Annotated in this window: 53 protein-coding genes and 2 pseudogenes (1 of these 55 cut by a window edge); 29 read left to right on the plus strand and 26 right to left on the minus strand. The window is 63.0% G+C overall.

The genetic code is table 11. From position 1 onward, the window contains the following. Positions 1-100: 100 nt before the first annotated feature. Positions 101-547 carry a type II 3-dehydroquinate dehydratase gene (locus AWB82_RS26040; RefSeq protein ID WP_086972235.1) on the minus strand — a complete coding sequence of 149 codons (447 nt, stop codon included), beginning with the start codon at positions 545-547 and terminating at the stop codon, positions 101-103. A 4-nt stretch (positions 548-551) separates the two neighbouring features. Then, entirely contained in the window at positions 552-1,835 is a 1,284-nt protein-coding gene (locus tag AWB82_RS26045) for an MFS transporter (protein ID WP_086972236.1), read from the minus strand. Between the two features lie 188 nt (positions 1,836-2,023). Here AWB82_RS26045 and AWB82_RS26050 point away from each other — a divergent pair, with 188 nt between their 5' ends. The 3 genes from AWB82_RS26050 (at position 2,024) to AWB82_RS26060 (ending at position 5,087) form a co-directional block, all read left to right on the plus strand. Next, positions 2,024-2,809, plus strand: a complete 786-nt coding sequence (locus AWB82_RS26050; protein ID WP_086972237.1) for an IclR family transcriptional regulator — start codon at positions 2,024-2,026, stop codon at positions 2,807-2,809. Between the two features lie 573 nt (positions 2,810-3,382). Beyond that, positions 3,383-4,588: a transglutaminase-like domain-containing protein gene (locus AWB82_RS26055; protein ID WP_143756860.1), complete on the plus strand. Its 1,206-nt coding sequence runs from the start codon at positions 3,383-3,385 to the stop codon at positions 4,586-4,588. Between the two features lie 235 nt (positions 4,589-4,823). Then, entirely contained in the window at positions 4,824-5,087 is a 264-nt protein-coding gene (locus AWB82_RS26060) for a hypothetical protein (protein ID WP_086972238.1), read from the plus strand. Positions 5,088-5,275: 188 nt separating this feature from the next. On the opposite strand, the gene AWB82_RS26065 is transcribed toward AWB82_RS26060, so the two are convergent. From AWB82_RS26065 to AWB82_RS26075, 3 genes are all read right to left on the minus strand, one after another. After that, a complete protein-coding gene (locus AWB82_RS26065; protein ID WP_086972239.1) occupies positions 5,276-5,860 on the minus strand; it encodes an isochorismatase family cysteine hydrolase in 585 nt (194 codons plus the stop codon). A 39-nt stretch (positions 5,861-5,899) separates the two neighbouring features. Next, the gene (locus AWB82_RS26070) at positions 5,900-6,595 is read right to left on the minus strand and encodes a carboxymuconolactone decarboxylase family protein (protein WP_086972240.1); all 696 of its coding nucleotides are present in this window, start codon (positions 6,593-6,595) and stop codon (positions 5,900-5,902) included. 120 nt (positions 6,596-6,715) lie between these two features. After that, positions 6,716-7,144 carry a (R)-mandelonitrile lyase gene (locus tag AWB82_RS26075; protein ID WP_086972241.1) on the minus strand — a complete coding sequence of 143 codons (429 nt, stop codon included), beginning with the start codon at positions 7,142-7,144 and terminating at the stop codon, positions 6,716-6,718. A 130-nt stretch (positions 7,145-7,274) separates the two neighbouring features. Here AWB82_RS26075 and AWB82_RS26080 point away from each other — a divergent pair, with 130 nt between their 5' ends. The 12 genes from AWB82_RS26080 to AWB82_RS26135 all read left to right on the plus strand — a co-directional run bounded on the left by AWB82_RS26080 (position 7,275) and on the right by AWB82_RS26135 (position 19,821). Next, the gene (locus AWB82_RS26080; RefSeq protein WP_086972242.1) at positions 7,275-8,171 is read left to right on the plus strand and encodes a LysR family transcriptional regulator; all 897 of its coding nucleotides are present in this window, start codon (positions 7,275-7,277) and stop codon (positions 8,169-8,171) included. Between the two features lie 312 nt (positions 8,172-8,483). Then, complete coding sequence (locus AWB82_RS26085) at positions 8,484-10,181, plus strand: 5-guanidino-2-oxopentanoate decarboxylase (protein ID WP_086972243.1); 1,698 nt, start codon at positions 8,484-8,486, stop codon at positions 10,179-10,181. After that, positions 10,178-11,656 carry an aldehyde dehydrogenase family protein gene (locus tag AWB82_RS26090; RefSeq protein ID WP_086972244.1) on the plus strand — a complete coding sequence of 493 codons (1,479 nt, stop codon included), beginning with the start codon at positions 10,178-10,180 and terminating at the stop codon, positions 11,654-11,656. Before AWB82_RS26085 ends, AWB82_RS26090 begins: the two co-directional genes overlap by 4 nt. Positions 11,657-11,818: 162 nt before the next feature. Further along, positions 11,819-12,916 carry an ABC transporter substrate-binding protein gene (locus tag AWB82_RS26095; RefSeq protein ID WP_086972245.1) on the plus strand — a complete coding sequence of 366 codons (1,098 nt, stop codon included), beginning with the start codon at positions 11,819-11,821 and terminating at the stop codon, positions 12,914-12,916. A gap of 5 nt (positions 12,917-12,921) precedes the next feature. After that, positions 12,922-13,842 carry an ABC transporter permease gene (locus AWB82_RS26100; protein ID WP_200818203.1) on the plus strand — a complete coding sequence of 307 codons (921 nt, stop codon included), beginning with the start codon at positions 12,922-12,924 and terminating at the stop codon, positions 13,840-13,842. Continuing rightward, positions 13,839-14,681: an ABC transporter permease gene (locus tag AWB82_RS26105; RefSeq protein ID WP_086972247.1), complete on the plus strand. Its 843-nt coding sequence runs from the start codon at positions 13,839-13,841 to the stop codon at positions 14,679-14,681. The genes AWB82_RS26100 and AWB82_RS26105 overlap by 4 nt, the downstream gene beginning before the upstream one ends. Before the next feature lie 13 nt (positions 14,682-14,694). After that, positions 14,695-15,777: an ABC transporter ATP-binding protein gene (locus AWB82_RS26110; RefSeq protein ID WP_086972248.1), complete on the plus strand. Its 1,083-nt coding sequence runs from the start codon at positions 14,695-14,697 to the stop codon at positions 15,775-15,777. A gap of 38 nt (positions 15,778-15,815) precedes the next feature. Continuing rightward, positions 15,816-16,628, plus strand: a complete 813-nt coding sequence (locus AWB82_RS26115; RefSeq protein WP_086972249.1) for a transporter substrate-binding domain-containing protein — start codon at positions 15,816-15,818, stop codon at positions 16,626-16,628. A 43-nt stretch (positions 16,629-16,671) separates the two neighbouring features. Then, the gene (locus AWB82_RS26120; RefSeq protein WP_086972286.1) at positions 16,672-17,436 is read left to right on the plus strand and encodes an amino acid ABC transporter permease; all 765 of its coding nucleotides are present in this window, start codon (positions 16,672-16,674) and stop codon (positions 17,434-17,436) included. Beyond that, on the plus strand, positions 17,433-18,089 hold the full coding sequence (locus AWB82_RS26125) for an amino acid ABC transporter permease (protein ID WP_086972250.1): 657 nt from the start codon (positions 17,433-17,435) through the stop codon (positions 18,087-18,089). Before AWB82_RS26120 ends, AWB82_RS26125 begins: the two co-directional genes overlap by 4 nt. Positions 18,090-18,132: 43 nt before the next feature. After that, a complete protein-coding gene (locus AWB82_RS26130) occupies positions 18,133-18,858 on the plus strand; it encodes an amino acid ABC transporter ATP-binding protein (protein WP_086972251.1) in 726 nt (241 codons plus the stop codon). Positions 18,859-18,942: 84 nt separating this feature from the next. Further along, complete coding sequence (locus AWB82_RS26135; RefSeq protein WP_086972252.1) at positions 18,943-19,821, plus strand: LysR substrate-binding domain-containing protein; 879 nt, start codon at positions 18,943-18,945, stop codon at positions 19,819-19,821. A 41-nt stretch (positions 19,822-19,862) separates the two neighbouring features. Here AWB82_RS26135 and AWB82_RS26140 read toward each other — a convergent pair whose 3' ends face one another. Genes AWB82_RS26140 through AWB82_RS26155 form a run of 4 tightly spaced genes read right to left on the minus strand, consistent with a single transcriptional unit; the run spans position 19,863 to position 23,817 of the window. Beyond that, complete coding sequence (locus AWB82_RS26140; RefSeq protein WP_086972253.1) at positions 19,863-20,933, minus strand: ABC transporter ATP-binding protein; 1,071 nt, start codon at positions 20,931-20,933, stop codon at positions 19,863-19,865. Positions 20,934-20,960: 27 nt separating this feature from the next. Further along, on the minus strand, positions 20,961-21,743 hold the full coding sequence (locus AWB82_RS26145) for an ABC transporter permease (protein WP_086972254.1): 783 nt from the start codon (positions 21,741-21,743) through the stop codon (positions 20,961-20,963). Beyond that, a complete protein-coding gene (locus AWB82_RS26150) occupies positions 21,740-22,678 on the minus strand; it encodes an ABC transporter permease (RefSeq protein ID WP_086972255.1) in 939 nt (312 codons plus the stop codon). The genes AWB82_RS26145 and AWB82_RS26150 overlap by 4 nt, the downstream gene beginning before the upstream one ends. 20 nt (positions 22,679-22,698) lie before the next feature. Next, a complete protein-coding gene (locus AWB82_RS26155) occupies positions 22,699-23,817 on the minus strand; it encodes an ABC transporter substrate-binding protein (RefSeq protein ID WP_086972256.1) in 1,119 nt (372 codons plus the stop codon). Between the two features lie 182 nt (positions 23,818-23,999). On the opposite strand from AWB82_RS26155, the gene AWB82_RS26160 reads away from it, so the two are divergent. The 6 genes from AWB82_RS26160 (at position 24,000) to AWB82_RS26185 (ending at position 30,646) form a co-directional block, all read left to right on the plus strand. After that, the gene (locus AWB82_RS26160; protein ID WP_086972257.1) at positions 24,000-24,779 is read left to right on the plus strand and encodes a DeoR/GlpR family DNA-binding transcription regulator; all 780 of its coding nucleotides are present in this window, start codon (positions 24,000-24,002) and stop codon (positions 24,777-24,779) included. Between the two features lie 113 nt (positions 24,780-24,892). Then, positions 24,893-25,615, plus strand: a complete 723-nt coding sequence (locus AWB82_RS26165) for a sulfite exporter TauE/SafE family protein (RefSeq protein WP_086972258.1) — start codon at positions 24,893-24,895, stop codon at positions 25,613-25,615. Between the two features lie 345 nt (positions 25,616-25,960). Further along, the gene (locus AWB82_RS26170) at positions 25,961-27,088 is read left to right on the plus strand and encodes a sugar ABC transporter substrate-binding protein (protein WP_086972259.1); all 1,128 of its coding nucleotides are present in this window, start codon (positions 25,961-25,963) and stop codon (positions 27,086-27,088) included. Positions 27,089-27,123: 35 nt separating this feature from the next. Further along, positions 27,124-28,686: a sugar ABC transporter ATP-binding protein gene (locus AWB82_RS26175; protein ID WP_086972260.1), complete on the plus strand. Its 1,563-nt coding sequence runs from the start codon at positions 27,124-27,126 to the stop codon at positions 28,684-28,686. After that, positions 28,683-29,663, plus strand: a complete 981-nt coding sequence (locus AWB82_RS26180) for an ABC transporter permease (protein WP_086972261.1) — start codon at positions 28,683-28,685, stop codon at positions 29,661-29,663. Before AWB82_RS26175 ends, AWB82_RS26180 begins: the two co-directional genes overlap by 4 nt. After that, positions 29,660-30,646, plus strand: a complete 987-nt coding sequence (locus AWB82_RS26185; RefSeq protein WP_086972262.1) for an ABC transporter permease — start codon at positions 29,660-29,662, stop codon at positions 30,644-30,646. The genes AWB82_RS26180 and AWB82_RS26185 overlap by 4 nt, the downstream gene beginning before the upstream one ends. 16 nt (positions 30,647-30,662) lie before the next feature. Here AWB82_RS26185 and AWB82_RS26190 read toward each other — a convergent pair whose 3' ends face one another. From AWB82_RS26190 to AWB82_RS26225, 8 genes and pseudogenes are all read right to left on the minus strand, one after another. Then, positions 30,663-31,613: an amidohydrolase family protein gene (locus AWB82_RS26190; RefSeq protein WP_235023445.1), complete on the minus strand. Its 951-nt coding sequence runs from the start codon at positions 31,611-31,613 to the stop codon at positions 30,663-30,665. Between the two features lie 16 nt (positions 31,614-31,629). Beyond that, complete coding sequence (locus tag AWB82_RS26195) at positions 31,630-32,556, minus strand: amidohydrolase family protein (protein WP_086972264.1); 927 nt, start codon at positions 32,554-32,556, stop codon at positions 31,630-31,632. Further along, positions 32,553-32,969, minus strand: a complete 417-nt coding sequence (locus AWB82_RS26200) for a thioesterase family protein (protein WP_086972265.1) — start codon at positions 32,967-32,969, stop codon at positions 32,553-32,555. Before AWB82_RS26200 ends, AWB82_RS26195 begins: the two co-directional genes overlap by 4 nt. Before the next feature lie 3 nt (positions 32,970-32,972). After that, positions 32,973-34,853 carry a TRAP transporter large permease gene (locus tag AWB82_RS26205; RefSeq protein ID WP_200818205.1) on the minus strand — a complete coding sequence of 627 codons (1,881 nt, stop codon included), beginning with the start codon at positions 34,851-34,853 and terminating at the stop codon, positions 32,973-32,975. A 32-nt stretch (positions 34,854-34,885) separates the two neighbouring features. Then, on the minus strand, positions 34,886-35,917 hold the full coding sequence (locus AWB82_RS26210; RefSeq protein WP_086972266.1) for a TRAP transporter substrate-binding protein: 1,032 nt from the start codon (positions 35,915-35,917) through the stop codon (positions 34,886-34,888). Between the two features lie 43 nt (positions 35,918-35,960). After that, positions 35,961-37,146: pseudogene (locus AWB82_RS26215) on the minus strand (CaiB/BaiF CoA transferase family protein). A 19-nt stretch (positions 37,147-37,165) separates the two neighbouring features. After that, on the minus strand, positions 37,166-37,945 hold the full coding sequence (locus AWB82_RS26220) for an enoyl-CoA hydratase-related protein (protein WP_086972267.1): 780 nt from the start codon (positions 37,943-37,945) through the stop codon (positions 37,166-37,168). Positions 37,946-37,980: 35 nt separating this feature from the next. Further along, positions 37,981-39,120, minus strand: a complete 1,140-nt coding sequence (locus AWB82_RS26225; RefSeq protein ID WP_086972268.1) for an iron-containing alcohol dehydrogenase — start codon at positions 39,118-39,120, stop codon at positions 37,981-37,983. A 178-nt stretch (positions 39,121-39,298) separates the two neighbouring features. Here AWB82_RS26225 and AWB82_RS26230 point away from each other — a divergent pair, with 178 nt between their 5' ends. From AWB82_RS26230 to dkgB, 3 genes are all read left to right on the plus strand, one after another. Continuing rightward, a complete protein-coding gene (locus AWB82_RS26230; RefSeq protein ID WP_086972269.1) occupies positions 39,299-40,249 on the plus strand; it encodes a LysR family transcriptional regulator in 951 nt (316 codons plus the stop codon). Positions 40,250-40,358: 109 nt separating this feature from the next. Continuing rightward, entirely contained in the window at positions 40,359-40,940 is a 582-nt protein-coding gene (locus tag AWB82_RS26235) for a PPC domain-containing DNA-binding protein (RefSeq protein ID WP_086972270.1), read from the plus strand. Between the two features lie 159 nt (positions 40,941-41,099). Next, the gene (gene dkgB, locus AWB82_RS26240; protein ID WP_086972271.1) at positions 41,100-41,906 is read left to right on the plus strand and encodes a 2,5-didehydrogluconate reductase DkgB; all 807 of its coding nucleotides are present in this window, start codon (positions 41,100-41,102) and stop codon (positions 41,904-41,906) included. 37 nt (positions 41,907-41,943) lie between these two features. On the opposite strand, the gene AWB82_RS26245 is transcribed toward dkgB, so the two are convergent. From AWB82_RS26245 to argH, 7 genes are read right to left on the minus strand one after another with little or no spacing between them, the layout of a single operon-like run. Next, positions 41,944-43,320, minus strand: a complete 1,377-nt coding sequence (locus AWB82_RS26245; RefSeq protein ID WP_086972272.1) for an MmgE/PrpD family protein — start codon at positions 43,318-43,320, stop codon at positions 41,944-41,946. Continuing rightward, positions 43,317-44,198: a polysaccharide deacetylase family protein gene (locus AWB82_RS26250; protein ID WP_086972273.1), complete on the minus strand. Its 882-nt coding sequence runs from the start codon at positions 44,196-44,198 to the stop codon at positions 43,317-43,319. Before AWB82_RS26250 ends, AWB82_RS26245 begins: the two co-directional genes overlap by 4 nt. Next, positions 44,195-45,052: a polysaccharide deacetylase family protein gene (locus tag AWB82_RS26255; protein WP_086972274.1), complete on the minus strand. Its 858-nt coding sequence runs from the start codon at positions 45,050-45,052 to the stop codon at positions 44,195-44,197. The genes AWB82_RS26250 and AWB82_RS26255 overlap by 4 nt, the downstream gene beginning before the upstream one ends. Then, positions 45,039-45,875 (minus strand): ABC transporter substrate-binding protein, encoded by an 837-nt coding sequence (locus tag AWB82_RS26260; protein ID WP_086972275.1) that lies wholly within the window; start codon positions 45,873-45,875, stop codon positions 45,039-45,041. Before AWB82_RS26260 ends, AWB82_RS26255 begins: the two co-directional genes overlap by 14 nt. Before the next feature lie 47 nt (positions 45,876-45,922). Then, a complete protein-coding gene (locus AWB82_RS26265; RefSeq protein ID WP_086972276.1) occupies positions 45,923-46,687 on the minus strand; it encodes an amino acid ABC transporter ATP-binding protein in 765 nt (254 codons plus the stop codon). A gap of 10 nt (positions 46,688-46,697) precedes the next feature. Continuing rightward, positions 46,698-47,567, minus strand: a complete 870-nt coding sequence (locus tag AWB82_RS26270; RefSeq protein WP_086972277.1) for an amino acid ABC transporter permease — start codon at positions 47,565-47,567, stop codon at positions 46,698-46,700. Next, positions 47,561-48,994 (minus strand): argininosuccinate lyase, encoded by a 1,434-nt coding sequence (gene argH / locus AWB82_RS26275; protein WP_200818204.1) that lies wholly within the window; start codon positions 48,992-48,994, stop codon positions 47,561-47,563. The genes AWB82_RS26270 and argH overlap by 7 nt, the downstream gene beginning before the upstream one ends. Before the next feature lie 127 nt (positions 48,995-49,121). Between argH and AWB82_RS26280 the strand changes: the two genes are divergently transcribed. Next, the gene (locus AWB82_RS26280) at positions 49,122-50,009 is read left to right on the plus strand and encodes a LysR substrate-binding domain-containing protein (RefSeq protein WP_086972278.1); all 888 of its coding nucleotides are present in this window, start codon (positions 49,122-49,124) and stop codon (positions 50,007-50,009) included. A 67-nt stretch (positions 50,010-50,076) separates the two neighbouring features. On the opposite strand, the pseudogene AWB82_RS38515 reads toward AWB82_RS26280, so the two are convergent. Next, positions 50,077-50,371: pseudogene (locus AWB82_RS38515) on the minus strand (GntR family transcriptional regulator); the annotation flags it as partial. 81 nt (positions 50,372-50,452) lie between these two features. On the opposite strand from AWB82_RS38515, the gene AWB82_RS26290 reads away from it, so the two are divergent. From AWB82_RS26290 to AWB82_RS26305, 4 genes are all read left to right on the plus strand, one after another. After that, the gene (locus tag AWB82_RS26290) at positions 50,453-51,172 is read left to right on the plus strand and encodes a FadR/GntR family transcriptional regulator (RefSeq protein WP_086972279.1); all 720 of its coding nucleotides are present in this window, start codon (positions 50,453-50,455) and stop codon (positions 51,170-51,172) included. A 99-nt stretch (positions 51,173-51,271) separates the two neighbouring features. Further along, positions 51,272-52,039: an SDR family oxidoreductase gene (locus tag AWB82_RS26295; RefSeq protein ID WP_086972280.1), complete on the plus strand. Its 768-nt coding sequence runs from the start codon at positions 51,272-51,274 to the stop codon at positions 52,037-52,039. An 84-nt stretch (positions 52,040-52,123) separates the two neighbouring features. After that, positions 52,124-53,416, plus strand: a complete 1,293-nt coding sequence (locus tag AWB82_RS26300; protein ID WP_086972281.1) for an MFS transporter — start codon at positions 52,124-52,126, stop codon at positions 53,414-53,416. Between the two features lie 79 nt (positions 53,417-53,495). Beyond that, positions 53,496-54,743 carry an enolase C-terminal domain-like protein gene (locus AWB82_RS26305; protein WP_086972282.1) on the plus strand — a complete coding sequence of 416 codons (1,248 nt, stop codon included), beginning with the start codon at positions 53,496-53,498 and terminating at the stop codon, positions 54,741-54,743. 521 nt (positions 54,744-55,264) lie between these two features. Here AWB82_RS26305 and AWB82_RS26310 read toward each other — a convergent pair. Further along, positions 55,265-56,071 carry the 3' portion of a LacI family DNA-binding transcriptional regulator gene (locus tag AWB82_RS26310; protein WP_086972283.1) on the minus strand. Its footprint extends 231 nt past the window's final position, so the window shows 807 of its 1,038 coding nt (coding positions 232-1,038); its start codon lies off the right edge, out of view; its stop codon occupies positions 55,265-55,267.

Consider the following 56,071-nt stretch of genomic DNA (forward strand, 5'->3'; position numbering starts at 1 on the left):
ATGCGAAAACCTCGCGGCGAAAGCCTTGTGATTGGAGCGAGGCCGCTTCAACTCGAGTGTATTTCAGCGGCCTGCTAGCCCGATAAATCGATGGGCAGCTTTAACTCTGACTGCCCCAAAGATCATCCACCGCGCGGATCGCCAGCAAGTAGCCATTCGCGCCGGCCCCGCAGATCACCGCAGTGGCCGCCACCGAGATCGTCGAGTGCCGGTACTCCTCGGAGCGCCGGTGAATGTTCGTGATGTGCACCTCCACCACCGTCCGGCGGATCAGCTTGACTGCATCGAGCACCGGAATCCGCCCGAACGAAAACCCCGCCGGATTGATGATCAGCGCGGCGTCCTGCAAGAACGCTTCCTGAATCCAGTCGATCAACTGGCTCTCGCTGTTGGTCTGACGGAACACGCAGTCGAACTTGAGATCCTCGGCCAGCGCGAGACAGTTCTGTTCGATGTCCTTCAGCGTCGTGTTGCCGTAAATGTGAGGCTCCCTCACGCCGAGCATGTTCAGGTTGGAGCCATTGAGGATATAGAGTTTGCGAGTCATGGTTTCAATGTGTAGCGCTACGTTCGAGGGCTGTGCCTTTGGTTTCCCGCGACGTCGCGATCATGAGGAAGGAGAGCAGGTTCAGCGAGCCGCAGACAGCGACAATGGCCCACGGCGAACCATGAAAGGCATTGAGCAGCGCCACCGCGACGATCGGCATCGGCCCGCCGGTTAGCAAGTTGGCTCCCGAGTACGACAATGCGGACCCCGTGTAACGCGCCTCGGTCGGAAAGGACTCGGCGAACCACACCGGCTGGATGCCGCTCTGAAATTGCGTGAAGCCGAGGAAGGCGCCCATCACGGCCATCGTCATGACGACCGAGTGCTGGTTGAGGATCGGAAAGTAGATCAGGCAGCAGATCAGCGTGCAGAACGAGCCGATCAGCAGCGCGCGTTTGCGCCCGATCCGGTCGCTCAGATAGCCGCCCGCCAGCGCGCCCACGATGGCGCAGACATTGGCGACCATCAGCAGCATGAAGCCGGTCTGTTTGGGCACGCCGAGGTTCTTCGTCAGATAGCTGAGCGAGAACACCACGATCAGGTAGAACAGCGCCGCCGGGCCGCAGAAGAACAGCGTCAGGCGCAGCGCGGTTCGCCAGTGAAACTTGAAGACGACGCCGAGCGGATTCGCGGCGCGTGCGCCCTCGCCTTTCTTCTTGAGCGCCTCGAAAGCCGGCGTCTCGCTGACCTTCGTGCGGATATAAATGCCGAGCAGGACGAGCACGAAACTCGCGAGGAACGGAATTCTCCATCCGAACGATTCGAAGTCATCGGCGGAAAGCAGACCGGACAGCGCAAAGAGAGCGAAATTGGCGAGGATCTGGCTGAGCGGCGAACAAATACCGAGCAGGCCCGAATACAGCCCCCGCTTCGTCGCGGATGCGTGTTCGACCGCCATTAACTGGGCGCCTGTCGATTCCCCGCCGAGCGCGAAACCCTGAACGATGCGCAGCGAGACCAGCAGCGTCGGTGCAAGAATGCCGACTTGCTGATAAGTGGGAAGCAGCCCCATCAGGAACGACGACGCGCCCATCACCGAGACCGTGACGAGCATCAGGTTGCGGCGTCCCCAACGGTCGCCGAGCATGCCGCAGATCACCGCGCCGAGCGGACGTGCGGCCAGCCCCGCCCAGAAGCTCGCCAGCGACGCGAGCAGCGAGGCGGTCGGATCGAGCGAGGGGAAGAACAGCTTCGGAAAGATCGTGGCAGCGACGACGCCGTACAACGCGAAGTCGAACCATTCCAGCGCCGTGCCGACGGTGGCGCCCGCCACCGCGCGACGCGCCATCAAGTGAGCCTGTGCGGATCGTTCGCCCGCGGCAATGTTTGGGTCAGCAGTGACTGACATGGTGTCTCCTGGATTCTCGGTATGTTGTAACGTCCGTTTCGCGCGACGAACAGGTGATATTGTTTGCGCAGCGAAAGCGGGGCGTTCCGCACCGGAACTGCATTTCATATCACGAAAATCGACCAACGATGTCGCTCAAGAACGGCCTGAGAATGCTCGATTTCCTCGCGTCGCAAGGCGAAGGCGCGGGGCTGGTCGAGATCGCGGATGCTCTGGGCATGCCGCGCAGCTCGTGCCATCGCGTGCTCGCCGAGCTCGTCGAGAGCGGTTACGTCAGGCAATTGACCGATCACAGCCGCTACATCCTGACCATGCGCATGACGTCGAACGGGCTGGAATTCCTGAGCCTGACCGGCATCGCGGATATCGCCCAGCCGATCATCGAACGCGTCGCGGCGCGCACCGGCGAGCTGGCGCGGCTATCGCTGGTGGACGGTGAAGCGATCATCTGGGTGGGCAAGGCGGACGGACAACGCACCGGCTTTCGCTACGATCCCGACATGGGCCAGGCAGCACGACTTTCCTGCACATCGACCGGACACGCATGGCTCATGACGATGTCCGACGAACAAGCGGCCGCGCTCGTCCTGAAGCAGGGCTTCGGACAGCCGAACGAGTTCGGCCCCAATGCGCCGACGACGCTAAAGGCACTGCTGGGCTTTTTGCACGCCGCGCGCGTTCGCGGCTACGCGATGATCGACGAGGTCTTCGCGCCGCGAATGTCGGCGGTCGCGACGCCCGTGGTTAGCGGCTCGCGTTGCGTCGGTGTCATCAGCCTGGCGGGTCCGCGAGTGCGGCTGACGGTCGAGAAGATCCACGAGTATTCGGTGCTGCTGCGCGAGGCGGCCAATGAACTGGCGCAGTTGAGCAATCTGGCCGGTTTTCCGAGCCGGCCGCCGCTCGGCAAGGGATGAGCCGGAAGGAGACGAATGTTCTCCGCTGGCAGAACGGCTGTTTCCAATATCGGTCGACGCTGAGATGCGCGGTTGCCGCGTCGTGTGGTCAACCAGCCTGGTTCGCCGGCAGTCGTACTTCAGCGCCGACATGCACCGGTTCGAACATCCGGCCTCTATACCGCATCGTCTCCGTGATGCTGACAACAACGATCACGAATAGCGACGAGGCCTGACACCCCGTTCGGCTCCCGTCGAACCGCTCCGCCTTCAGATCGATCGTGTCGCGTCCAGAACGACATCACGCTGCAACCTGTTGGCCTTGAACCGCCATCCAGCGCCCCCCGCCCTTCCCCTTCACGGCTCCGCACATCGGCGTGCGCGCGGCCCACCGCCCGTCTGCCGGGTTTCTCCACATTTACATCGGCGATTGGCGCGCAATGTGCAGTGCTTCGGCGACGCCGGGCGGTAGCGATGTGGAGCAGCCCGGGCAACCTTGAAGCAAGTCGGCACGTTCCGTACTTGCCCGAATGTGGGGGTCGTATGTCCGGGCGATTGCATCGTCGATTACTTTGCAGCATCGTCGCAATCGCGATGTTCGACGGCGTCGGCGTTTCGCGCAGCGAGCCGCCTTCGCTGACGATTCGCGGCGGCGCGATCGTTCGGCCCGTTGTCGCGGTCGTCGAATCCGCTCCGCCCGTGGCAGCGGTCATTCCGCCTGCCGTGCAACCCGAACCCGCGCGGGAAAATGCGTCGGAAACGGCGAAAGAGGCGCAAGAGGCGCAAGAGGCATTCGATCTCGGCATCGAACGGCTGCGAAGCGCGACGTGGTGGGAAGCGAACCGCAAGCTGCGGCCTCAACTTGCGCAGGTCGGCGACCTGATGTTCGCGGCGAAGTTGCTCGAAGGTGAAACGGGACAGTCCGCCGAAGGCGCGGCGCGCGTGCAGCGTCTGCGCGACGCGATGCGCGCGCATCGGCAACTCAAGCCCGCGGGCTGGAACCGGCTCGTCACGCAGGTGCGCGACGCGCGCGCGAAGTCGGGTGATTACACCGCGCTGATGTTGGCGAACGCCCTGATCAATGAAATCCGTTATCGCGACGGCACCGACGGCAGCTACTATCCGCCCGCGCGCTTCTTCGCCGAGAGCGGCGTCTGCAAGGACTTTGCGGTCGCCAAGTACCTGCTGCTGCGCGAAGCGGGCGTCGACGCTTCGCAATTGCGCCTCGTTTCGCTCGCGCCGCGCTACAACAATACGCCCGACGACTGGCACGTGATGCTCGTCGTGCAGACCGATGGCATGGCCGCACCGGTCGCACTCGACTCGCCGGCGCCGCCCGTGCGCAAGCGCATCGGCGATGCGTCCGGCGCAGTGTCCGCCGACACCACCGCCGGCAAGTCCGATCCGCAAGCCGGTCCAGCCGGCCCGTCTGCGCGGTTCGCGGCGATCCTGTCCGGCCGCAAGCCCGCCGACGTGGTGCTGCGCGCACCCTTCGGGCCTGCGGTGGTGCCGCTCGGCGAGTCCGGGCAGGCGGAGCGCCCGCTTGCTGTTGTCTTCAATGAGCAAGGGAGCTTGTCATTCGAGCGCGAAGCGCCCGTCGGCGCACGCCGGCCGGCCACCGCCAAGCGGCGCGGCGTCCGGTCGATCGTCGCGGACGACGCAGGGCAATCGTGGAGCGTCGATTCATCGGGCGTCTTTCGGAAGTGGCAATTGACTCGTGCGGCCAGCGCCGCGCCGTTGTCGGACGCGCTTAAACTGGACCTGCGCCAGATCGAGGTGAGCAGCAGCACGGCCGGTTAACAAGCCGCCGAAAACGCGACGATAGCGGTCGGTTCCATTCCAACCAATCGCCAGTTCGATCGACCGCTACGCACGGCTGCAATGCGAATGACGGACGGAGGCGATGCGGCAACGTGTTTCCCTGGCGGATAGCGACGCCGTCGATCCGATAGAAAAACGGCAAGCCGGCGACTGCGACAAAAGTATCATTGCGCAGTGCAGGGATGGTTTTCGCTCACCGTGCCGAGGAGACCGCATGACAACTCACGACTTCTCCGAGTTTTCCTGGGACGAGCAGGAAGACGTCAAAGCCGTGCTCGCCAACCGGGGACTCGATCCGCGTGATTTCCAGATCGCGGACAACGACAACGTTTCCGCGGGCGCCACGAACGGAACGATCCGGCAGGTCTCGGTAACGCGGCTCAGTACCGGCAAGCGGGCGATCTACGACACGGATCACTTCGCCACCTGGCTCACCGATTTCGCCGAGGCGCTGGAAGCGGGCGACTTCGACGACTGAGCGGCGGCGCCTCCGCTTCCGTGCAGTCTCAGCCTCCCTGCATACATAGGATTCCATACGAACTTGTTACGTATGCTCAAAATAGAGCGGTCTCGCTAGACTCGACTGACACAAGAATCGATCACATCGAGCAATGCGTGTTTGAGAGCATTGCCCGGATCGTCGAGGCGGCATCGTCGATCAGCTGACTAGGCGAGCAGCAGCAAGGCATCCGCGAGCGAGAGCACGGTCGTGCGCGAATCGAACGCGGTGGAAAACAGATGTTCATGCACCACCTGGTCCGGGTCGTAACAACAATCCTTGACCGTGTACAGGCGGAAGTCCGCATCGCTTGCATACGCGACCGACGACAGCACGACGCCGGTCGATGCAATGCCGACCATGATCAGCGAATCGATACCTCGCGCGGAAAGTCGTACTTCCAGATCGGTACCGAAGAACACGCTGGCCCGGTGCGCGATGATGAGCGATTCATCAGCCCTTTGGCCTAACTCAGGTGCGGTTTGGTCGTCGATAAAGAGACCAAGCCGTTTGATTCCCTGCCCATTTTTGTTCGACGGGCTGACTTCCGGATAGCCCGGGCTAAACCGGAGATTGACGAAATAAACACTGACGCCTTTGGCCCGCGCCGCGTCGCATAGTTTGCGGGTGTTGGCGAGCAGGACCGGCGCGACCGATGGGAAGAGCCCGAGAATATCGGTCTGGTAATGCATGACGATAAGCGCGGTTCGCGCCGGCTCGATTGCTGGAATCTGCGAGTTCTTACGCTCCATGTACACGTCTCCTTGAGTCCGCCGTTCCAAGCGCGTTTGCTAATCACCCCGACTCTCGAACACTCCCTTGACCACCGCCACCGCCGAGAACGCGTTCGGCCATCCCGCATAGTAGGCGAGATGCGACACCATTTCCGACGCCTCGATGCGGGTCAGACCGTTATCCATCGCGCGGCCGAGATGGTAGCTAATCTGCGCAAACTGACCGCTCGCGATCAGCGCTGCAACCGTCACCATGCTGCGGTCGCGGGGCGCAAGATCGGGGCGAAGCCAAAGATCGCGGAACAGCACCGCGCCGGTATCTTCGACGAGGCCGGGCGAGATTGCACCGAAGCTCTGTTCGACAGTCCGCGCGCGGGTGTCCTCGGCCGCCTGATCGAGCGGTAGAAGATCGGGCGATGCAGGCGGGAGTTGATCACGCCCGATACCGCGCTCGGCGAATACCGTTCCGATCGCGATGGCCGCTGCGGTTCCGTTGCACCAGCCTGCATAGAACGCGAGGTGCGTAGCTATCTCGGAGACTTCACGCGGCGTTACGCCGTGGTCGAGTGCGAAGCGCGTGTAGAAAACGAGCGCATCAGTCTGGCCGCGAGTGATCACCGCCGCAAGCGTGATGATGCTTCGGTCGCGTTGAGACAGCGCGGGTCGCTGCCAGACACCTTGAAAAAGCGCTTCCTCTTCATAACGGGCAAGCGCTGGAGCGCATGCCGCAAGGTCTTGTATGTTCTTGATGATTTGATTGCCTCATAAATCGCGCGATGCACAGGAACGCTTCAGTGGAGCGTTCTATCGCCGAAGAGTGGCTAGTCGAACGCCCACGTTTCCGCCGGAGCGAATAAAACGGGTACGAAGGCGTTACTCGGTGACGAGCGGGCCAGCGTGATATTGCGCGTCGGTCACGGGCTCCATCCAGTCCGTATTTTTGCCGTCGAGCAATTCGGTGACGGCGAAATGCGACATCGCCGTGGTGGCTGCGGCACCGTGCCAGTGCCGTTTGCCGCACGAACACGAGACGACGTCGCCAGCACGGATCTCGGTTCGCGCACCGCCTTCGCACTGAGTCCAACCCACTCCCGAGAGCACGACCAGAATCTGACCGAGCGGATGCGCATGCCAGTGGGAACGCGCGCCTGGTTCAAAGGTTACGATCGCGCCACCTGCCCGGCCCGGTTCCTCGATCTGGAACAGATTGTCGATACGCACATTGCCCGTGAACCAGGCTTCCGGGCCCTTGATTGACGGCTTCGTGCCGTTGCGAATGATGGTCTGCGCTGCCTGGGTCATGTTTCCGATTCCTTCGAATTAGGGGGCCGAATGCGCGTGGCAAATCGAACGGCGTGACACGTAATTTAGATCTTTGGTCGTCCACCGACTAGATGGCAAAATGTGCATACACTCATGCATAGGTGCATAAATGGCCACGCCCGACCTGAACGACCTGGTTGCGCTCCTCACTGTGGCGCGCGAGCGGAGCTTTACGCGCGCTGCGATCCAGCTCGGCGTGTCGCAGTCGTCGCTGAGCCGAACCGTGATGTCGCTCGAAACTAAGCTCGGGATGTTGCTGCTAACCCGCACGACCCGCAGCGTATTCACGACGGAAGCGGGACAGCGCCTTCTCGATTCCGTTGCGCCGAAACTCGAGGAGATCGAAGCGGAATTGCAGGCCGTCGCGGAACTCCGGGAAAGACCCGTCGGCACCGTGCGCATCTCCGCCACCGACTACGCCGCGAATCAGTACGTTTGGCCGAAGCTTCAAGGGCTGCTGCGTGAACAACCGGAATTGCGCATCGAGCTAATCAACGATTACGGCCTGTCGAATATCGTTGCAGAACGTTTCGACGTAGGCGTGCGGCTCGGGGATCAGGTTGAAAAAGACATGATCGCTGTACGCATCGCGCCGGATGAAACCATGGCGATTGTCGCGGCGCCCGCCTATCTTCGCGAGAGGCCGGCGCCACGTGAACCGCGCGAACTCACGAACCACAACTGCATCAACCTGAGATTGCCCACCAAAGACACACTCATGCCGTGGGAGCTACGGAAAGGCAGACGTCGCCTGGAAGTCAAGGTGAGCGGGCAACTCGTCTTCAACAATTCGTATCAGATGCTGGACGCAGCGTTGAAGGGTTTCGGCCTCGCTTATATACCGAGGGCGCTCGCGGAGGAAAGCGCGCGGGCTGGGCGGCTCGCCTGGGTTCTCGAAGACTGGTGCCCTACGTTCACCGGGCATCACGCGTATTACGCGACGCGACGCCAGTCTTCGCTTGCTGTTCGTCTGGTTATCTCGGCTCTTCGTAACGTTAGCGCCTGAAGATTGCCGACACGAAAGTCGGCCACGCCTGAGCAGCCATTCGGCCTACCAACGCCAATCCGCTTCGCACATCGCTCGTTCTTTTCTCGCTCTCTCGCCCGCATCGGGCCGCCGTCCGTCTACGTGAGCCTTCCCTGCCCCATGCAGGGAAGTAATGCGCCTCATGAGATCTTTTCGATTGTCGTGGCGACGGCGCCGCGTCGAGAATGATTCCACCCAAGCCGCCCGGGCCGATGCGCGAAACCAGCGCGCAAAGTGGACTCGTCCAGCCGACCGCGTCCGTGCTCAAACCAACCAGGAATGCGACGACCGATGAACCTTCGCGAATCCAGCAAGCACTTCGACGAACGCAACTCAAGAGCGGCAAGCAGCCGTCCGAACTCATGCGTTCGAACCTGTGGCGAAGCGCTCGTCACGTTGCTCGAAGCCTACGGCGTCGAGTACGTCTTCGGCATCCCGGGCGTGCACACCGTGGAGCTTTATCGCGGGCTCGCGCGCTCGTCGATCCGGCACGTGACGCCGCGTCACGAACAGGGCGCGGGCTTCATGGCCGACGGATACGCGCGCGTCACGGGCAAACCCGGCGTGTGCTTCGTCATCACCGGGCCGGGTATGACCAACATCGCGACCGCGATGGCGCAAGCCTATGCCGACTCCATTCCGATGCTCGTGATTTCGAGCGTCAACGCACGGGGCCACCTCGGCAACGGAGACGGACGTCTGCATGAACTTACTTCGCAGCGGGAAGTATTCAGTGGACTCGCCGCGTTCTCTCATACCTTGCTGGATGCCGACGATTTGCCTCAAGTGCTGGCGCGCGCGTTCGCCGTGTTCGAGAGCGCGCGGCCGCGGCCCGTGCATATCGAGATTCCGCTCGATGTCATCGTGTCCCCGGCGAACGCGATTAAGGCTGTACCCGCCGCGCGCGCGGCGAAGCCCACCGCACATCCCGCTGCGCTCGCCTCGGCCGTGGACCTGCTCGCCGACGCCCGGCGCCCGCTGATTCTCGCCGGCGGCGGCGCGGTGCACGCCGCAGTCGAATTGCGCGAACTCGCCGAGCGACTGCAGGCGCCCGTGGCGCTCACCACCAACGCGAAAGGACTTCTGCCGCGCGGCGCGCCGCTTCTCATCGGCTCGACGCAGTCGCTGTCGCCAACCCGCGCGATGATTCGCGAAGCCGACGTCGTGCTCGCGGTCGGAACCGAACTGGGCGAGACCGACTATGACGTTCTTTTCGATGGCGGCTTCGCGATCGCCGGACAACTCATCCGCGTCGATATCGATGCGCAGCAACTCATGCGCAACGTCCAGCCGGACGTGGCTATCGTCGGCGACGCGCGCGAGACGTTGAGCGCCCTGTCGACGCGACTGCACGAGCGACCGGTGCGTCCCGCTTCGCCGGACTGGAGCGCCGCGCGCGTGACGGCCGTGCGCGACGCCGTCTTCGCCGAAAGCGACGCCGCGATGCGATCGCAGAAGCGCCTGATCGACACCATCGTCAGCGCGTTGCCCGACGCCATCATTGCGGGCGATTCGACGAGCCCGGTCTACGCGGGCAATTTTCTCCACGACGCGCCAGCGCCGCGCTCATGGTTCAACTCATCGACCGGCTACGGCACGCTCGGATATGGCCTGCCCGCCGCGATCGGCGCGAAGCTCGCCGCGCGTGAGCGGCCCGTCGTGTGTCTGATCGGAGACGGCGGCTTCCAGTTCACGCTGCCGGAACTGGCGAGCGCGGTAGAAGCGCGCGTGCCCGTGATCGTGCTGCTGTGGACCAACTTCGGCTACGGCGAGATCCGGAAATACATGGACCAGCGCGATATCTCGCCCGTTGGCGTCGATATCTACACGCCCGACTTCATGGCGCTGGCAAGAGGCTTCGGATGCGAGGCCGCGACGGTCGACGATCCACAGTCGCTCGACGCGCAATTACGGCGAGCGGTATCGCGCGAGATCCCCACCGTGATCGAGGTTCGCGAAGCCGACTGGTTTGCGCGGGTGCCGTCATGAGCGCGCAAGCACGCCCCCTTCTCGATTTCCCGCTGCGCACCCGGCTCTTCATCGATGGCTGCTGGTGCGTGCCCGAGACGAGGCAGCGGCTGCCCGTCGTCAATCCATCGACCGAAGAAACGATCGTCGAAGTGGAGGCCGGCGGCCCCGCCGATGTCGATCGCGCGGTGCGCGCGGCATCGCGTGCATTTCGCGCCTGGAAGCAGACATCGGGCGCGGAGCGCGCGGGCTTTCTGCGTGCGATTGCGCGCGGCGTGGAGGCGCATGGTGAGCACCTTGCCGCGCTTCAGTCGCTCAACAATGGCAAGCCGATTGCCGAATCGCGCATCGACGTCGGCGACGTGGTCGCGACCTTCGACTATTACGCGGACCTCGCCGAAACGCTTGATGCAGTCGAAGAAGAGATCGCGATTCCGAGCAGCGATCATCGCGCCGTGATCCGCCGTGAACCGGCGGGCGTGGTCGGTTTGATCGTGCCGTGGAACTTCCCGATGGTCACGACGGCGTGGAAGCTCGCCCCCGCGCTCGCGGCGGGATGCACGGTCGTGCTGAAGCCTTCCGAATTCACACCTTTGCCGGAGCTGGAACTGGCCGCCATCGTCGAGCGCGCGGGTCTGCCGCCGGACGTATTCAACGTCGTGACGGGCACCGGCACGGAGGTCGGCGTGGCGCTCACGACGCATCCGCTCGTGTCGAAGGTCTCGTTCACCGGCAGCACGGCGGTCGGCGAGCAGGTCATGAAAGCGGCGGCGCAATCCATCAAGGGCGTGAGCCTCGAACTGGGCGGCAAGTCGTCGATCATCGTGTTCGCGGACGCCGACCTCGATCTCGCCGTCGATCTCGTCGTGGGCGGCGCGTTCTTCAATGCCGGGCAGATGTGCTCGGCCACCTCGCGCGTGCTCGTCGAACGACCGTTCGCGGAAGCGCTGATCGCGCGCCTCGCCGACCGGGTGGCACGAACCGTCGTCGGCGATCCGTTTGCATCCGGCGTGCAGATGGGACCGCTCACGAACCGCGCGCAGTACGAACGCGTGCAGCGTTTCATCGCACGGGGCAAGGCGGACGGCGCGAGTCTCGTGGTTCAGGGCGAAGCGCCGGAAGGAGCCGGATATTTCGTTCAGCCAACGATGTTCGTCGATGTTCCGACCGACAGCGCCGTGTGGTGCGAAGAGATCTTCGGACCCGTGTTGTGCGTGCGCAGCTTCGATACGGAAGACGATGCGATCGCCATGGCCAACGATACCGAGTTCGGTCTGGTCGCAACCGTCGTCACGCGCGACGGAGCACGCGGCCAGCGCGTGGCGGCGGCGCTGCAGGCGGGCGTCGTCTGGATCAATACACCGCAACTGATCTTTCCTCAGACCTCGTGGGGCGGCTTCAAGAAAAGCAGCATCGGCCGCGAACTCGGTCCGTTCGGACTCGCGGCATTCCAGGAAATTAAGCAGATATTGAGCACGGCGTCCGGACCCGTTTGAAACGCTTTTCGAAGCCCGAGCCATGCGTTCGGCTCATGGCAACCATGCTGAGAATTCGATTGTTGCCAAAATTTTGCATCCCTAGAGTGTTCTCACCGACGCCGTAGTTGATCGACCCGACGCATTGACCGAATGCTGCACCGTTTTAGTGAGGAGTGTGCCATGCAAGACATCAAACGAGGCAGAAGGCAGGCTATCAAGACCATCGGCATGGCGCTCGCCGCGTCGAGTCTGCCGATGCCGTTCATCAGCACGGCGAGGGCGCAGGAAAAAAGCTTCGCCGGCAAGACGCTGCGTCTGCTGACGTGGTCGGACGACACCGGCGCGGCCGCGTTGCGCAACATTGCCGCGACCTTCAGCCAGAAGACCGGCGCGCAGGTCATAGCGGATCGCGCCGACGGCACGTCCGGCATGGTGGCGAAAGTGAAAGCGGCCGGAGAGCGACCGACCTACGACGTGATCACGCTCGCGGGCGTGGGCGCTTCGGGCCTCGCGGACGCCGGCCTTCTGATGAAGCCCGATCTGAACCGGCTGCCGAACCTGAAGGATGTCGGCGCGCAGTACCGCACCGGCGCCAATGGCTTCGGAGTCGGCTATCTGCTGTGGTCGGACGGCCTCGTCTACAGCACGTCGTCGGTGAAGACGCCGCCCTCGACCTACGAGGCGCTGTGGGATCCGAAGTATGCGGGCCGAATCTTCCTGCCGCCGCCGGAGTGGGCTGAAGCGGTCGATCTCGCGATCATCGCCGCCAAGATGGCGGGTGGCTCGCAGCAGAACATCGAGCCGGGCTTCGTGAAGCTCGCGCAACTGAAGGACCGGGTGCTCACGCTCGGCGAGAATCCGAATCAGGTCGCCGACTTGTTCCGCACCGGATCGCTGGATATCGGCGGCATCTACTCGCCGGCATTCTTCCCCAATCAGTTGCGCAAGCCGGAGTACAAGATGGCCGTCACCTACGGCATGAAGGAAGGCTTCGCGACACAGCTCATGTTCACGGTCATCCCGAAGGCGCATCCGGGCGACATCGAACTGATCCACGCGTTCATCAACCATTCGCTCGATGCCGGCGTGCAAGGCCGCATGGCCGCCGACGTGCTGAACGGTCCGGTGAATTCGAAGGCTGTGATTCCCGCCGAAAGCCGCGCGTTCGTGCCGTCTGCCCAACAGATCGCGGAGAACGCCGTCCTGCACGACGACAAGGCGCTGGCGGCGGTGCAGCCGGCCTGGATCAAGCGTTATACGGAAATCTTCTCGGCCTGACATCCATGTCCGCACTTCTTTTCCGCCGCAGGGCAGCCGCGATGGCGGACGTCGGCATCGGGCAAGCGGCGGCTCCCGCGCTGCCCAGGGTGCCGCCGTGGCTGCTGCTCGCGCCGATCCTGGCATTTCTCGCCGTGCTCGTCGCGGCCTCGCTCGTGGTGCTGCGCATGAGCTTCGGCGTGTCGGGGAACGAGTGGCACGCGCTCACGCTGCGCAACTACGCGGACCTCGCCGATTCGTACTTCCTGCGTTCGCTCTGGCTCACGCTGAAGCTCGCGTTTCAAAGCATGGTCTGCGCGGTGCTGCTCGCGATTCCCGTGGCGCTCGCGATGGCGCGCACCGAGTCGCGGCTCGCTCGCCGCCTTCTCCTCGCGGGCGTGCTGCTGCCGCTGCTCGTCAACCTGCTGCTGCAAGGCTATGGCTGGCTCGTGATGCTGGGGCCGGCGGGCATGCTGAATAATGCGCTGCTCGCCGCCGGCATTGTCCGCCGCCCGATGCAGTGGCTTTATCGCGAGAATGGCGTGCTGCTCGGCCTGATCCAGACCGCGTTTCCGCTCGCCGTGCTGCCGCTCGCGAGCGCCATGCGCGCCATCTCGCGCTCTTACGAAGAAGCGGCTGCAACGCTCGGCGCGACCCGCTGGCAGACGCTGCGCCACATCGTCCTGCCGCTCGCGATGCCCGGTCTCGTGTCCGGCGCCCTGCTCGTCTTCGCTTATAACGCGAGCGCGTTTGCCGTGCCGCTGCTGCTCGGCGGGCGGCGCGTGCCCATGCTCGCCGTGCTCGTGCACGACCAGGTGGCGCCGCTCCTGAACTGGCCGGCGGCGTCGGCATCCGGCGTGGTGCTGATGGCGGCGACGCTCGTCGTCATTTCGGTCTCGCAACGGCTCGTGCGCGGCATGCAACGCATGGAGGAGTCTTGCTCATGAGTACCCTGCGCCTCTCCGCGATCATGCCGGGACGGCTGAGCCGCGCGACCAGCCTGCTCGCGACCGTCGTGCTGTTTCTCGCGGCACTGCCGATCCTGACGATGATCACGATGTCGTTCGGCAATTCGGATACGCTCGAATTCCCGCCGCCGAGCTTCGGGCTGCGCTGGTATCACGCCGCGTGGCACACGTTCCTGTCGCCCGACGCGAGCGACGTGCTCTCGATGGGCGCCGCCCTGACGACGAGCCTCATCGTCGCGTTCTCGACGATGCTCATCGCCACCGCGGTCTCGGTGCCCGCCGCCTACGCGCTTTCACGCTACCGCTTTCGCGGCAAGGCCGTGATCGAACAGCTCGTCGCGCTGCCGCTCGTCTATCCGCTCGTGATGCTCGGGCTCTCGCTGCTGCTCGTGTTCAACGTGCTGCCCGTCGAGCTCGGCCTGTTGCGGCTCATCATCGCGCACGTGATTCTCGCCTTGCCGTTCACGGTGAAGAACTGCGCCGCCTCGGTCGCATCGATCGGCCCCGAGTTCGAGGAAGCCGCGTGTCTGATGGGCGCGAGCCCGCGCCGCGCGATCGTCGACGTGGTCTTGCCGCTCATGCGCCCGGGCATTCTGGCCGGCATGCTGTTCGCCTTCATCATCTCGTTCAACGAATTCACGGTGACGTTCTTTCTGTACGGCATCGATACGATGACGTTGCCAATCTGGCTGTACAGCCGCACCGTCTCGTCGCTCGATCCGACGGTGTTCTCGTTCGCGGTCGTCATCGTGCTGATCGATTTCGCATTGATCTGGCTACTCGAAAAACTGGTCGGCGACGCAGGCGTCGCGCTGTAAAGAGGTGACTTTCATGACTCATCTGACACTTCAGGCGGTGACGAAGCGTTTTAACGCCGCCTATGCCGTCGATCACGTCGATCTAGCCGTGCCCGACGGCAAGCTCGTGTGCTTTCTCGGACCCTCGGGCTGCGGAAAGACGACGCTGTTGCGGATCATCGCGGGCCTCGAAACGGCAACGTCCGGGACCGTCGCATTTGCCGGGCGGGATCTGACGCACGTGCCGGCGAACCAGCGCGATTTCGGCATGGTGTTCCAGTCGCTCGCGCTCTTCCCTCACATGACGGTGGCGCAGAACATCGCCTATCCGCTGCGGTTGCGGCGGGTCGCGAAGCACGCGCAAGCCGCGCGCGTCGCCGAACTGCTCGATCTGATCCAGTTGCCGCACATGGCGGACCGGCCGGTCTCGCGGCTGTCGGGCGGGCAGCGCCAGCGCGTGGCCATTGCCCGCGCCATTGCGTCGTCGCCGAAGCTGCTGCTGCTCGACGAACCCCTCTCCGCGCTCGACGCGAAGCTGCGCGAGGCGATGCAGGTCGAGATTCGTCTGCTTCAGCAACGCCTCGGCATCACGACGATCATGGTGACGCATGACCAGCGCGAAGCCATGACGATGGCCGACGAAATCGTGGTGATGGAAAAAGGACGCATCGCGCAGGTCGGCAAGCCGCTCGACATCTATCGCAATCCCGTCAGCGAGTTCGTCGCCGATTTCATCGGGCTCGGCAACATCCTGCCCGTCACGCTCGACGGCACGGACCGCATCGGGCTGCCCGGCGGCCAGCGGATCGTCGTCGATAGCGCGCCGCGCGCAACCGGCGCAACCGGCGCAAGCGGCGATGTCCGCTTGCTGATTCGCCCCGAGGACGTATCGATGCGGGCAGTCATGGCCAATCCGGGCCCCAACGTGCTGGCCGGAAAAGTGGCGTTCATCCGGGATGTCGGCTCGTCGCTCGAAGCGACCATCGATTGCGCCGGCTTCACGCTCACCGCAGCCACGACCCCGCGCGAGACGCCCGATCTTCGGATCGGCATGCCCATCTTCGCGGAATTGCCGCCGCATGCCTGCAAGCTCATCGCGGCACGTACCGCGCACTGATTCACGCCGCCCCAAACATGGTCACAGGAGACACCCTCATGAATACGACGACTTCCGTGCAGCGCTTTTTCAAGCGCGCGTCCGCCACTCTCGCCTTCTCCGGCGTCGTGGGTCTTTGCGCATTTGCGCCGCTGGCGCAGGCCGATGCGCTCGACTCGATCGGCAAATCCGGCGTCGTGCGGATCGGCGTCTTCGAGGACTATCCGCCGTTCGGCTCGATCGGGCCCGACATGAAGCCGCAAGGCTATGACATCGATGTCTCCAACCTGATCGGCAAGACGCTCAACGCGAAGGTCGAACTGATTCAGGTCACGGGCGACAACCGCATGGCGTACCTCGTCGACCATAAGGCCGACATGCTGCTCTCGGTCGGAAAGACGCCGGAGCGCGAAAAGGTGATCGACTTCTCGCAAGCGTATGCGCCGTACAACCTGGCCGTGTTCGGTCCGAAGACGCTGGCCGTGAAGAACGCGGGCGATCTGGGCGGCAAGAGCATTGCGGTTGCGCGCGGCACGCTCGAAGACCTGAGCGTGAGCAAGGTCGCGCCGGCGTCGGCGAACATCAAGCGTTTCGATGACCCGAATGGCGCGATCTCCGCGTTTCTGGCCGGTCAGACGCAACTGCTCGTGGTCGGCAACGACGTGGGCGCGACGATCATCGCCCGTCACCCGTCGAACGATCCCGAGCAGAAGTTTTCGCTCTTCAGTTCGCCCGATCACGTCGGCCTGAACAAGAACGAGCCGCGCCTCAAGCAGAAGGTCGACGAGGCCATCGCGGCCGCGAAGAAGGACGGCACGATGAACGCGATCTCCCAGAAGTGGCTGCGCGCGCCGCTGCCGGCCGACCTGTGATGCGCTTCGCTATCCGCTCATGCGCGTGCGGGAGGATGCCTCGATGACCTACACGTTCGATTTCAGCGACTTCGGCCTCTACGTCGACGTGCTCGCGCATGGCGTCGCGGTCACGCTCGGCCTCACCGCCGTATCGACGCTGCTGGGCGGTCTGGTCGGTATCGGCGGAGCGTGCCTCGCCGTGTCGGGGTCGAAGCCGGTTCGCGCCGTGGTGGCCTCGTATGTCGAACTCATCCGCAATACGCCGTTTCTCGTGCAGCTATTCTTCGTGTTCTTCGGGTTGCCGAGCCTCGGCGTGCACATCGGCGAAATCGAAGCCGCCGTGCTCGCGATGACGGTGAACCTCGGCGCGTATGCAACGGAAATCGTCCGGGCGGGGATCGACTCGATTCCGCGCGGACAGGTCCAGGCCGCCATGGCGCTCGGCTTGCGGGGCCCGCACGTCTTTCGCCACGTCGTGTTGCCGCAGGCGCTCGCCAACGTGTTTCCCGCGTTGCTCGGGCAGGTGCTGATCGTGATGCTCGGCTCCGCGGTCGTCTCGCAGATCTCGGTGCCGGACCTGACCCATGCGGCCAGTTTCATTCAGTCGCGCAACTTCCGTTCGTTCGAATGCTACGTGATCGTCACCGCGATCTATCTGCTGCTGTCGATCGTGCTGCGCCTCTTGATCAACCGGCTCGGCAAGCGATTGTTCGCGGGACGCGCCGCCCGTGGCGTCACGATCGCGCCTCGACGCGGGTTGCGCGGCCTGTTTTCCGTGCGTGCAGGCGTGGCCGACGCGGGCCTTGCGAAGGAGCGTTCACGATGATCGAATTCACGCTATGGGATATCGCGCGCAATCTGATTCTCGCCGCGCGCTGGACGCTTTTGCTTTCGTTGATCGCGTTCCTTGGCGGTGGCCTGACGGGGCTGGTGCTGCTCGCCTTGCGCGTGTCGCCGCTGCCGTGGCTGCGCCGGTTCGTCGTACTTTACGTCGAAGTGTTTCAGGGCACGCCGCTGCTCATGCAGCTCTTCCTCGGCTTCTTCGGCTTGCCGCTGCTGGGCGTCGAGGTGTCACCGTGGGCCGCGGCAACGGTCACGCTCACGCTATACACGGGCGCCTATCTCTGCGACATCTGGCGTGGCTGTGTCGAGGCGGTACCGGGCGGTCAATGGAGCGCGGCGGCGAGCCTCGGCATGACGTGGACGCAGCAGTTGCGTTATGTCGTCTGGCCGCAGGCATGGAAGATCGCGGTGCCGCCTACCGTGGGCTTTCTCGTGCAGGTGGTGAAGAGCACGGCGCTCGCGTCGATCATCGGGCTCACGGAACTGACCAAGACCGGAACCATGATCACGAACGCGGTGTTTCGCCCTTTCCCCATCTACGCCCTCGTCGCGTTGCTGTACTTCGCGATGTGCTTTCCGCTGACCTGGTATGCGCGCGCGCTCGAACGCCGGTATCGGGCCGGCGCACATCGCTGAAGCTCGACGCGGTGCCTAACGTCCTTTCAAAACGGGTTTGCGCATGATTTCCATCGGTAACGTGTCGAAGTGGTACGGCCAGTTTCAGGTTCTGGCCGATTGCACCACCACAGTCGGTAAAGGCGAAGTGGTCGTGGTCTGCGGGCCTTCCGGGTCCGGCAAGTCCACGCTCATCAAAACGGTCAACGGGCTCGAACCGTTCCAGAGCGGGAGCATCACGATCAATGGCGAGTCCGTCCATGACAAGCGGACCAATCTGTCGAAACTGCGCTCGAAGGTCGGGATGGTGTTTCAGCATTTCGAGCTGTTTCCGCACATGTCGATCACGCAAAACCTCACGCTTGCGCAGACGAAAGTGCTGGGTCGTTCGAAAGACGAAGCGAGCGACAAGGCGCTGAGATTGCTCCAGCGAGTCGGCCTGCGCGCGCACGCGGACAAGTTTCCGGGGCAGCTTTCCGGCGGCCAGCAGCAGCGCGTGGCGATTGCGCGAGCGTTGTCGATGGACCCGGTCGCGATGTTGTTCGACGAACCGACATCCGCGCTCGATCCGGAGATGATCAACGAAGTGCTCGATGTGATGGTCGAGCTGGCCCAGGAAGGCATGACGATGATGTGCGTCACGCACGAAATGGGCTTCGCCAGAAAGGTCGCGCACCGGGTGATCTTCATGGATCACGGGCGTATCGTCGAGGACGACGACAAGGACGCGTTCTTTGCCCATCCACGGTCCGATCGTGCGCGGGAATTTCTGGGCAAGATACTGCATTAGTCGCGTGTCGCCGGTGTCATTGCGCTGCGTCTTACTTGCTACTATTTCCGCATGACACGATTTCCATGACCGGAGACACGCCCCATGCGACGACTTCCTCCGCTCAATGCACTGCAGATCTTCGAAACGGTCGCGCGTCACCGTAGTTTCACGCGCGCGGCCGAACATCTGTGCCTCACGCAAGGCGCGATCAGCAGGCAGATTCTTGCGCTTGAGGAATACTTCGGATTTCCTCTTTTCATACGAGGCGCAAGGGGACTGACGTTGACCGCCGAAGGCGACGTGCTGCTGCCCGTCGTCCGAGAGGGCTTCGCGCGTATCGAGGAGGTATCGCTGCGTCTCACGCGCCAGCGCACCGATCTCGCGCTGAAAGTGCCGACCTGCGTGATGCGCTGGATGCTGCCGAGGATCATGCGTTTTCAGAGCGAGCATCCCGAACTGCAATTGCAGATCACGACGACCTGGCAGCACGACGTCGACTTTCAGGTGGAATCGTTCGACGCGGCGATCATCTATGGCTCGTCGCCCGGTGCGGACGTGCACGCCGTGCCGCTCTTCGACGAGCAGCTTACGCCCGTGTGCTCGCCCGATCTGCTCAGTGAAAAGCCGCTCGCCGCCGCAGCGGACCTTGCGAATCATGCGCTGCTGCATCCGACGCGGGATCACCGTGACTGGAAGTTATGGCTCGACCGCGCGGGTGCGAACGAGATCGATGCGACGCTCGGCCCGACGTTCGAAACGCTCGATCTGGCAACGAACGCCGCCATGCAGGGATTCGGAGTCGCGATCAGCGACCGGACTCTGGTCAGCGAAGACGTGGCGGCCCGGCGGCTCGTGATGCCGTTCGACACCGTGCTGGAGACGGGTTCGCGCTACTACTTCGTCTATCCGGACTGCGTTGCGAATCAGCCGAAGGTCAAGCTCTTTAGCGACTGGATCACGCGCAACCGGGATGCGGTTTGACCCCGGCTTGTTGCTCGCTCTCCGCGCGCTTTCGTAGACACCTAATGCACGTTTTCATCGAGCACGAGCAGGTTGTCATGCGAAAAGCCGAGTGCGACCGGCTGCCCGCGCTCCGGCAGGATCCGGTTCGGATCGTTGAAGAGATCGAGGGAAACAACGGCCTCGCTGACCCGCGCGCGAATCCGCACCACGGCGCCGAGAAAGCTGATCTCTTCCACGGTGGCGGCCAGAGAGTTTCGACCGGTCGCCGGCGGCTCCAGCAGAATCGCCTCGGGCCGCAGCGCCAGCAGCCGTTCCTTTCCTGCATCGTCCGCGGGAAGCGGCCTCGACGTCACGAGTTCCTGTCCTTCCACCGCGATGCGCCCCGTCGCAGGATCGATCACACGGCCAGCGAGGATATTGAGCGTTCCCACGAACGACGCGACGAAGCGTGTGCGCGGAAAATTGTAGATATCGACGGGCGCGCCGACCTGCTCGACGCGTCCATCGTTCATCACGACGACGCGGTCGGAGATCGACAACGCCTCTTCCTGATCGTGCGTGACGAAGATCGACGTGATGCCGAGTTCACGCTGCAACGCCCGGATATCCTCGCGCAGCGAGACGCGAATTTTTGCGTCGAGCGCGGATAGCGGTTCGTCGAGCAGCAGCACCTGCGGCTTGCTCGCAAGCGCCCGCGCCAACGCCACGCGCTGTTGCTGCCCGCCCGAAAGTTGCCACGGATAGCGCGCGGCGAGATGCGGCAGTTTGATGAGTTCGAGCATCTCGGCAACGCGCGCGTCGATCTGCTTCTGCGAACGCTTCGCCACCTTCAATGCGAAGCCGATGTTCTGCGCCACCGTCATGTTCGGAAACAACGCATAGGACTGGAACACCATGCCGACGGCGCGATCGCGCGTGCGCATATGGCTGACGTCGCGTCCATCCAGATGAATGGTGCCGTGCGTGGGCGTCTCGAATCCGGCGATCATGCGCAGCACGGTGGTCTTGCCGCAGCCCGACGGCCCGAGAAAGGTGATGAATTCGCCCTTCTCGATCTGCATGTCGAACCGATGCAGGGCGACGTTCGGCCCGAACGCCTTGTGAAGATTGTCGATTTCGAGGAATGCCATTGGGTCGCCGCCTCACCGGCTCAAGTTTTATGGCCGGCCAGCGCGCGCGGATCCGAACACCTGGATCAGTCCCATCGATGCCCACGTGACGATGAAAGCGATGATCGCCAGCGCCGAGGGCTCGTATGCGCGATTCGCGCCGATCAGTTGCAGGTAAGGTCCGAACGCCGGGCGATCGAGCAGGCTCGCAATGGTGAATTCGCCGATCACGACGGCAAACGTCAGGAACGCGCCGGACAGAATCCCCGAGCGCACGTTGGGAAAGATCACGCGGAAAAGGATCGTCGTCCAGCCCGCGCCGAGACACTCGGCGGCCTCGGTGAGCGAGCGGACGTCCACGGCGCGCATGCCCGCATCGACGGCGCGGTACATATAAGGCAGCGACAGCGTGACGTAGCCGAACACGAGCAGCAGATCGGTCGCGCGCTCGTTGCTCGTGAGCGGCAGAATCGAACTGCTGTTGTAGATGCGCAGATAGCCGAAGACGATCACGATGGCCGGTATCACGAGCGGCAGCAAGGTAATGAACTCGACGACGGGCCGCAGCTTCGGCAAGCGCAGTTGCACCCAATACGCGGTGGGCACGACAAGCAGCACGCCGATCAGAATGGTTAGCACTCCCATCAACACCGAATAGCCGAACGAGGCCTGAAAATGCGGATCGCCGAGCACGACACGGTAGGCTTCGAAGCTGTACGCGTCGCGACGCATCCGCAGGCTGAACTCGAAGGTCGCGGCCAGCGGAATCAGAAAATACAGCGAGCCGACGATCACCGCGATCCAGGCGCCCGCGCGCGATTGCGATTTCATCGGCGTCCCCTTTCGGCGCGTGCGCGCAACCAGATGTAGCCGCCGTTCGATAGTCCCGTGACCACGATCATGCCGAGCGCGAGCGCGTAACCGAGATTCTGGTTATGCAGCACGTCGCCGCGAATCTGCGCGTACAACAAAATCGGCACGATGTTGAGCGAGCTGCCAGTCAACGCGTAGGCCGTGGCAACCGCGCCGAACGCGTTCGCGAATAGCAGCAAGGCCGCGCCGAGCAAGCTCGGCCACAAGACCGGCAAACCGACGTAGCGCCAATACTGCGCAGCCGTGCCGCCGAGACAATCGCACGCTTCGCGCCACTCGCGTTTCAGACCGTCGAGCGCCGGGGCGATGATGAGGACCATCAACGGAATCTGGAAGTACAGATACGTGATAGTCAAGCCAAGGAAGCTGAGAATGCTGAAGCCGGTGGAATAGAGATTGAAGCCGAGATACTTGCGCGCCAGCACCGTCACGAGGCCCACGCGTCCCAACGTGCAGATGAAGGCGAAGGCGAGCGGCACGCCCGCGAAGTTGGATGCGACGCCTGAAAAAGTCATGAGCGTCGGCCGAATCCACGCGGGCAAGCGGCCATGCACCGCTGCCCAGGCGAGCAACGCGCCGAAAAGCGTCCCGCCGGCGGACGACGCCACGCTCACCTTCACGCTGATCCAGTAGGCGTCGAGCACGGCGGGCTGAAGCAGTTCGCGCAGATTCGCCAGCGTGAAGCGCCCCTGCGCGTCCTGAAACGCGCCGATCATAAGAAACGCGGTGGGCAACAAAAGAAACAGCAGCGCGAACGCGAAAAACGGCGCGACGCCCGCATAGGCGAGCCAGCCCGCGCCGCGGCTCGCGCGCGTGGGGCCGGACTGCGGCGCGGGCGCGGCCGGCGTCAGCAGATCCGGGCCCGAAGCGCCTGGCTGCGGAGATGCGCTCATACCGGCGGCCTCGCGCGCAACTACTTCACGTTCGCGCCGACGACCTGATCCCAGCCTTTGGTCACCGCGTCTTTCGTGGCGTTCTGTTGATCGAGCGTCGGGAAAACCGCGTTGCCATAGGCCGATGCCGGCGGCAGCTTCGCGAGCAGCGCCTGCGGCACTTTCTTCTGCGCGACGAGCTCGTTATAGCGCATCGGATGACAATATCCGGCAAGCCATCCGAGCTGGCCTTCGTCGGAGTAAAGGAACTCCATCCATAGCTTCGCGGCGTTCGGATGAGGCGCGTAGGCGCTGATCGCCTGCACATAGACGCCCGCGACCACGCCTGTCTTCGGCACGATAACCTGCACTTTCGGATTGCCCTTGAGCGTGTCGCGGTCGGCGAGCGCGTTGTAATCCCAGCGCACGATGATCGGCGTCGTGCCCTGTGCGAGCGACGCGGCCTTGCCGATCACCGGCACGAAGTTGCCGCTCTTGTTCAGATCGGCAAAAAACTTCAGGCCCGTCTGGTCGGCTTTGCTCGCATCGCCCTTGCTTTGCGAAAGGCCCGCCGCATACACAGCCTGAATGGCCTGATTGGCCGAGCGCGGATCGCCCGCGAGCGAGACCGCGTTGCGGTATTCCGGTTTGAGCAGATCGCCCCAATCGGCCGGCGGCTTGTCGATCATGTCCGCGTTGACTTCGAACGCAAGCACGCCGTAATAATCGCCGTACCAGTAGCCTTCCGCGTCCTTGGAAGCAGCCGGGATCGAATTCCACGTCGATACCTTGTAAGGCTGCAACAAGCCTTCTTTCTTCGCGGACGGACCGAACGACAGGCCGACATCGATCACGTCGGGCGCTTGCGGCCCCTTGTTGCCCTTGTTCGCCTTGATCGCTTCGATCTCGTCGCCCGAACCCGCATCCGGGTTGAGTTCGTTGACGTGGATGCCGTACTTCGTCTGGAACGCGGCGATCAGCGCGCCGTATCCGCACCAGTCGTGCGGCAATGCGATCGTCGTCAACTGGCCTTCCTGTTTGGCCGCGGCAACGAGCGCGTCGGGTGGCGCAGCCGACGCCGGGCCGATGCCGCCTCCGGTCAGTCCCGCTGCCGCGGAGATCGAAAGGACTCGGCCCACCCAGATACGCCTCATCGTCATCGCTGCTCCCGCATGGAAGGTAGTGCGTTGAAGAGATCCGCCGATTGCTGATGCAGGCTAGATTCAAATCCTCAAATTTGCAAGCTGCCAAAAAAGTACAACTTCGGCTTTTTGCGGATGTAATCTGAATGGCGTCGTGTCAGCGAAATTCTCATTGTCGCTTCCACAATCGAGCGTTCCCTATGTGGCAGAAAGACCGTCATCAGCGCATACGCGCGCTCCTGTCGATGCTGGGCCGTGTCTCGAACGAGAGGATCATGGCGGAGCTTTGCGTGTCGCGCGAAACGGTGCGCCGCGACCTACTCGATCTGGAAGAGGCGGGCGCGTTGCGGCGCGTGCATGGCGGCGCCGTGCCCTCGGGCGACGAGGCGCCGATCACCGAGCGCGCTCGCGCGAACGTGCGCGCGAAGGCGGCCATCGCGCGGGCGGCTATCGGCATCGTTCACGATGGTCAGACAGTATTCGTCGACGCCGGCACCACCACCGCCATCCTCGCTGACGAACTCGCGAAGCTCGCCAATCTCACCATCGTCACGAATTCGGTCGACGTCGCGCTCCGTTTGCGCGGCGCGTCGGAACCGGGTGAACGCGTGCGCGCCATGAACGAAGTCATCCTGCTCGGCGGCATGCTCAGCGAGCGCGCGGCGGCGACCACGGGAGCGACGACCGTGCTCGACATCCGGCGTTATCGCGCGGATCTTGCGATGCTCTCGCCCGTCGGCATCGACCGGCAACACGGCGCGAGCAACTTCGATCGGGCGGAAGCCGAGATCGCCCGGGCGATGGTCGAGAATGCGGACCGCGTCGCGATCCTCGCCGATCACAGCAAGATCGGCCAGCGCAGCCGAATCACGTTCTGCGCGCCTCGGGAAATCGATATTCTCGTGACCGACCGCAAGTCGGGCGAGGCCGCGGATTTCCGTGCGCTGAAGAAGACCGTGGGCGACCTGGTGCTGGCGTGACCGGTATCAAGGCTTGTAAAAGCGCTGAAGAATTCGCGTCTCCGGCCACGCGCAATGGCGAAGTCACGCGCCTCGTCCGCGATTAAAATCTGCGCTGGTTCGCGGAGACCTCGATGGGATATTTGATCGTATTGAGCGTGGGTTTGATGGCTGGCGTTCTCAGCGGCGTGATCGGCACAGGCTCGTCAATGCTTCTGATGCCGGTGCTCGTGATCATCTACGGCCCGCAGCAGGCCGTTCCGATCATGGCGATCGCCGCGATCATGGGCAATCTCGGCAAGGTTTTGTCGTGGTGGCGCGAGATCGACTGGAAAGCGTGCATTGCTTACGGCGCGACTGCAGCGCCCGGCGCGATGCTGGGCGTTCGCACGCTGCTCGCACTGCCGCCGCATGCGGTCGAACTCGCGCTCGGTCTCTTCTTTCTCGCGATGGTTCCCGCGCGCCGATGGCTCGCCCGTCGCGCCATGCGCCTCTCGCTTTTTCAACTCGCGCTGATCGGCGCGCCGGTCGGGTTCCTGACAGGCATCGTCGTCTCGACCGGACCGATCACCGTGCCGATCTTCATGAACTATGGCCTCGTGAAGGGCGCATTTCTCGCGACCGAGGCCGCCGGTTCGCTGGCCGTGTACGCCGCGAAAGTCGCCGCGTTTCGTCAGTTCGGCGCGCTGCCCGCGGGCATCGTCATGCAAGGATTGATCACCGGCGCGTCCATCATGACGGGCACGTTTTGCGCGCGCAGGATCGTCGCGCGCATGTCCGCGAATACATTCCGGCTCGTCGTCGATGCGCTGATGGTGTCTTCGGGCTTGTCGTTGCTGTGGGCCGCGGCTCGTTGATCGGCAGACGCAGCCTTGCTGCGTTCGCCATCGCCGAGCATGGTTTGTGGCACGCCGGCCCTATACCCGGCAAGGGTTTCCGCCCGAACGCGCCATTCGCCGCGTGCGCTGGTAAACCACTATCGCGCGTGGATTCGTATATCAGTACTGTCAGACGCGAACGCGTACGCGCGTGCCCTTCTTGTCGCTTCGAGGGGGAGCCTTCGAAAAGGTCCTTCTGCAAGTCCGATCCAGTCCGCTAAAGCAATCCGCAAGGTTCCGCGCTCGCGCACACAGTGCCGCCAGTCCATGACGAGTCACGTGCGCCTGCAACCGGTAAGTTCAGTCCAACAGAAAGGAGAGAACATGCTTCCAGGAATCCAGGTGCATCGGGCGGCGGCAGCCGCGGTATTGGCGCTGTGCGCGAGCGCGGCTTTCGCGCAGGCATCGATTGTTTCGGGGCCGGCGAGCGACCCCGCGTGCATGGTTCCCTGGAAGAGCGACACGAAGTTCATCAAGTATCCGAAGAAGGCCGGACCCTACCGCGTCGCACTCGTGAACGGCTATATCGCGAACACCTGGCGCATCCAGATGATCAAGACGGCCAAGGCCTACACGTCGCAACCGGCGGTCGCCGCCAAGCTCAAGGAATTCAAGGTCGTCTCGACCGGCGAGGACGTGCCGGCGCAGATTTCGGCCGTGAATAACTTCATCGATGCGGGCTATGACGCGATCATCGTGGACGCGCAGAATCCCGCCTCGTTCGGACCCGCGATCCGCCGCGCGAAGAAAGCGGGCGTCGTGCTGATCGCGTTCGACAACACGCTCGACAGCGAAGACGCGATCAACGTGGACGTCGACCAGTACGGGCTCGGCGTACTGTGGGCCAAGTGGCTCGCCACTCATGTGCCCAACGGTGGCAAGGTGCTCGAAGTTCGCGGCGTGGCGGGCACGTCGGTGGACACCGACCGGCACAATGGCTTCACGAAAACGCTGGACGAGACCGGTAAAAAGTGGAACGTCGTTCAGGTTTATGGCAAGTGGGACGACGGTGTCGCGCAGAAGGCCACCGCCGATGCCATTGCGGTGCAGGGCCATTTCGACGGCATTTCGGCGCAGGGCGGCGACACGGGCGTCGTGCGCGCGATGCTCGACGCGAAGCATCCGTTCGTGCCGTTCGGCGGCGAAACCGAAAACGGCTTCCGCAAGTTTTGCGCGCAATACGGCAGCCAGGGCCTGAAATGCACGTCGGCGGGCAGCGGTCCCGCGCAGGTGGCCGTGGCGATCAAGACGGCGCTCGCCGCGCTGGACGGTCAGACGATTCCCGTGGCAATCAAGCTGCCGCTCGACGTCACCGACGACGCGAAGCTGAAAGCGGGCGTCAACTATTTCCCGAACGAATCCGACAACTTTTTCGTCGGCAACTCGTTTCCGACTTGCGGCATCAACTTCTCCGCTCAGGAAATCATGAAGCAGAGCCAGGGCAATCAGTGACCGGACGATGGCCGGCGACGTGACGGAGACGAAGCATGCGGCAGGACGCAGAGCGGCCGTTCTTTCAGATGTCCGGGGTGTCGAAGAGCTACGGCGGCGCGGTCGCGCTGGACCACGCGGAACTCGCGGTGCGCCGGGGACGCATCCACGCGGTCCTCGGCGAGAACGGCGCGGGCAAGTCCACGCTGTTGAAAGTGATGTCCGGCGTCGTGCAGCCGGACGAAGGCACGATGCACCTCGACGGTCGCGAAGTCGCGTTCGCGTCGCCCGCCGCGGCGAACGCGGCCGGCATTGTCTGCGTGTATCAGGAGTTGTCGCTGATCCCCGACCTGAGCGTGGCGGACAACATCTTCGCTTCGAACCCGCCACGGCGCTTCGGCATGATCGACCGCCGCACGCAGCGCCGCCAGGCCGAGGCCGCGCTCGCTCGCGCGGGCGCGGCCGACATCGACCCGCTCGCGAAAGTCCGCGACCTGCCGCTGTCGCGCCAGCAGATGGTCGAACTCGCGAAGGGGCTGGCGCACGAGCCACGCATCCTCATCCTCGACGAGGCCACCTCGGCGCTGACCGCCGCCGACGTCGCGCGCGTCATCGAAGTGCTCAAGCGCCTGCGCGACGAGGGGCTCGCGTTGCTCTTCATCTCGCACCGGATGCATGAGGTAAGGGCGCTCGCGGACGAATGCACCGTTTACCGGAACGGTCGTCACGTGATGAGCTTCGAGGCGGGCACGCGCTCCGACAACGAGGTCGTCGAAATGATGATCGGCCGCAAGTACCAGCATGTGTTTCCGGACAAGCCCGCTTACCAGCCCGAGCATCTCGGCGCCGCCGGACCGGTTCTCGCCTGCCGTGATCTTGCGTGGAACGATACGCTCCGAGGCGTCAGCTTCTCGTTGAGGCCCGGCGAAATCCTCGGGCTGGGCGGCCTCGATGGACAAGGACAGCGCGAACTGCTGCTCGCGTTGTTCGGCGTGTTGCGCGGTTGCGCGGGCGAGATCGAGGTCGATGGCAAGACCGTGTCGATAGGCAGCCCCGTGGCCGCTCGCGCCAACCGAATCGGCATGGCGCTGATTCCGGAGGACCGCAAGACCGAAGGGCTGATGCTGCCGATGTCGGTGCGCGAGAACCTGTCGTTCGCCGCGCTCGATCGCATGTCCTTTGCGGGCGTGATCGATCGCGACCGCCAGCAGTCGTTCGTCGACCGCATGATGTCGCTCCTCGCGATCAAGTCGTTCAGCGTGGACGCGGCCGTGGGCTCGCTATCGGGCGGCAACCAGCAGAAGGTCGTCATCGCGAAGTGGCTGGTCCGGGAGCCAAGAATCCTGCTCCTCTGCGATCCGACGCGCGGCATCGACGTCGGCACCAAGCAGGAAATCTATCAGTTGCTCAGGCGTCTCGCCGACGAAGGCGCCGCGATCGTTTTCTATTCGACCGACTACGACGAACTGATCGGCTGCTGCGACCGCGTGCTCGTGCTGTACGAAGGCCGGATCAAGAAGGAACTCGCCGGGCCGGCGATTACCGAGCAGAACCTCATCGCCAGTGCGCTGGACCTGCCGGTCGGACAGAGTTCGCCTTCCACGGGAGTCGCGCCATGAGCGGGTTGCGTTACTGGTATGCGGAAAATCGCGGGTCGTCGTTCGCGTTTGGCCTGTTCGTGTTGATGTTCGCGATCTACCTCTTCAACTATCCCTCCACGTTGTCGGCGAACGTGTTTCAGACGGCGGCGAACAAGGCGGTGCTGCTCGCGCTGGTGTCGATGGGCCAGGCGCTCGTCGTGCTGACGGCTGGCATCGACCTGTCGATCGGCATGATGCTGGTGCTAACGAATTGCCTTGGCTCGTGGCTCGTCACGGGCGACGCGTTGCACAGCGCGCTCGGCATCGCCGGTGTGCTCGCGGCGGGGGCGCTGTGCGGCGCGCTCAACGGCGTCATCATCATCTTCGGCCGTCTGCAGCCGATCGTGACGACCATCGCAACAGGCGCCGTCTATTACGGACTCGCGCTGCTGCTGCGCCCGGTTCCCGGCGGATCGATCAACGAAGATCTCGCCGACGCACTGACCGGCAAGGTCGCCGGCGTGGTGCCGGCGAGCCTGCTGATTCTCCTGGCGACCATTCTGATCGTATGGACTCCTTTCAAACGTTCGGCGGTCGGGCGCGCGGCTTATGCAACCGGCTCTTCCGAACCTGCGGCCTTCCTGTCAGGCATGCCGATCCGCCGCGCGAAGTTCGTAAGCTATACGCTCGCCGGCTTGCTCGCCGCAATCGGCGGCCTCTTTCTCACGTTCTTCACGGACACCGGCGAAGCCAGCCTCGGCAGCGCCAACTCATATACGTTGTTCTCAATCGCCGCCGTGGTCATCGGCGGCGTGTCGCTGCTGGGCGGAAAAGGCAGCGCGGTCGGCGCGGTCTTCGGCGCATTCGCGTTCCGCTCGATCGGCGATTTGCTCTTCGTGTTCAACGTCGATGCGCTGTGGCAGCCGCTGTTCCAGGGCGTGATCCTTCTGCTCGCCGTCTCGATCGGCGCGTGCGGGCTGTTCCGGGTGCGCAATCGTCTGGAGTGGTTCCAATGAGCGACGTTCCCGCAAACAGCCGGACCACGCTGGTGTCGAGGCTCGTGCGCAAGATCGACCGCCCTATCGTGATCGCGTTCGCGTGCATCGTCGCGCTGTTGCTTGTCGGCGGGATGTATTCGCGCAACTTCACGTCGCCGGAATACATCCTGCTGCAACTGAAGGTCGGCGCGTTCCTCGGCATCATCGCGACCGGGCTGATGATGGTGATCCTGCTCGGCCACATCGACCTGTCGTTGCCGTGGACGATCACGGTCGGCGCGATGATGGCGTGCGCGGTCGCGGGACACGGCGAACTCGGACGCGTGCTCGCGATCCCGGCCGGAATCGGTTGCGGCGTGCTGATCGGTATCGTCAACGGCATTCTCGTCGCGCTGCTGCGCATTCCGTCGATGATCGCGACACTCGCGACCAATGCGGTCGCGCAGGGCATCATGATCGTCTACACGGGAGGCTCGTCGCCGCAGGATTCCGCGCCCGACGTAATGCGATGGCTCGCGTCGGGCTGGCTCGTGCCCGGCGTGCCGAATGCGGTCGCGCTGTGGGTCGTGATCGGCGGCGTCACGATGTTTCTGCTGTCGCGCACGACCTTCGGCCGCACGCTCTACGCGATCGGCAACACCGAACGCGCGGCGTATCTCTCCGGCATCGATACGCGGCGCGTGACCGTGGCCGCTTTCGCCGTGTGCAGCGCGTTCGCGGCGTTCGGCGGCGTGCTGCTCGCGGGTTATGCGTCGAAGGCGGCGCAGTCGATGGGCGATGCTTATCTGTTGCCCGCGATCGCGGCGGTCGTGCTCGGCGGCACGTCGATTCTGGGCGGCCGGGGTTCGTACCTCGGCACCGTGGCCGGCGCGATTCTCATCACGCTGTTGCAGTCGATTCTCTCGGTCGCGCAGATGCCCGAGGCCGGGCGTCAGATCATTTACGGCGTGGTGATCGCGGCGATGCTGCTGCTGTATGGGCGCAGCAAACCGGAGGCGTAGGTACGGCCACCCGATCTCACATCGCGTAGACGCTGACCGCGTTATCGTAAAAGAGCGCGAGCCGGTCCTCGATCGAATACGGCGCGGCTATCGCCTTGAAGCCGTCGAAGATATCCGTCATCCGGTTCACCACGCCGTCCACCGGAAAGTTGCTGGCGAACGAGCAGCGCTTTGCCCCGAACACGTCGATTGCGGTACGCACGACAGGCGCATTCGCTTCGACGCTCCAGGGCTGCCCCGGAATACAGATCCCCGAAATCTTCAGATGCACGTTCGGCTCGCGCGCCACCAGTTCAAGCGCGTTGCGCCAGTCTTTCAGGCCTTGCTCGGAGCGATCCGCCGGCAGCCCAGTGTGATTGATGACGATCCGCGTTTCCGGGAAATCACGCGCCAGTTCCGCCGCCTCGTTGAAATGCCACCAGAACACCTGAAGTTCGAACAACAGGTTGTGGTCGCGCAGTTTCGCGTAACCGTCGCGCCACTTCCGGTCGCGCATCGATCCGGGCGCGACGAAACCATTCGTGTACTCGTCGCGCGCGAGCGCAGCCGGTTTGTGCCGAATACCCTTCACCAGCGGATGCCGGCCATAGACATCGAGGACCGCGTCCACGTCTTCCCGATCGAGCCACGCCTGCGCGCTCATCGCGTGCGGAAAGCCGTGCTCGCGTTGCAGCGACTCGACCCAGCGTAGTTCGCCGAGCGGATCGGACGGGTCCCACTCCCCTTCGATAAGCACCGTCTTCACGATCTTGTGATGCCCCGCCGCGCGAAAATAATCAGCGGGCAGGAAGGTGCGCCGGATCGCATCGTAGTTGCCGTAGCGAAAGTTCTTCACGGGCTTGTCCGCGAGCCACGGATAGTAATTTCGCTCGATGTCGAAGAAGTGCTGATGAGCGTCCGCGATGGGTAGATCGTCGTCCGAGCCGCTCGCGAGAAACCGGCGGCGAAGTTCGTTGGCGTTTGACACTGGCGCTTCCCTTGGCTTAAACCACGACGCGATAAAACCGCTGCGCGTTCCGATAAAAAATCTTCTCCAGCGCATCGCGCCCGAGCGGTTCGAGCATCCTTCTCATGCTGCGAACGAGGACGTCGTAACTCACGCGCAAACCGGCGACCGGGAAGTTGCTCGCGAACATGCAGCGATCGACACCGAAAATGGAGACCGCATCGAGCACGATCCTGCGGTTATCGTCGTAATTCCAGGGCGCGTCCTTCAGGCCGAACTCCGACAGCTTCACCGAAACGTTCGGCTGCTTTGCGAGCTGCTCCATCGCGCGTCGCCAATGCGACAGACCTTCTTCGCTCCGGTCCCACGGAAAGCCTGTGTGATTCAACACAATCCCGGTGTTCGGAAACATGCGCGCCACTTCGGCGGCATCGGCGAGATGCCACGGCGGCACGCGCAAGTCCCACGAAAAGCCGAACTTATCGAGCAGCGAGAAGCCGTGCAGCCAGGCCGGATCGCGCATTGTTCCGCGAATATCGTCAAGGCGCTCGGCGGGACTTTTCGACGTTACCGGCTTCGAACGAATCCCGCGCACGAGCGGATAAGCGGCATGCTGAGCAAGCACTTCCTCCGTGTCGGGCCGGTCGAACCACGCATGCGCGACCACCGCGCCCGGAAAGCCGTATCGCTCATGCACCTCGTGCAGCCAGCGCGTTTCGGCGACCTGCTCGTCGCGCGCACGTTCCGCTTCGACATGGACTGTTCCGATCACGGGTTGCGCGCCTACCGCCGCAAGATAGTCTCGCGGAAGAAAGTCCCGGCAAAGGCTGCGGTAATCGCCGAGAAAAAACTCTTCGTGATAGTCGTCCTGCAGCCACGGATAACGCCCTGCCGAGAGATCCCACAGATGATGATGCGCATCGATGATCGGGATGTCGTCCGGCGCGATGTCGTTCATCTTCATGCGGATACGATGCCGGCCCGGCTCGCTTTATCACTGACGCGCGCCTTCAGTTTTTCGACATTGACGACGAAGCGCGAATGACTGCCCGTACACACTTGCTCGATGTCGTCGAACACGGCGATGTCGAACTTCACGGCGCGGCCGTCGATGCCCGTCACCTTCACTTCGATGCGCACGCTCATGCCGAGCAACGTCGCGCCGGTGTGCGCGATATCGACGGCCGTGCCCACCGAGTTCTCGCCTTCATCCACGAATTCGAGCAGATAGTCGAGACACGTCTGTTCGATATCGTCGATGAGTTTCGGCGTCGCATAGATGCGCAGGTCTTCGCCGAGAAAAGAGATCGTTCGCTCACGATCGACTTCGATGCTGCGCGAGTGAAGCGCGCCGACGCGCAATGAATCCTTGATCATGGTTCAATTTCCAGGAAGAAAGCCCGTGGACACCCACGGTACGGCAACGAGTACGAGCAGCGCCACCGTGAGTGCGCCGAGATAAGGCCACACGCGCTTCATCGCGCCGTCCGGATCGACTTTCGCAATCGCGCACGCTGCGTAGAAGCCGACGCCGAAGGGCGGCGCGAAGAGCCCGAGGCCCATCGCGAAGATCGCGACCATCGCATAGTGCACCTCGTTGATGCCGAGCTGTCGCGCGACCGGAAACAACAACGGGCCGAACAACACGATCGCGGGAATGCCTTCGAGAAAGCTGCCGAGCAACACGAACGCCACCGCCGAGATCAGCAGGAAGCCCATGGAACCGCCGGGCGCCACCGACATGAGCTGCGCGAGTTGATGCGAGAAGCCGGATTGCGTGAGCGCCCAGGCCATCGCCGTGGCGCAGCCGATGATGATCAGAATCGCCCCCGACAACGATGCCGTGCCGACGATGATCGGATAGAGCCGGTTCCACTTGAACGAGCGATAGAACACGAGTCCGACGACGAACGTATAAGCCACGCCGACGGAAGCGACCTCGGTCGCCGTCGCGATGCCTTCGACGACTGCCGCGCGAATCACGAACGGCAACGCGAGCGCGGGCAGCGCGAACAGAAACGCCCGGCCGACTTCACGCGGCTTCGCGCGTTCCACTTCCTTCAACTCGCGCTTGCGGTTCTTCAGCCAGATCACCGCGATCATCGCGAGCGCGCCGACGACCGCCGGCATGAAGCCGCCCGTGAACAACGCGGAGATCGATACGCCCGTGACCGAGCCGATGGTGATCAGCACGAGACTCGGCGGAATGGTCTCCGACATCGCACCCGAAGCGCTCAGCATCGCGACGAGTTCGTTCTCGTCCTCGCCGCGTTTTTTCATCTCCGGAAAGAGCGCGGGTGCGACGGCCGCCATATCCGCGGCCTTCGATCCCGAGATGCCGCTGACCAGATAGATCGCGCCGATCAGCACATAGGACAGGCCGCCCTTGAAATGGCCGATCAACGACGCGAGAAAGCGGATCATGGCCTGCGCCATGCCCATAGCTTCGATAAGCGCGCCGAGGAACACGAACAAGGGAATGGCGAGCAGGATCATGCTCGACATGCCTTCGTCGATACGACCCATCACGACGAGCATCGGCGTCATCGTCACGGTGCTCAGATACGCGACCGTCGACAACCCGAAGGCGACCATGATCGGCACGCCGATCGACACCATGAACACGACGGCGACCACGAAGAAGATCACGAGGTTCCAGTTGCCGAGCGCGGTCATCGCGGCCTTGAACGTCATCAGCGCAAGCGCGATGCCGCCGACGACCACAGCCGATAGCACGAAGTGCATCGCACGCGCCTGCTCCATGAGCCTTGCGACGGAAATCGCGAGCATCAACGTGAGGCCGACCGCGAGCGCGGCGACGCGATAACCGTTGGAAATCTCCAGCGCCGCGCTCGTGATGGCCCACTCCTCCGACACGTATTCCCACGCCGGCGACAGCAACATCATGATGAACGCGATGACGACGACCGCGCCGAACGTATCGACGAATGCGCGCCGCGACGGTTGCAGATGCGCGATGAAGGTCGTGAGCCGCATGTGCTCGTTGCGGCGCAGCGCGATGACCGCGCCGAGCATCGCGAGCCAGATGAAAAGCAGCGTCGCCAGTTCGTCGCCCCAGATCAGCGGATCGTGGAGCGCGTACCGATAGAACACGTTCGCGAACAGCAGCAGCACTTCGGCCACCACGAGCGCCGCGGCACAGAGTTCGGTCGACCAGCGGATGCAGGCATCGAGAATATGACCCGCTCTTGCAACCGGCCCGAGCGGTTTGCTCGCGGCCGGCACAGGCATGGCCGCCATGGAAACGTCAGTGCTCATGATGCGCCCCTTCCTCACGAAAGCTGCCCGGAATACTTCTCTAGAAGTCCCCATGCCGCATCGCCGTATTTCTTTTTCCACTCGGCGTAGAAGCCTTTTTGCTGCAGATCGGTACGGAACGCTTGCTGATCGACCTTGTTGAACGTGACGCCCTTGGCCGTGAGCGCCGGTTCGAGACTCTGATTGAGCCGGATGACTTCCTCGCGCTGCTTCATCGCGGCTTGGTTGATGTTGCGCGCGACGATGTCCTGCACGTCACGCGGCAGCTTCGGCCATGTCTTGCCGCTCGCGAGCAGCCAGAAGCCGTTCCAGATGTGACCCGTCAGCGAACAGTACTTCTGCACCTCGTAGAAGCGCGCGGACTGCACCACGACGAGCGGATTCTCCTGTCCTTCGACGACCTTCGTCTGCAGCGCGGAGTACGTCTCGTTGATGCTGATGCCGGTCGGCGCCGCACCGAAGGTCTTGAACATCGAAGTCCATAGCGGACTGACCAGCACGCGGATCTTGAAGCCCTTGAGATCGGCGGGCGTTTTGATCGGGCGCGTCGAACTGGTGATCTGCCTAAAGCCGTTGTTCCAGACCTTGTCCATCGCGATCAGTCCGGCTTTCGCGGCCTGCTCGCGCACGTGCTTGCCGAGATCGCCGTCCATCGCGGCCCAGACGTCGTCGTAGTTCTTGAACGCGAACGGCACGCTTTCGATCGATGCAACCGGCACGAGCGTCGACAGGATCGCGCCCGGCAGCGGAATGAAATCGACGCCGCCCGCGCGCACTTGCGAGAGCATGTCGGTGTCGCCGCCCATCTGCGCGTTCGCGAACACCTGGAGATCGACGCGGCCGTTCGTCTCCTTCTTGATCGACGCCGAAGCCTCGCGCATGTGCGCATTGAGAGGATGGCTGTCGGGCAAACTGCTCGCATATTTGAGGACGATGGGCGCGGCCTGCGCGAACACGCGGTTTGGTGCAGCGATGCCCGCCGCCGTAGCGGCCACGGCGAGTCCCGCCGTCGTCAGGAAGTCCCGACGTGTAATGGTTTCACTCATGTTTGTCTCCTGAACTCTGTCATGCGCGTTTTCGATCGCGTCTTTATTGCGCCAGCGCCACGACGGCCTTCTCTTCGATAAGCCGATCGACGTCACGCGCCGAATAGCCCGCCTCCATCAGCACTTCTTTCGTGTGCTGACCAAGCAGCGGCGCAGCACGGTTGCCCGAACGCTTTGCATCGGAGAAGTGAATCGGCAAGCCCAGGCCTCTAACTTTCCCGGCGAGCGGATGATCGGTCTCGACCACCATCTCGCGCGCGATCGTCTGCGGATGAGCGAGCGCCGCCGCGATATCGAGCACCGGGCCCGCGGGCAGGCCAATGCGGTCGAACTGCGCCATCCATTCATCCGTCGTTCGGCGCACGAGCAATTCATTGAGGATCGCGACGAGCGCCTCGCGGTGCTGAAGCCTCAGCGCATTGGTTGCGAAGCGCGCATCGCTCGCGAGTTCGGGTGCATCGAGCACGTCGAGCAGGCGTTCGTAATTGCTCTGATTGGCCGCGCCGATATTGATCCAGCCGTCGCTCGTCTTGAAGACCTGATACGGCGCGCTCGTCGAATTCGCGGAACCCATCTTCGGCAGAATGGTGCCGTCCGCGAGATAGCTTGCCGCGGGCCAGAACATCTGCTGCAAACCCGCTTCGAAGAGCGACGTGTCGACCATCTGACCGCGTCCGGTGCGAAGCTTCTGCGCATACGCCGCCGCGATGCCGAGCGCCGCGAGAATGCCCGAGTTGATGTCGGCCACGGGCGAGCCTGCCTTGACGGGCTCGCGTCCCTCTTCGCCTGTCATGCTCATCATGCCGCTCATGCCTTGAGCGATAAGATCGAAGCCGCCCTTCTCGCCGAACGGTCCAGTGCGGCCGAAACCCGAGATCGCGCAATAGATCAGTCCCGGATTGAGTTCCTTGAGCGTGTCATAACCGAGACCGAACTTCTCCATCGTGCGTGCCGGCGCGATAGTTTTCCGTGACGACATCCGCGTCCGATAACAATCGCTTCAATACTTCGCGGCCACCATCGCTCTTCAGATTCAGGCCGATGCCGCGCTTGTTGCGATTGACGATCATGAACGACGCGGATTCGCCGCTCGGCAAGATCGGCGAGAAGCGGCGCGAATCGTCGCCGTCGGGCACTTTCTCGACTTTCACGACATCCGCGCCCATATCGGCGAGCATCATCCCGCATACGGGGCCGGACATGATGTGCGCCAGTTCAATAACTTTCATTCCACTCAGCGGACCCATTTCACTTTCCCTCGAAGACTGGTTTCTGTTTTGCATTGAATGCTTCTGCGCCGATACGAAAGTCTTCCGTGTCGAAGCAATCGAATGCGGACTCGATCTCCTCGACAGAAAGCGCGGGCGAGCGCGTGAGCCTGTTCGACGCTGCCTTATGCCAGCGCGCGACGAGCGGCGCCCCACGCGCGATGCGCCTAGCGGTTGCGATAGCTTCTTCCTCCACGGCATCGTCGGCGACGACACGCGATGTCAGCCCTTTCGCGAGCGCTTCGCGCGCATCGAAGATGCGTCCTTCGAGCACGATCTCCATCGCGACCGCTCGACCTGCGAGGCGAATCAGCGCGCCGAGTTCCGCATAAGACATGGTGAGTCCGAGCTGTCCGACGGGCGCGCCGAAGCGGCTCGATTCGCCGCAGATGCGGATATCGCAGAGCGACGCGATCTCCAGTCCGCCGCCGACGCACACACCGTGAATCATCGCGACGACGGGATGACGGCAATGCTCGATAGCATCCATCGCGGCTGTCGTGATCTCCGCATAAGCGCGCGCCTGTTCCCGGTTCGATCGAAGCGCTGCAAACTCGCCGATATCCGCGCCCGCTGCGAATGCTTTCGTTCCGGCACCGCGCAGGATGACGCATCGAATGCTGTCGTCATCCGATAACTTTTTCATTGCCGCGCCGAGATCGCGCCACATCGAAAGCGTGAGCGCATTCATCTTCTCGGGGTTATCGAGCGCGACGATTGCTATGTCGCCGTTGCGCTCTATTGTCAGCTTGTCTCCCATTTCTTCCTCTAATAGTGGCGTGCTCTCGCGGCAAGTCAGAACGACGCTTCGAGCATCGCGTGATAGTCGCTGGCGGACGCGTCGCGCGGATTGGTCTTGTGGCTGTGATCCTTCAACGCGCCCTTGACGATGTCCGCAAACATCTCGCGCGTAACGCCGACGCCGGAAAGCGTCGTGGGAAGACCGAGGCGGCTCGTCATCTCCCTGATCGAAGGTCCGACGTTCGCCGGATTTTCGAGGCCCATGGCTTGCGCGAGTCGCGCGAGCTTGCCTTCTTCCCGAACCACCGGCGCATCCTGATTGAAGGCGATCACGGCAGGCAAAAAGATCGCGTTCAACGTTCCGTGATGCAGACGCGGATCGATGCCGCCGAGCGAATGACTGAGGCTATGCACGCATCCCAGCCCTTTCTGGAACGCGAGCGCGCCCTGCATCGATGCGCTCATCATGTTCATGCGCGCGACCCGGTCGTCGGGATGCGCCGTGGCGCGCTCGATGTGACGCCATGCGCGCCAGAGTCCATCGAGCGCGATGCCGTCGGCCGCGGGATTGAAGGCCGGCGCCATGAAGGTCTCGATGCAATGCGCGATCGCGTCCATGCCGGTCGCGGCGGTCATCGTCGCGGGCAGCTTGAGCGTCAGCTCGGGATCGCAGATGGCGGACTTCGGCACGACGAACGGCGAGATCACGCCGACCTTTCTGCCGTCTTCGAGAATCAGGATCGCGCCGCGTCCGACTTCGCTGCCGGTGCCCGCCGTCGTCGGAATTGCGATGACCGGCGCTGTCGCCGATGTGATGCGCGTCGCGCCGCCTTCGATCACGGCGAAGCTTTGCAACGGGCCTTCGTGGGTCGCGCAAACCGCTACGCCCTTCGCGAGATCGATCGACGATCCGCCGCCCACCGCGATGATTCCGTCGCAGCGCGCAGCGATGAACACGGCGACCGCTTCGCGCACCGCTGCTTCGTTCGGATTCGGCGGCGTGCCGTCATAAACGGCCACTTCATGCTCCGCGCTCAAAGCCGTCAGCACCTTGTCCACGATGCCAGCCGCCTTGATGCCGCGATCCGTCACGATAAGCGGCCTGCTGATTCCGATCCTTTCGCATTCGCTCTTCAAGAGGCGCACGGCGCCGAAGTCGAACTGGATCTGCGTGATGTAATTGATGAGGGCCATGTTGATCGACAGTTATAGGTACACAAAAACCCGAATAGCAGGAACCCTGATCGATGCGGGTTAACGTTAGGCTTTAAGCTATGCGCAATGCGGGTTTGATGCGGCAGTATAGGCAGCGGTCGAAACAGCCGGAATTGACAATAATGAATACGGGTATAACTATTCCTCAACTCGAAGCATGACTCCTTCGCTCAACTCCATCATTTCCCGGCTGCATCTCAAGCAGTTGCGTTTGCTCATCGCGCTTGCCGATCATGGTTCGCTGCTGAGCGCCGCCAAGCAGGTTTCACTTACTCAGCCTGGCGCAAGCAAGGCGCTGCACGAAATCGAAACGACCTTCGGCACCGCGCTTTTCAACAGGACGAGCCGAGGGCTTGAACCGAACGACATCGGTCATTGCGTGATTCGCTATGCGCGCTTGATTCATACCGACGTGGCGCATTTGCGTGAAGAGATCGTCGGCATCATGCGTGGACACGGAGGACGCGTTTCGGTCGGCGTCATCATGGGCGCGGTGCCGCGCGCGATCGAAGCTATCTCGTCGCTGGTCACGAAGCATGGGGAGATGTCGGTCGAGATCGTCGAAGATACGAGCGCCGCGTTGCTGAGCCTCATCGATGCCGGACGGCTCGACCTCGCCGTGTGTCGCACGACGATCAGCCAGACGCCCTTTCTCTATGACAGCGTCAATCTGCAAGAGGAAACGCTGGCCGTCATTGCGAACCTGAGCCATCCGTTTCAGAAGGCGCGCAGGCTGCACCTGAAAGATCTTGCCGACGTGAGATGGGTCGTGTATCGCGCCAACATGCCGATGCGCATGCTGCTCGAACGCGAGTTCCGCGAAGCCGGCATCCGCTTTCCGCTGCATCTCGTTGAAACCACGTCGGCGTTTGCCACGCTTTCACTGTTGCAAAGCAATCCGACTTTTGTCGCGCTCGTGTCCATCGATGTGGCCGAGTTCTTCACGCGACATGGCATGGCTCGCATGCTCCCGCTCAAGCTGTCTTCGAAAAGCGAGCCATACGAACTCGTCACGCGGCGCGGCGCGCCGGTCTCCGTGGGCGCGCGCCTTTTGATGGACGAACTGCTCGCCCAGCACATCGAGCCCGAAGACGCGCTCAAGCCATGACCCCGCGTTATAGCCGTAGTCGCAACTCTCAGTATTCCGTCGCGAAGCTCTTGTCTACACTCCGCCGCAGCCGAATCGAACGGCCAATAACATCAACGGAGACAGCTTCATGGACGAGACTTATCTGCGCAGGCACTTCTTCAAGAACATCGCGGCGTTGTCGGCCGGCGCATTGGCGACATCGATCATCCCGGGCGGTGTCTCGGCGCAAACGCAGACGCCTGCAGAGTGCGAGGCCGGCGTGATCGCGGCAGGCGGCCCGGATGTGCAACGCAGATACATCAGGACGCCCACGGGCTATTTCATGGTGCTGCGCATGGGCGACAACGTCTTCGAGCAACTGACGAAGTTCGCGCTGGCGGAGAGCATTCCTGCGGTCAGCTTGACGGGCATCGGCTTCGGTCATCCGACGTTCGGCTTCTGGAACGCGGCGAAGAAAGACTTCGATGCGAAGACGTTCCGCAATGTCGAGATGGGCAGCCTGACGGGATCGGTCGCGTGGAAAGAAGGCAAGCCGTCGATCCATATGCACGGCGTGGCCGGTGACAGCAACTTCAACGCCTACGGCGGCCACCTGCTGAATCTCGAAGTGGGAACCGGCTCGACGGAAATCACGCTCGTGATCCATCAGAAGCGGCTCGAACGCGCGGTCGATCCGTGCATCGGCGCCAATGTGCTCGGCATTGGCTGAAGCATCGGGGAGATCGCCGTCTGGCGATAACAGACGGCGTCGACATTTGACGCGGAATCAATATTCTTTCCCATTTCAAGCGGTTTTTCGAATGAATCGAACCGGTCAGAATCACGTTCATCGACATTGAACGATGCATCGGACCGGAGAACGCATTCCATGAATCAGATTCCCGCTTTTGGACTGGGCACTTTCCGCCTGAAAGACCAGGTCGTCATGGACTCGGTGCGCAACGGGCTCGAACTCGGCTATGGCGCGATCGACACCGCGCAGATCTACGGCAACGAAGCCGAAGTCGGCGCGGCGATCGCGGCCTCGGGCGCACCCCGCTCGGACATCTTTCTGACGACCAAGATCTGGTCCGACAACTATTCGCGCGACAAGCTCGTGCCGAGCCTGAAAGAGAGTCTGACGAAGCTGCGCGTCGATGAAGTCGACCTCACGCTGATCCACTGGCCCGCGCCGGACAACGGCGTTTCGCTTGAGGAATTCATGAGCGCACTCGCGGATGCGAAGGCGCAAGGTCTCACGAAGCAGATCGGCATTTCCAACTTCAACATCGAATTGACGAAGCAGGCTATCGCGGTGGTCGGCAAGGACAACATCGCGACCAACCAGATCGAGTTGAGCCCGTATCTGCAAAACCGCAAGCTCGTCCAGTTTCTTCGCGAGCAAGGCATTCACGTCACGTCGTACATGACGCTCGCTTATGGCAAGGTGCTGAACGATCCGGTCATCGGCGAGATCGCGAAGCGGCATCACGCCACGGCGGCGCAGGTCGCGCTCGCGTGGGCGCTGCGACTCGGCTACTCGGTGATCCCGTCGTCGACGAAGCGCGAGAACCTCGCGAGCAACCTGCTCTCGCAACAGCTCAAACTAACTGCCGAAGACATGGCGCAGATCGCCGAACTGGAACGCAACGGCCGTGAAGTCAGTCCTGAAGGCCTCGCGCCGGTGTGGGACTGAACGAAGAGTCGAATCGAAGGACCGGCAGGCGAAGACACTAGCTGATCTCGGTCGCGCACGCGTTGGCGCGTCCCACGAGCAGGCGTTCGAGCGCCTTCACGTCCGCGCATTCTTCGACATTCAACACGGCATGCGCCAGCGAAACGGCCGCGTCGTTTCCGATCACATCGTCCGCAAGACTCCAGTACTTCGCCACCAGTTGCGTATCGTCCAACGGACGGCGCGGGTCGCCTAGCGGGATCGTCGCCTTAAGCGAGCGTGTCGTGCCGTCGGCGTAAGTGACGGTGACTTCGGGTTCGTCGAGATCGGCGAGCGATGCGTCCGGTTCGAGGACGATGCGCTGCATCATCGACGCCACGCGCATGTCCGTGCGCGCCCGTTCGACGAAGGCTTCGATACCCGCATTGCCGAACACGAGCGCAGCGGCGAGCGCATAAGGCATGCTCATTTGCGCCGACGCCAGATTGACCGGCTTCCGGTCGCCGCACATCCCGTGAACGAATGCGCTGAGTTTCACGCGCACATGCGCGACAGAACCACCGTTCGTCAGTTCGATGAGCGCATCCAGCGCCGAATGAATGCTGCGGCAGCACGCATGCGGCTTGATCGAACAGCGCATGATCTTCCAGTTCGCGCCAAGCTCCGCGACGAGCGCATCGGGGCACGCCGAATCCGCCGCGAACGTGCGCAGGAAGCCGCCCCATACGTCCTCGAAAATGCGCGTGGCGCCGCTCATGCCCTCCGCCGCGAGCAACGCCGCCGTGAGGCCGCCTTCCGCCGCGCGTCCGGAATGCAGGCGCTTGGTCTGCGACCCGTCGTGGATGAAACCCCAGAGTCCTCCCGCGAAGCTCGCCGCGTGCCCGAGCGCCGCGCCGATGCCGCGCGCATCGAGTCCGAGCACGCGCGCACTCGCGGCGGCCGCGCCGAACACGCCGCAGGTCATCGTCGAATGCCAGCCGCGTCCGTTGTGCGCCGAGTAGCCGCCGCACGCTTCGAGCACGCGCCGCGCGATGTCGTAGCCGAGCACGATCGCGTGCAGCAACTCGCGGCCGGAAACGCACCGATCGACACGGCCGAGCGCCGCGAAGACCGCGGGCACGACGACCGCGCCCGAGTGATCGCAGCCGCCGGAATCGTCGAGTTCGAGAGCATGCGCCGCGATGCCGTTGATGAACGCGGCATCGCGTGCATTCGTGCGTCGCGATGTGCCCCATATGATGGCGTCGCCCGTCGAATCCATCACCGAGCGCGCAGCTCGCGCCGGCTCCGTGCGCGCACCCGCGAGCGCCGCGCCGAGCGTATCGAGCAGATGCCGTTTCGCTTTTTCGACGACCTCGTGCGGCAGTTCGTCGAACGACGAATCCGCGATGAAGTTCGCAAGCCGTTCCGATAAAAAGTGCTCCCGCTTGTTCATGCGATGGTGGTCCTGTGACGCTCGAAGATCTCGACCGGATGTCCGGGCTCGTTGGCGCTGCATCGCTCGCGCCACCACGATGCGGCCTGCGAGCCGGTCGCGAACCAGACATCGCCGCGTGCGCGCATCGTCGCGAGCAAGGCCCGCAGCACGCCGATGCGCCCCGCCGTCCCGATGATCTCCGGATGCAGCCGCATCACGAAGCACAAGCCGAAGCGATGAAACGCCTCGAAGTCGCGCGTCCAGTTGCCAAGCACTTCGCGATACGACGCGATGCGCGACTGACCGACCGGCACCGGCGGTGCGAGATTGAACGCGAAGTAAGGCTCGTCTTCGAGCTCCACGTGCAGCGGCAATTCGATCAGCGGCGCATCGAGATGGTAGTAAGGGAGGTCGTCGCCAAGCCACGTCGAAGTCCATGCGATGCCCCGCGCGTGCAAATGCGCGGCGAAGCCAGGCGCCCAGTTGCCGGTGAACGGACGAAAGCCCGCGGGCGTGCGGCCCAGAGCCTCGGTAAGCGTGGCATGGCCGCAGTCGAACGCGTGCTTCTGCTGCGCGAGATCGAGCGTATCGAAGTCCTCGCAGGCATCGCCGCTCACGCCTATTTCATGTCCGGCCGCGTCGATGCGCATGACGAGATCGCGATGCGTGCGCGCGACCTGTCCCGGCATGAACCAGCTCGAAGGCACATCGTATTCGTCGAGCGTCGCGAGCAGTCGATCCACGCCGCGCTTCGCGCCATAGCGCCACACGGAAAGCGATTTCTCGCGGCCCTCGATATCCGGCGCCTGCGTGCGAATGCCGAGATCGTCGTTGCAATCGACAGTGAGAATCACGGCCGAGCGCGCGCCGCCGGGCCATTTCGCATCGTTCGTCATGCGCTCGCCTGCCCGCTCGACATCCACCAGTCGGCGACTTCGCTGCCGGTCGCGAACCATACGTCGCCCGCCGCGAGCATGTGATCGATCAAGCCCTCGATGAGCGCGATGCGTCCGGGCTTGCCCGACACCTTCGGATGAAACAGCGTGGTCATGCAGAGTCCCTCGTCGTGCGAGCCGTCGAACTCGCGGCGCCAGTTGTCGAGCGTCGTCTCGTAGCTCGCGATACGATCGAGGCCCGCGGGAAAGTCCGGCCTGCGCTGATAAGCAAGCGATGCGTAATCGTCCAGTTCCCAGCGCGCGGGAATCTCGATCAGGCCGCTTTTCGCATCGAGCACATAGGGACGATCGTCGCCGCGCATCGAGCTCGAATAGCGCACGCCGAACTCCGCGAGAATGCCGGGAGTTTCGGCGCTCCAGTCGCCCGATGGCGTGCGAAAGCCGACCGGACGCACGCCGAGATGACGCTCGAACAGTTGCGTCGATATCTCCATGATCTCGCGCTGGCGTTCCGGCGTAAGCGTCCAGAATGCCTCGTGCCGATAGCCGTGATACGCGACTTCATGTCCGCCGCGCACGATCTCGCGGCATTGCGAAGGCCAGTTCTCCATCACCCATGCGGGAACGAAGAACGTCGCGCGCACGCCGCGCTCGGCGAGCACGTCGAGAATCCTGCCGAGCGCGCGCCACGGCCCATACGCGCCGAGCGTAAAGTAAGCGGGATTGCGCCAGATCGAGCCGTCGAGCATGGCGCTGCCGGTCGGGCCATCGAGATCGAATGCGAGCGCGACACATGAACGCTTGCCATCGGGCCAGCGCGGCGTCGCGTCGATACGAGGCTCAGTTGCTTGCATTGATCTGCGCCTTTTGCACGCCTTGTTCCTGCAAGCCCCACTTGGCGAGAATCTTTTGATAAGTGCCGTCGGCGATGAGCTGATCGAAGGCCTTCGTCACGGCGTCGTTGAGGACCGCGCTGTCCTTCGCCATGCCGACGCCCATGTATTGCGACATGAACGGCGCGCCGATCGTCACGTATGCGTTCTGATCGATCTTGTTCTGATACGGCATGGTCTCGCCGCCCTGCACGGCCGCGTCGATCCGTCCCTGACGCAGTTGCATGCGCGCATCCGACGAACCATCGGTGCCGACGACCGCGATCGGCTTCTTGCCCGCCTTCACGCAATGTTCGTCGCTCCACGCCTTAATGTTCGTCGGAAACGACGTGCGCCGGCTCGAACCGACCGTCTTGCCGCACAACGCATCCATGTTGGGGAAATCGCCCGCGTGCGTCTTCAGCGCGTAATACTGCGGACCGCTCTTCAGATAGTCGAGAAAGTTCACCGACGCGCGCCGCTCGGGAATATCCGTCATGCCCGACAAAATGATATCCACGCGCTTGGTCGTGAGCGCGCTCAGCATCTGATCGAAGCTCGTTTCCTGCCATACCATCTTCACGCCCATCTTCGCGGCGAGCGCTTCGCCGAGGTCGATGTCGAAGCCCGTCAGCTTGTCGGTCTCCGGGTCCTTGAACTCGAACGGTGGATAGTTCGGCACCACGGCGGCAACGATTTCCTTCTTGCCGGGCGCTGATGCCTGCGCGCTGGCCGCATCGACATGCAGCAGCGCGGCGGCGCAGACCAGTGCACAGAGGCTTTGCAAACGAAGAGTGGCTTTCATGAAATGCTCGCTCCGGAATCGATTGTTTGATTGACCTTCAGACGTTCTCAGGCCAGCACGGCGGAAATGAAATCGCGCGTGCGGGCATGGCGCGGCTCGGACAGAACCTGCTCCGGCGGTCCCGCCTCGACGATTTGCCCCTGATCCATGAACACGACGCGATTCGCCACTTCGCGCGCAAAGCCCAGTTCGTGCGTGACGATGATCATCGTCATGCCGCTTTGCGCGAGGCCGCGCATGACGGCGAGCACTTCGCCGACCAGTTCGGGATCGAGCGCGGACGTGGGTTCATCGAACAGCAGCAGTTGCGGATGCATCGCGAGCGCGCGTGCGATGGCCACGCGCTGCTGCTGGCCGCCCGACAACTCGACGGGAAACGCATCGCACTTGTGGCCGAGCCCGACGCGTTCGAGCAGCGCGCGCGCTTCCTGCACGGCTTGCGCGCGCGGGCGCTTCAACACATGCACCGGGCCTTCGATCACGTTCTCCAGCGCCGTCATGTGCGGGAAGAGATTGAAGCGCTGGAAGACCATCGCGGTCGCGAGACGCTGGCGCGCGATCTCCTTCTCCGAGAGTTCATGGAGCCGGTTGCCCGACTGCCTGTAGCCGAGCAGTTCGCCCTTCACCCAGAGCGAGCCGTCGCTGATCGTTTCGAGTTGATTGATGCAGCGAAGCAAGGTGCTCTTGCCCGAGCCCGAAGGTCCGATGATGCACAGCACTTCGCCCTCGGCGACATCGAGCGTGATGCCCTTCAACGCCTGGAACTCGCCGAACGATTTGCGCACGTCCGATGCGCGAACGATTGGATTCATGCGTGTCTCCTCACTGACGGCTCGACGCACGGCCCGCGCCGCGCGCATAGCGGCGCTCGACGCGCGTCTGCAAAAACGAAAGCACCGTGACGACGACGAGATACCAGATCGCCCCGACGATCAGCAGTTCGATCACGCGTCCGTTCGCGTAGTAGATGTTCTGCGCGTTGTGCAGCATCTCCGCGAACTGGATCACACTCGCGAGCGACGTGAGCTTGACCATGCCGACGAGCTCGTTGCCGATAGGCGGCACGATCACGCGCATCGCCTGCGGAAGAATGATGCGGCGTAGCGCCTGAAGACGCGGCATTCCAATCGACTTCGCCGCTTCGTATTGCCCGGTATCGACGGACAGCAGCCCCGCGCGCACCACTTCCGACGTATACGCGCCCTGATTGATGCCGAGCCCGAGAAGCGCCGCGAGAAACGGCGTCATGACATCGACTGTGCGCAGCGTGAACACGCCCGGAATGCCGATGGCCGGAAACACGAGTGCGAGGTTGAACCACAGGAGCAGTTGCAGAATGACCGGCGTGCCGCGAAAGAGCCACACGTAACCTTGCGAGATGGAGCTCAGCACCGGATTGCTGGAGAGCCGCATCACCGCCGTGACGACGCCCAGCGCGATGCCTAAGGCCATCGCGAGAATCGTCATGACGATGGTGTTGGCGAGGCCCATCAGGATCGTGCGCGCGGTGAGAAAGCGCCCGACCGTCTGCCATTCGATCTGTCCGTGCGCGAACGCCGCGATGACATACCCGATCACGACGACGATCGCGGCCGACGCCACATAGCGGCCCCAGTACCGGCGACGCACGCGTTCTAGCTTCGGCTGCTCTATTGTCATCGAATGCTGCGCCTGCTCCGTTGCGCTCAACATCTCGGACCTCCGTATTCGCTTGCCCATTCGCTCTGCCGTGCGAGCGCCAGCTTCAGGCGATCGATCTGCTCGACGACGCGCGCCGGCGCCGTGCCGCCGAAGCCGCTGCGTGCATCGACGGCGGCTTCGAGCGTGAGGTGATCGAGCACGCCGGCATGAAGACGCCGATCGACCGCCGCGAGCATGTCCGCCGTCAGATCGGACAACTCGATGCCGCGTTCCTCGCACGCCCGCACCAGCGCGCCGGTGATCTCATGCGCCTCGCTGAACGGAATGCCCTGTAGCGCGAGCCAGTCGGCCACTTCGGTCGCGAGCGTGAAGCCGAGCGGCGCCTGCCTGCGCAGTTCGTCGACGTTCACGCGCATCGTGCGGATCATGCCGGCCATCGCGGGCAGCGTGAGCGCGAGCGTGTCGATGCCGTCGAACGCGGCGCGCTTGTCTTCGGCGAGATCGCGGTTGTACGCGAGCGGCAGCGACTTGAGCGTCGCGAGCAAGCCGCTTAGATTGCCGATCAGACGCCCCGCCTTGCCGCGCGTAAGTTCGGCGATATCGGGGTTCTTCTTCTGCGGCATGATCGAGCTGCCGGTCGCATAGCCATCGTCGAGTTCGACCCAGCGGAACTGGCGCGAGGTCCAGAGAATCACCTCTTCCGAGAGACGCGACAGGTTCACCGCCAGCATGCTCGTCGCGAACAGGAATTCGGCGACGTGATCGCGCGACGCGACGGCATCGATGGAGTTCTCGCAGGGCGCGTCGTAGCCCAGCTCTTTGGCCGAAAGCGCCGGATTCACGCAGATGGCCGAGCCCGCGAGCGCCGCCGCGCCGAGCGGCGAGCGCGCGCTGCGGCGATCCCAGTCGATCAGGCGATCAACATCCCGATAGAACGCCTGCGCGTGCGCCAGCAGTTGATGCGCGAACACGACGGGCTGCGCCGGCTGCAAGTGCGTGAAGCCCGTGCTGTAGCTGCGCAAATGCGCCTGCGCCTGAGCGACGAGCGCATCCTGCAGCGCGATCACGTCGCGCGCGATCTTGCGCGCCTTGTCGCGCAGAAAGAGGCGCAGGTCGTTGGCGGCCTGATCGTTGCGCGAACGTCCCGCGCGCAGCTTCGCGCCCGCCGCGCCGAGCCGTTCGGTCAGCACGCGCTCAAGGAACGTGTGCACGTCCTCGTCGTGCGGCGAGGGCGCAAGCCGCCCTTCGACAAATTCGGCGCGCACCCGCTCCATTTCCGCGAGCAGGCTTTGCAGTTCGTCTGCGTTCAGTACGCCCGCGCGCTGCAACTCGCGAGCATGCGCCTTCGAGCCGGCGAGGTCATACGGCGCGAGCCTGAAAAAACTTTCCTCGGAGCGCGACAGCGCCTTGAGTTCAGCTGCAGGCGCCGATCTGAAACGTCCGCCCCACAACCGTTCGGTCCCTTCCGTCACCTTCATGCTTCATCCTCGTCACGTTGAGTTCACGACGAGCATAGGCCTACAATTTTTTTGTTTGTAGCGAGATTTTGAACCTGCTTTAATGAAATTTTTCTCAGCATCTCGACCGTGAGCCCGCCGAACGACCATGCGTAGCCGCCTGCCGCCGCTCAATCCCCTGCGCGCTTTCGAGGCGACGGCGCGCCATGCCACCGTCGCCAAAGCCGCCGAGGAGTTGAACGTCACGGCGAGCGCGGTCAGCCATCAGGTGCGCGTGCTGGAGGAGTCGCTCGGCGTCGATCTGTTCATCCGCTCGCGGGCGCGGCTCAAGCTCACGCCGGCGGGCGAAGCGCTGCTGCCATCGGTGCGCGGCGCCTTCGAGATGATCGCGACGGCCGTGGCGAAAGTCGGGGAAACGGTCGTCGCGGGGGATCTGGTCGTCTCGGCGCCGCTGTCGTTCACCTCGCGCTGGCTCGCACGGCATATCGGCGACTTTCTGCATCGGTATCCGGCGATCAAGCTGAAGTTGATTCCATCGAACGATGACAAGGAAGTCTATTCGCCCGATGTGGACGTCTGCATCCGCTACGGCGAAGCGCATTGGAAAGACCGCTCGGTCACGCTAATCGAGCATCCGTCGCTGTATCCGGTGGTGAGTCCCGCGTTGATGAACGGCCCGAAGGCGATCCGCTCGCCCGACGATTTGCGCCACTATGCGCTGTTCTGCGAGCACGCCGGTTCGTGGATGCGCTGGCTGATGGAAGCGAAGGTGGAGCATCCCGAACGCATGCGCATTCTGGAGATCGGCAATGCGCATATTGCGGTGGAAGCCGCGCTGCACGGTCAGGGCGTCGCGCTCGGCGACAGCATCTCGGTGCGCGACGATCTCGTCGAGGGCACGCTCGTGCGGCCGTTCAAGGCAACGGTGCCGTCGCGGCATCCGTATCACATCGTGCGGCCGCCGGAGCGTGCAGATTCGCCGCTCGCGTCGGCGTTCGTCTTCTGGCTTGAACAGCTATTGAGTGAGTTGGTGTAGGGCTTGGGCGGATTGTGAGCGTTCGCGTCCATTCGCAGTCGTTCGCAACGTCGAGGTCGAGTGCTTCTCGCTTGATCGCATCGATGAAAAAGCTGTTGCACGATGCCTCGACCAACGATTCATGAAGGCGCACGCCGCGCTCGTGAAGCTGATCGGCAGTATCCGTCTCGACGCCGCCGCGAGCAGATGCTTCTCGACATCGCGGCAACGCTCCAGCACTTTCTCTTCGAGCCGATAGCCAGGTTCGGGCAGCGCGGCAGATTCCAGCGCCACGCGCAGCCGATACGACTTGAGCAAGCTGTCCGCTGTAGTCAGGCATCGGCGAGAACTGCCCAGCCGTGCCCGGGTTCGCGCTCGGCCCAAACAGTACGGGTCATCCCGAATTGTGCAATAAAACGCGTAAGCCTATCTTTCTACATCATACGTATGACCTAGAGAGACTTATGGCAACCCTACATCGGCAGGTTCTAAACCAGATGGGCGAGCAGATTTGTTCCGGTAAATTCGCGCCGGGCGAGATTCTGCCTGCGGAACCCATTCTCGCCGAGCAAATGCAGGTCAGCCGCATCACGATCCGCGAGACGATGAAGTCGCTCTCCGCCAAAGGCATGCTCGAAGTGCGCCGCCGCTATGGAACGATCGTGCTGCCGCGCTCGCAATGGCAACTGTTCGATCCAGACGTAATCACGTGGCGCGCGCGAGCGGGAACGCTCGACCCCGGCCTGATCGAAGATTTGATGGAGCTGCGCCTGATCATCGAGCCCAATGCCGCCAAGCTCGCTGCCAAGCGCGCAACCGACGATGACCGCAAAGCCGTGCGGCGTGCCTACAAGGCAATGGAACGCGCGGTCGCGGGTCATGGCGAATACGTGCCCGCCGACCTCGCCTTCCACGGCGCGATCCTCACCGCGTGCCACAACCAGTTCGTGCAGCAAATGCAAAACGCGTTGTCAGCGATCCTGCGCACGAGTTTCGAACTCAGCTCGGAAATCGCAGGCGGCCCGGCCCGTTCGCTGCCGATGCACGAAGCGCTTTGCATCGCCATCGAGCAAGGCGATCCCGAGACCGCGGAGCAAGCGGTGCTCACGCTCATCCGGCGCGCCGAGAAGGACTTCGAGGATCGGGCAACGCTGAACGGCACTGTCAACGAGAAGCCCGTCTGACACCTTAAGCAACGCCATCGACACAAACATCATCGCGGTCGGCTCGCCGGCCGCGAGGGGCGCACTCGCGCCTCGACTCGACACTTGAAAGGAAAAACGATGACATCGTTATTCGACCTGAGCGGCCGCACGGCGCTCATCACGGGCTCCGCAAGAGGCATCGGCTTCGCGCTTGCAGAAGGGCTCGCCGCCGCGGGCGCTGGCGTGATCGTGAACGGAACGCGCGCCGATACCGTTGCCGAAGCGGTGCACCGCCTCGAAAGCGAAGGCTTCAAGGCACAAGGTCGCGCGTTCGACGTCACAGACGAAACAGCCGTCGCCGACGCATTCGCACAATGGGACCGTGACGGCGTCCAGATCGACATCGTCGTCAACAACGCCGGCATCCAGTTTCGCAAGCCGCTCGTTGAACTCGAACTCGCCGACTGGAAGCGTGTGATCGATACGAACCTGACGAGCGCGTTCATCGTCGCGAAAGAAGCGGCGCGTCGCATGATCGCGCGCGGCACGGGGGGCAAGATCGTCAACATCGCCTCGCTGACGAGCGAAAGCGCACGCGCGACGGTCGGCGCATACACGGCGGCAAAGGGGGGCATCAAAATGCTGACCCGGGCGATGAGTGCCGAGTGGGCGTCTTCGAACATTCAGGCGAACGCCATCGGCCCGGGCTACATCCTCACCGACATGAACCAGGCGCTGGTCGACAACGCCGCCTTCGATGCGTGGGTCAAGAGCAGCAATCCCTCACAGCGCTGGGGCAAGCCGGAAGAGCTTGTCGGCACGGCGGTATATCTGTCGTCGCAGGCATCGACCTATGTGAACGGCCAGATCATCTACGTAGACGGCGGCTGGCTCGCCGTGCTCTGAACTGAATCCCTCGCGGAAATATAACGACAACAAGAAAGCCCCGCTATCCCGACAGCATTTACGCGGTACCGATCCGGAGACATCATGGAAAGCGTCAAACCCGTGGCACCCCAAAGATGGTGGTATCTCATGCCCATCATCTTCATCACCTACAGCCTCGCCTACCTCGACCGCGCGAACTACGGCTTCGCCGCTGCGGCCGGGATCGACAAGGATCTCGGCATTACGCATGGCATGTCGTCCCTGATCGGTTCGTTGTTCTTTCTCGGTTATTGCCTGTTCCAGGTTCCCGGCGCGATCTACGCACAGCGCAACAGCGTGAAGAAGCTGATTTTCTTCAGTCTGCTCCTTTGGGGGCTGTGCGCGGCGGCGACCGGAATGGTCAGCAACATTCCGATGCTGATGACGCTGCGCTTCGTGCTCGGCGTGGTCGAGGCGGCTGTGATGCCTTCCATGCTGATGTACATCAGCCGCTGGTTCACGCGCAGCGAACGCTCGCGCGCCAATACCTTCCTCATCCTCGGCAATCCGGTGACGGTGCTGTGGATGTCGGTCGTGTCGGGCTATCTCGTGCACAGCTTCGGCTGGCGCGAGATGTTCGTCATCGAAGGTCTGCCCGCGATCGCCTGGGCCATCGTCTGGTGGTTCACCGTCAAGGATCGTCCCGCCGACGCGCCGTGGATGAGTGAAGCAGAAAAGACGGAACTGGCCGCACGCCTGACGGCCGAGCAGGCTCATATCGCGCCGGTGCGTGACTACAAGACGGCGTTTCGCTCGTCGATCGTGCTGAAGTGCTGCGCGATCCACGCGCTCTGGAGCATCGGCGTGTATGGGTTCATCATGTGGCTGCCGTCGATCCTCAAGCAAGCGTCCAGCATCGACATCGTATCGGTAGGCTGGCTCGCGGCCGTGCCGTATCTCGCCGCGATCATCCTGATGCTGCTCGCCTCATGGCTCTCCGACAAAACACGCAACCGCAAGCTCTTCGTGTGGCCGTTGCTTCTCGTCGGAACAGTCGCGTTCGTGGGCTCGTATCTGCTCGGCGGCTCGCACTTCTGGCTCTCTTTCGTGCTGCTGGTCATCGCAGGCGCGACGATGTATGCGCCGTATGGACCGTTCTTCGCGCTCGTGCCCGAATTGATCCCGAGCAATGTGCTCGGTGGCGCGATCGGACTCATCAATGCATGCGGTGCGCTCGGCGCATTCTGCGGATCGTGGGTTGTCGGTTATCTGAACGGGGCCACAGGCAGCCCTGCTGCTTCTTACATCTTCATGGCAGCCGCCCTTCTGCTTTCGGTCATTCTGATGATCACCGTCCCGGCCCGTTCGGACGAGCGCTCAAAGGATGACGCACCGCTCGCCATGGGCCGCACGTAAGCGTTCGAGCCCATGTGACTCATAGAAATCTGGACGCGCGCGCATGCACGCGCGGCGCGTCCAATCTGGCAGATAAAAGATGGCAACTCTCATTACCGATGTAAAGATCATCCTGACCGCGCCGGAAGGTATCAACCTGACCGTCGTAAGGGTTGAGACAAACCAGCCCGGTCTGTACGGCATGGGATGTGCGACGTTTGCGTATCGGCATCTCGCCGTCAAGTGTCTGGTCGAGGAGTATCTGCGGCCGCTTCTGATCGGTCGCGACGCCGAAGCGATCGAAGAGCTCTGGCAGTTGATGCACCAGAACGCATACTGGCGCAATGGACCGATTGAAAACAACGCCATCTCCGGCATCGACATGGCGTTGTGGGACATCAAGGGCAAGATGGCGAACATGCCGCTCTATCAACTATTCGGCGGAAAATGCCGCGAAGGCGTACCGATCTATCGTCACGCGGATGGGCGCGATCTCAGCGAGTTGTGTGAAAACATCCAGCGATATCGCGAGCAAGGCATCACCCATATTCGCTGCCAAAGCGGCGGCTATGGCGGCGCTAGTTTCGGCCAAGCGCCGTCGGGCGCGCCACAAGGCTCACTGGATGGCGTGTATCTTGACAGTCGCAAGTACATGCGCGACACGCTCAAGCTGTTCGATGGTCTTCGCAGCAAGATAGGCTTCGACGTCGCCCTGTGTCACGACGTGCATGAAAGGTTGAAGCCCGTCGAGGCAATCAAATTCGCGTGCGAACTGGAACGGTATGATCTGTTCTTCCTCGAAGATGCTATCGCGCTGGAAGAAGGCGAATGGATGCGGCAACTGAGAGCCAAGACGACCACGCCTTTGGCTCAGGGCGAGCTCTTCAATAATCCGTCGGAATGGCGCTTTCTCATCACGGAACGCCTGATCGATTTCATACGCGTTCACTTGAGCCAGATCGGCGGCATCACGGCCGGTCGCAAGCTGCAGATCTTCGCGGAGCAGTTCGGCGTAAGAACCGCGTGGCATGGACCCGGCGATATGTCGCCGCTCGCGCATGCCGCGAACATTCACATCGATCTCGCATCGCGCAATTTCGGCGTGCAGGAATGGTCAGGCACCGAGCCGCCCAACTTCGTGATCCAGGAGCTTAAAGGGCCAAGAGCCGCGTTGCTCGATGTGTTTCCCGGACTGCCCGAATACAGGAACGGACACGTCTATGCAAACGACAAGCCCGGGCTCGGCGTCGATATCGACGAGACGGAAGCCGCGAAATATCCGTGCGAGAACGTCGTAACGACCTGGACGCAAACGCGCCTGAAAGACGGCACCTTGCAGACTCCGTAAGCGGGTCAATTCAAACTAACGCTTTCGTTTGTCTTCGTGTTTGGCGCAGGTCCCGCGTCCCCTTAACGCGGGGCTCCACATAGTGCTGGAAAACGTGCGTCCGAGCTTTTCAAGGCATTCCCTCGCATGCAAGATCAATGGCCAAACCAGAGAACAATGCTGAGCCGGAGGCGGTCATCACCCTAAGGCATGTTTGGCGTGTCGACGCTTCTTCATAGCGCGGCTGGCTGGAACTACACAGTGCGACTTTATCGCCCGCGCGCCGAAGTCCTGAAAGGAACCTGGACGTTTCCTCAAGCGCAGCCTGTGCTTTGAATCATCCCGCAGTGCCGACCGTCACCGTCGAATTCGGCGCCGCACGCGCTGCAGCTCGTGGGCGTTGTCACGGACGGCTTCACGAACCGGCCACGAAGTGACATTCGTCAGCGTCGCGCGGGCGTTGTTCAGGCGACATCGAACAGTCATCCATCGCGAAACGAAGGCTGCTGTTATGTTGCCCTCGCCCTAAAGATGTCCGCCGCTCAGGCGCTCTCGCGGTCCACTATCCTGAACCCCGTGTCGACGCGCAGTGCTGGAAGCGGCGGCTCCTTCGCGTTCAGCCTGCTCACGAGCGCTTCGGCGGCGAGTCTTCCAATCGATGCCCCGTCGATCCGCACGGTCGACAGCGAAGGATGCACGTGCGCCGCCGTGCTCAAGTCGCCGAAACCCATGACGGCCACATCCTGAGGAATTCCGATGCCACGCTTCGCCGCCTCGGCGAGGATGCCCTGCGCGAGCGTATCCGTGCTGCACACGATTACGTCGGGCAAGTCCTTTTCGAGCAGGCGCACGAAGCCTTCGCGCCCGGTTTGCAGCGTTGCGGGAGCAGGCAGCACTTCCATCGGTACGCTTTCGATGCCCTGTCGCTTCAACTCATCGATAAAGCTCGTGCTCCGCCGCAAGCCACGCGGGTCGTCGGCCGACAAGACCGCGAACCGCCGATAGTCCTTCTGCAGCAGATGACGCGCGACGGCAATGCCGACCGCCTCATGCGAGAAGCCAATCAGCATGTCGATCGGATCGTCGGTCAGGTCCCATATCTCGACGATCGGCACCTTGGTTCGGCGTAGTCTCTCGCGCGTGAGCGGCGAATGGTCCGTGCCTGTCAGGACAATCGCGTCCGGCCGCCGCCCGAGCAATGTCTCGACGAGTTGCTCCTCGCGCTCCTTCAGGTAGTCAGTCAAGCCGAGCAGCGTCTGATAGCCGGCTGCGGCAAGCGTCGACATCATGGTCTGCACCATGTCCGTAAAAATCGACGTGGCTATCGTCGGCAACAACAAAGCGATCAG

Origin of the sequence: Caballeronia glebae, from assembly GCF_001545035.1 — a bacterium.
Lineage (GTDB): Bacteria > Pseudomonadota > Gammaproteobacteria > Burkholderiales > Burkholderiaceae > Caballeronia > Caballeronia glebae.

What these genes read in the sequence shown, in the direction of transcription:
- AWB82_RS26040 (WP_086972235.1), bottom strand. Translation starts at nt 547, where the DNA reads ATGACTCGCAAACTCTATATCCTCAATGGCTCCAACCTGAACATGCTC.
- AWB82_RS26045 (WP_086972236.1), bottom strand. Translation starts at nt 1,835, where the DNA reads ATGGCGCGTCGCGCGGTGGCGGGCGCCACCGTCGGCACGGCGCTGGAA.
- AWB82_RS26050 (WP_086972237.1), top strand. Translation starts at nt 2,024, where the DNA reads ATGTCGCTCAAGAACGGCCTGAGAATGCTCGATTTCCTCGCGTCGCAA.
- AWB82_RS26055 (WP_143756860.1), top strand. Translation starts at nt 3,383, where the DNA reads ATGTTCGACGGCGTCGGCGTTTCGCGCAGCGAGCCGCCTTCGCTGACG.
- AWB82_RS26060 (WP_086972238.1), top strand. Translation starts at nt 4,824, where the DNA reads ATGACAACTCACGACTTCTCCGAGTTTTCCTGGGACGAGCAGGAAGAC.
- AWB82_RS26065 (WP_086972239.1), bottom strand. Translation starts at nt 5,860, where the DNA reads ATGGAGCGTAAGAACTCGCAGATTCCAGCAATCGAGCCGGCGCGAACC.
- AWB82_RS26075 (WP_086972241.1), bottom strand. Translation starts at nt 7,144, where the DNA reads ATGACCCAGGCAGCGCAGACCATCATTCGCAACGGCACGAAGCCGTCA.
- AWB82_RS26080 (WP_086972242.1), top strand. Translation starts at nt 7,275, where the DNA reads ATGGCCACGCCCGACCTGAACGACCTGGTTGCGCTCCTCACTGTGGCG.
- AWB82_RS26085 (WP_086972243.1), top strand. Translation starts at nt 8,484, where the DNA reads ATGAACCTTCGCGAATCCAGCAAGCACTTCGACGAACGCAACTCAAGA.
- AWB82_RS26090 (WP_086972244.1), top strand. Translation starts at nt 10,178, where the DNA reads ATGAGCGCGCAAGCACGCCCCCTTCTCGATTTCCCGCTGCGCACCCGG.
- AWB82_RS26095 (WP_086972245.1), top strand. Translation starts at nt 11,819, where the DNA reads ATGCAAGACATCAAACGAGGCAGAAGGCAGGCTATCAAGACCATCGGC.
- AWB82_RS26100 (WP_200818203.1), top strand. Translation starts at nt 12,922, where the DNA reads ATGTCCGCACTTCTTTTCCGCCGCAGGGCAGCCGCGATGGCGGACGTC.
- AWB82_RS26105 (WP_086972247.1), top strand. Translation starts at nt 13,839, where the DNA reads ATGAGTACCCTGCGCCTCTCCGCGATCATGCCGGGACGGCTGAGCCGC.
- AWB82_RS26110 (WP_086972248.1), top strand. Translation starts at nt 14,695, where the DNA reads ATGACTCATCTGACACTTCAGGCGGTGACGAAGCGTTTTAACGCCGCC.
- AWB82_RS26115 (WP_086972249.1), top strand. Translation starts at nt 15,816, where the DNA reads ATGAATACGACGACTTCCGTGCAGCGCTTTTTCAAGCGCGCGTCCGCC.
- AWB82_RS26120 (WP_086972286.1), top strand. Translation starts at nt 16,672, where the DNA reads ATGACCTACACGTTCGATTTCAGCGACTTCGGCCTCTACGTCGACGTG.
- AWB82_RS26125 (WP_086972250.1), top strand. Translation starts at nt 17,433, where the DNA reads ATGATCGAATTCACGCTATGGGATATCGCGCGCAATCTGATTCTCGCC.
- AWB82_RS26130 (WP_086972251.1), top strand. Translation starts at nt 18,133, where the DNA reads ATGATTTCCATCGGTAACGTGTCGAAGTGGTACGGCCAGTTTCAGGTT.
- AWB82_RS26135 (WP_086972252.1), top strand. Translation starts at nt 18,943, where the DNA reads ATGCGACGACTTCCTCCGCTCAATGCACTGCAGATCTTCGAAACGGTC.
- AWB82_RS26140 (WP_086972253.1), bottom strand. Translation starts at nt 20,933, where the DNA reads ATGGCATTCCTCGAAATCGACAATCTTCACAAGGCGTTCGGGCCGAAC.
- AWB82_RS26145 (WP_086972254.1), bottom strand. Translation starts at nt 21,743, where the DNA reads ATGAAATCGCAATCGCGCGCGGGCGCCTGGATCGCGGTGATCGTCGGC.
- AWB82_RS26150 (WP_086972255.1), bottom strand. Translation starts at nt 22,678, where the DNA reads ATGAGCGCATCTCCGCAGCCAGGCGCTTCGGGCCCGGATCTGCTGACG.
- AWB82_RS26155 (WP_086972256.1), bottom strand. Translation starts at nt 23,817, where the DNA reads ATGACGATGAGGCGTATCTGGGTGGGCCGAGTCCTTTCGATCTCCGCG.
- AWB82_RS26160 (WP_086972257.1), top strand. Translation starts at nt 24,000, where the DNA reads ATGTGGCAGAAAGACCGTCATCAGCGCATACGCGCGCTCCTGTCGATG.
- AWB82_RS26165 (WP_086972258.1), top strand. Translation starts at nt 24,893, where the DNA reads ATGGGATATTTGATCGTATTGAGCGTGGGTTTGATGGCTGGCGTTCTC.
- AWB82_RS26170 (WP_086972259.1), top strand. Translation starts at nt 25,961, where the DNA reads ATGCTTCCAGGAATCCAGGTGCATCGGGCGGCGGCAGCCGCGGTATTG.
- AWB82_RS26175 (WP_086972260.1), top strand. Translation starts at nt 27,124, where the DNA reads ATGCGGCAGGACGCAGAGCGGCCGTTCTTTCAGATGTCCGGGGTGTCG.
- AWB82_RS26180 (WP_086972261.1), top strand. Translation starts at nt 28,683, where the DNA reads ATGAGCGGGTTGCGTTACTGGTATGCGGAAAATCGCGGGTCGTCGTTC.
- AWB82_RS26185 (WP_086972262.1), top strand. Translation starts at nt 29,660, where the DNA reads ATGAGCGACGTTCCCGCAAACAGCCGGACCACGCTGGTGTCGAGGCTC.
- AWB82_RS26195 (WP_086972264.1), bottom strand. Translation starts at nt 32,556, where the DNA reads ATGAAGATGAACGACATCGCGCCGGACGACATCCCGATCATCGATGCG.
- AWB82_RS26200 (WP_086972265.1), bottom strand. Translation starts at nt 32,969, where the DNA reads ATGATCAAGGATTCATTGCGCGTCGGCGCGCTTCACTCGCGCAGCATC.
- AWB82_RS26205 (WP_200818205.1), bottom strand. Translation starts at nt 34,853, where the DNA reads ATGGCGGCCATGCCTGTGCCGGCCGCGAGCAAACCGCTCGGGCCGGTT.
- AWB82_RS26210 (WP_086972266.1), bottom strand. Translation starts at nt 35,917, where the DNA reads ATGAGTGAAACCATTACACGTCGGGACTTCCTGACGACGGCGGGACTC.
- AWB82_RS26220 (WP_086972267.1), bottom strand. Translation starts at nt 37,945, where the DNA reads ATGGGAGACAAGCTGACAATAGAGCGCAACGGCGACATAGCAATCGTC.
- AWB82_RS26225 (WP_086972268.1), bottom strand. Translation starts at nt 39,120, where the DNA reads ATGGCCCTCATCAATTACATCACGCAGATCCAGTTCGACTTCGGCGCC.
- AWB82_RS26230 (WP_086972269.1), top strand. Translation starts at nt 39,299, where the DNA reads ATGACTCCTTCGCTCAACTCCATCATTTCCCGGCTGCATCTCAAGCAG.
- AWB82_RS26235 (WP_086972270.1), top strand. Translation starts at nt 40,359, where the DNA reads ATGGACGAGACTTATCTGCGCAGGCACTTCTTCAAGAACATCGCGGCG.
- dkgB (WP_086972271.1), top strand. Translation starts at nt 41,100, where the DNA reads ATGAATCAGATTCCCGCTTTTGGACTGGGCACTTTCCGCCTGAAAGAC.
- AWB82_RS26245 (WP_086972272.1), bottom strand. Translation starts at nt 43,320, where the DNA reads ATGAACAAGCGGGAGCACTTTTTATCGGAACGGCTTGCGAACTTCATC.
- AWB82_RS26250 (WP_086972273.1), bottom strand. Translation starts at nt 44,198, where the DNA reads ATGACGAACGATGCGAAATGGCCCGGCGGCGCGCGCTCGGCCGTGATT.
- AWB82_RS26255 (WP_086972274.1), bottom strand. Translation starts at nt 45,052, where the DNA reads ATGCAAGCAACTGAGCCTCGTATCGACGCGACGCCGCGCTGGCCCGAT.
- AWB82_RS26260 (WP_086972275.1), bottom strand. Translation starts at nt 45,875, where the DNA reads ATGAAAGCCACTCTTCGTTTGCAAAGCCTCTGTGCACTGGTCTGCGCC.
- AWB82_RS26265 (WP_086972276.1), bottom strand. Translation starts at nt 46,687, where the DNA reads ATGAATCCAATCGTTCGCGCATCGGACGTGCGCAAATCGTTCGGCGAG.
- AWB82_RS26270 (WP_086972277.1), bottom strand. Translation starts at nt 47,567, where the DNA reads ATGTTGAGCGCAACGGAGCAGGCGCAGCATTCGATGACAATAGAGCAG.
- argH (WP_200818204.1), bottom strand. Translation starts at nt 48,994, where the DNA reads ATGAAGGTGACGGAAGGGACCGAACGGTTGTGGGGCGGACGTTTCAGA.
- AWB82_RS26280 (WP_086972278.1), top strand. Translation starts at nt 49,122, where the DNA reads ATGCGTAGCCGCCTGCCGCCGCTCAATCCCCTGCGCGCTTTCGAGGCG.
- AWB82_RS26290 (WP_086972279.1), top strand. Translation starts at nt 50,453, where the DNA reads ATGGCAACCCTACATCGGCAGGTTCTAAACCAGATGGGCGAGCAGATT.
- AWB82_RS26295 (WP_086972280.1), top strand. Translation starts at nt 51,272, where the DNA reads ATGACATCGTTATTCGACCTGAGCGGCCGCACGGCGCTCATCACGGGC.
- AWB82_RS26300 (WP_086972281.1), top strand. Translation starts at nt 52,124, where the DNA reads ATGGAAAGCGTCAAACCCGTGGCACCCCAAAGATGGTGGTATCTCATG.
- AWB82_RS26305 (WP_086972282.1), top strand. Translation starts at nt 53,496, where the DNA reads ATGGCAACTCTCATTACCGATGTAAAGATCATCCTGACCGCGCCGGAA.